This window comes from Pseudomonas sp. R1-7 (assembly GCF_051132105.1).
Classification (GTDB): Bacteria; Pseudomonadota; Gammaproteobacteria; order Pseudomonadales; family Pseudomonadaceae; genus Aquipseudomonas.
The window spans coordinates 2,924,914-2,982,584 of the sequence record NZ_CP071661.1; the positions used below are offsets into that span (position 1 = coordinate 2,924,914).

At 60.3% G+C, this 57,671-nt stretch carries 50 protein-coding genes (1 of these 50 running past the window's edge); 34 read left to right on the forward strand and 16 right to left on the reverse strand.

What is annotated here, in order from left to right:
* The 13 genes from J3P79_RS13145 to J3P79_RS13205 form a co-directional block, all read left to right on the forward strand.
* Positions 1-6,467: the 3' portion of a filamentous haemagglutinin family protein gene (locus J3P79_RS13145; RefSeq protein ID WP_434611213.1), read on the forward strand. 6,106 nt of this gene lie to the left of the window's left edge; 6,467 of the gene's 12,573 nt are visible here — the last part of the coding sequence; its start codon lies off the left edge, out of view; it ends in the stop codon at positions 6,465-6,467.
* A 333-nt stretch (positions 6,468-6,800) separates the two neighbouring features.
* Complete coding sequence (locus tag J3P79_RS13150; RefSeq protein WP_434611456.1) at positions 6,801-7,403, forward strand: transposase; 603 nt, start codon at positions 6,801-6,803, stop codon at positions 7,401-7,403.
* A gap of 26 nt (positions 7,404-7,429) precedes the next feature.
* Complete coding sequence (locus tag J3P79_RS13155) at positions 7,430-9,034, forward strand: ShlB/FhaC/HecB family hemolysin secretion/activation protein (protein WP_434611215.1); 1,605 nt, start codon at positions 7,430-7,432, stop codon at positions 9,032-9,034.
* Positions 9,035-9,051: 17 nt separating this feature from the next.
* Positions 9,052-10,851 carry a DUF2341 domain-containing protein gene (locus J3P79_RS13160; protein WP_434611217.1) on the forward strand — a complete coding sequence of 600 codons (1,800 nt, stop codon included), beginning with the start codon at positions 9,052-9,054 and terminating at the stop codon, positions 10,849-10,851.
* A gap of 11 nt (positions 10,852-10,862) precedes the next feature.
* On the forward strand, positions 10,863-11,288 hold the full coding sequence (locus J3P79_RS13165) for an ExbD/TolR family protein (protein ID WP_053150914.1): 426 nt from the start codon (positions 10,863-10,865) through the stop codon (positions 11,286-11,288).
* Positions 11,289-11,290: 2 nt separating this feature from the next.
* The gene (locus tag J3P79_RS13170; protein WP_434611219.1) at positions 11,291-11,995 is read left to right on the forward strand and encodes a TonB family protein; all 705 of its coding nucleotides are present in this window, start codon (positions 11,291-11,293) and stop codon (positions 11,993-11,995) included.
* A 40-nt stretch (positions 11,996-12,035) separates the two neighbouring features.
* Positions 12,036-13,727: a putative porin gene (locus J3P79_RS13175; RefSeq protein ID WP_434611221.1), complete on the forward strand. Its 1,692-nt coding sequence runs from the start codon at positions 12,036-12,038 to the stop codon at positions 13,725-13,727.
* A gap of 15 nt (positions 13,728-13,742) precedes the next feature.
* A complete protein-coding gene (locus J3P79_RS13180; RefSeq protein WP_434611222.1) occupies positions 13,743-14,399 on the forward strand; it encodes a DNA repair protein in 657 nt (218 codons plus the stop codon).
* A gap of 21 nt (positions 14,400-14,420) precedes the next feature.
* Positions 14,421-14,900, forward strand: a complete 480-nt coding sequence (locus J3P79_RS13185) for a YbjN domain-containing protein (RefSeq protein ID WP_434611224.1) — start codon at positions 14,421-14,423, stop codon at positions 14,898-14,900.
* A complete protein-coding gene (locus J3P79_RS13190) occupies positions 14,897-15,841 on the forward strand; it encodes a peptidylprolyl isomerase (protein ID WP_434611226.1) in 945 nt (314 codons plus the stop codon). The genes J3P79_RS13185 and J3P79_RS13190 overlap by 4 nt, the downstream gene beginning before the upstream one ends.
* Before the next feature lie 87 nt (positions 15,842-15,928).
* Positions 15,929-16,918, forward strand: a complete 990-nt coding sequence (locus J3P79_RS13195; protein ID WP_434611228.1) for a LysR family transcriptional regulator — start codon at positions 15,929-15,931, stop codon at positions 16,916-16,918.
* A gap of 219 nt (positions 16,919-17,137) precedes the next feature.
* Positions 17,138-18,829, forward strand: a complete 1,692-nt coding sequence (locus tag J3P79_RS13200; protein WP_434611458.1) for an Hsp70 family protein — start codon at positions 17,138-17,140, stop codon at positions 18,827-18,829.
* 6 nt (positions 18,830-18,835) lie between these two features.
* The gene (locus J3P79_RS13205) at positions 18,836-20,221 is read left to right on the forward strand and encodes a J domain-containing protein (RefSeq protein WP_434611230.1); all 1,386 of its coding nucleotides are present in this window, start codon (positions 18,836-18,838) and stop codon (positions 20,219-20,221) included.
* Positions 20,222-20,260: 39 nt separating this feature from the next.
* Here the strand turns inward: J3P79_RS13205 and J3P79_RS13210 are convergent, their stop codons facing one another.
* Positions 20,261-21,007: a hypothetical protein gene (locus J3P79_RS13210; protein ID WP_434611232.1), complete on the reverse strand. Its 747-nt coding sequence runs from the start codon at positions 21,005-21,007 to the stop codon at positions 20,261-20,263.
* A gap of 253 nt (positions 21,008-21,260) precedes the next feature.
* On the opposite strand from J3P79_RS13210, the gene arsN2 reads away from it, so the two are divergent.
* A complete protein-coding gene (gene arsN2 / locus J3P79_RS13215; RefSeq protein WP_434611235.1) occupies positions 21,261-21,710 on the forward strand; it encodes an arsenic resistance N-acetyltransferase ArsN2 in 450 nt (149 codons plus the stop codon).
* A 71-nt stretch (positions 21,711-21,781) separates the two neighbouring features.
* Here the strand turns inward: arsN2 and ppk2 are convergent, their stop codons facing one another.
* Complete coding sequence (ppk2, locus tag J3P79_RS13220; RefSeq protein WP_434611237.1) at positions 21,782-22,699, reverse strand: polyphosphate kinase 2; 918 nt, start codon at positions 22,697-22,699, stop codon at positions 21,782-21,784.
* A 184-nt stretch (positions 22,700-22,883) separates the two neighbouring features.
* Between ppk2 and pstS the strand changes: the two genes are divergently transcribed.
* The 7 genes from pstS to J3P79_RS13255 all read left to right on the forward strand — a co-directional run bounded on the left by pstS (position 22,884) and on the right by J3P79_RS13255 (position 29,161).
* Positions 22,884-23,915 carry a phosphate ABC transporter substrate-binding protein PstS gene (gene pstS, locus J3P79_RS13225; RefSeq protein ID WP_434611239.1) on the forward strand — a complete coding sequence of 344 codons (1,032 nt, stop codon included), beginning with the start codon at positions 22,884-22,886 and terminating at the stop codon, positions 23,913-23,915.
* A 71-nt stretch (positions 23,916-23,986) separates the two neighbouring features.
* Positions 23,987-24,952 carry a phosphate ABC transporter permease subunit PstC gene (gene pstC / locus J3P79_RS13230; protein ID WP_434611241.1) on the forward strand — a complete coding sequence of 322 codons (966 nt, stop codon included), beginning with the start codon at positions 23,987-23,989 and terminating at the stop codon, positions 24,950-24,952.
* Positions 24,952-25,863, forward strand: a complete 912-nt coding sequence (pstA, locus tag J3P79_RS13235; protein WP_039588462.1) for a phosphate ABC transporter permease PstA — start codon at positions 24,952-24,954, stop codon at positions 25,861-25,863. Before pstC ends, pstA begins: the two co-directional genes overlap by 1 nt.
* A gap of 75 nt (positions 25,864-25,938) precedes the next feature.
* Positions 25,939-26,700, forward strand: a complete 762-nt coding sequence (gene pstB / locus J3P79_RS13240; RefSeq protein ID WP_025214260.1) for a phosphate ABC transporter ATP-binding protein PstB — start codon at positions 25,939-25,941, stop codon at positions 26,698-26,700.
* 94 nt (positions 26,701-26,794) lie between these two features.
* On the forward strand, positions 26,795-27,493 hold the full coding sequence (locus J3P79_RS13245; protein WP_434611244.1) for a hypothetical protein: 699 nt from the start codon (positions 26,795-26,797) through the stop codon (positions 27,491-27,493).
* 77 nt (positions 27,494-27,570) lie between these two features.
* Entirely contained in the window at positions 27,571-28,119 is a 549-nt protein-coding gene (locus J3P79_RS13250; protein ID WP_434611461.1) for a hypothetical protein, read from the forward strand.
* 118 nt (positions 28,120-28,237) lie between these two features.
* Complete coding sequence (locus tag J3P79_RS13255) at positions 28,238-29,161, forward strand: NADP-dependent oxidoreductase (protein WP_434611245.1); 924 nt, start codon at positions 28,238-28,240, stop codon at positions 29,159-29,161.
* Between the two features lie 3 nt (positions 29,162-29,164).
* Here the strand turns inward: J3P79_RS13255 and J3P79_RS13260 are convergent, their stop codons facing one another.
* The 3 genes from J3P79_RS13260 to J3P79_RS13270 form a co-directional block, all read right to left on the reverse strand.
* Positions 29,165-30,034 carry a helix-turn-helix domain-containing protein gene (locus J3P79_RS13260; protein ID WP_434611248.1) on the reverse strand — a complete coding sequence of 290 codons (870 nt, stop codon included), beginning with the start codon at positions 30,032-30,034 and terminating at the stop codon, positions 29,165-29,167.
* A 54-nt stretch (positions 30,035-30,088) separates the two neighbouring features.
* Positions 30,089-31,006 carry a LysR family transcriptional regulator gene (locus J3P79_RS13265; protein WP_434611250.1) on the reverse strand — a complete coding sequence of 306 codons (918 nt, stop codon included), beginning with the start codon at positions 31,004-31,006 and terminating at the stop codon, positions 30,089-30,091.
* A 204-nt stretch (positions 31,007-31,210) separates the two neighbouring features.
* The gene (locus tag J3P79_RS13270) at positions 31,211-31,969 is read right to left on the reverse strand and encodes an SDR family oxidoreductase (RefSeq protein ID WP_434611253.1); all 759 of its coding nucleotides are present in this window, start codon (positions 31,967-31,969) and stop codon (positions 31,211-31,213) included.
* A gap of 100 nt (positions 31,970-32,069) precedes the next feature.
* Here J3P79_RS13270 and J3P79_RS13275 point away from each other — a divergent pair, with 100 nt between their 5' ends.
* The 7 genes from J3P79_RS13275 to J3P79_RS13305 all read left to right on the forward strand — a co-directional run bounded on the left by J3P79_RS13275 (position 32,070) and on the right by J3P79_RS13305 (position 37,314).
* Positions 32,070-32,660: a TetR/AcrR family transcriptional regulator gene (locus tag J3P79_RS13275; RefSeq protein WP_434611256.1), complete on the forward strand. Its 591-nt coding sequence runs from the start codon at positions 32,070-32,072 to the stop codon at positions 32,658-32,660.
* 124 nt (positions 32,661-32,784) lie between these two features.
* Positions 32,785-33,087 (forward strand): ArsR/SmtB family transcription factor, encoded by a 303-nt coding sequence (locus J3P79_RS13280; RefSeq protein WP_434611259.1) that lies wholly within the window; start codon positions 32,785-32,787, stop codon positions 33,085-33,087.
* A gap of 62 nt (positions 33,088-33,149) precedes the next feature.
* Complete coding sequence (locus tag J3P79_RS13285) at positions 33,150-34,124, forward strand: zinc-dependent alcohol dehydrogenase family protein (protein ID WP_434611261.1); 975 nt, start codon at positions 33,150-33,152, stop codon at positions 34,122-34,124.
* Positions 34,125-34,166: 42 nt separating this feature from the next.
* On the forward strand, positions 34,167-34,493 hold the full coding sequence (locus J3P79_RS13290; RefSeq protein ID WP_434611263.1) for an antibiotic biosynthesis monooxygenase family protein: 327 nt from the start codon (positions 34,167-34,169) through the stop codon (positions 34,491-34,493).
* An 86-nt stretch (positions 34,494-34,579) separates the two neighbouring features.
* Entirely contained in the window at positions 34,580-36,433 is a 1,854-nt protein-coding gene (locus tag J3P79_RS13295; RefSeq protein WP_434611265.1) for an ABC transporter ATP-binding protein, read from the forward strand.
* 148 nt (positions 36,434-36,581) lie between these two features.
* Positions 36,582-36,983, forward strand: a complete 402-nt coding sequence (locus tag J3P79_RS13300) for a hypothetical protein (protein ID WP_434611266.1) — start codon at positions 36,582-36,584, stop codon at positions 36,981-36,983.
* Between the two features lie 40 nt (positions 36,984-37,023).
* Positions 37,024-37,314, forward strand: coding sequence for a hypothetical protein (locus tag J3P79_RS13305; protein WP_434611268.1), 291 nt, complete (start codon positions 37,024-37,026; stop codon positions 37,312-37,314).
* 25 nt (positions 37,315-37,339) lie between these two features.
* On the opposite strand, the gene J3P79_RS13310 is transcribed toward J3P79_RS13305, so the two are convergent.
* The 8 genes from J3P79_RS13310 to argH all read right to left on the reverse strand — a co-directional run bounded on the left by J3P79_RS13310 (position 37,340) and on the right by argH (position 45,895).
* Positions 37,340-38,521, reverse strand: a complete 1,182-nt coding sequence (locus tag J3P79_RS13310) for an MFS transporter (RefSeq protein WP_434611269.1) — start codon at positions 38,519-38,521, stop codon at positions 37,340-37,342.
* A 17-nt stretch (positions 38,522-38,538) separates the two neighbouring features.
* A complete protein-coding gene (locus J3P79_RS13315; protein WP_434611270.1) occupies positions 38,539-39,915 on the reverse strand; it encodes an MmgE/PrpD family protein in 1,377 nt (458 codons plus the stop codon).
* The gene (locus J3P79_RS13320) at positions 39,912-40,814 is read right to left on the reverse strand and encodes a polysaccharide deacetylase family protein (protein WP_434611271.1); all 903 of its coding nucleotides are present in this window, start codon (positions 40,812-40,814) and stop codon (positions 39,912-39,914) included. Before J3P79_RS13320 ends, J3P79_RS13315 begins: the two co-directional genes overlap by 4 nt.
* Positions 40,807-41,655, reverse strand: a complete 849-nt coding sequence (locus J3P79_RS13325) for a polysaccharide deacetylase family protein (protein ID WP_434611273.1) — start codon at positions 41,653-41,655, stop codon at positions 40,807-40,809. Before J3P79_RS13325 ends, J3P79_RS13320 begins: the two co-directional genes overlap by 8 nt.
* Positions 41,656-41,809: 154 nt before the next feature.
* Complete coding sequence (locus J3P79_RS13330) at positions 41,810-42,634, reverse strand: ABC transporter substrate-binding protein (RefSeq protein ID WP_434611275.1); 825 nt, start codon at positions 42,632-42,634, stop codon at positions 41,810-41,812.
* 39 nt (positions 42,635-42,673) lie between these two features.
* On the reverse strand, positions 42,674-43,438 hold the full coding sequence (locus J3P79_RS13335) for an amino acid ABC transporter ATP-binding protein (RefSeq protein ID WP_039588479.1): 765 nt from the start codon (positions 43,436-43,438) through the stop codon (positions 42,674-42,676).
* A 10-nt stretch (positions 43,439-43,448) separates the two neighbouring features.
* On the reverse strand, positions 43,449-44,327 hold the full coding sequence (locus tag J3P79_RS13340; RefSeq protein ID WP_434611277.1) for an amino acid ABC transporter permease: 879 nt from the start codon (positions 44,325-44,327) through the stop codon (positions 43,449-43,451).
* A 140-nt stretch (positions 44,328-44,467) separates the two neighbouring features.
* The gene (gene argH, locus J3P79_RS13345; RefSeq protein WP_434611279.1) at positions 44,468-45,895 is read right to left on the reverse strand and encodes an argininosuccinate lyase; all 1,428 of its coding nucleotides are present in this window, start codon (positions 45,893-45,895) and stop codon (positions 44,468-44,470) included.
* 294 nt (positions 45,896-46,189) lie between these two features.
* On the opposite strand from argH, the gene J3P79_RS13350 reads away from it, so the two are divergent.
* Complete coding sequence (locus tag J3P79_RS13350; RefSeq protein WP_434611281.1) at positions 46,190-47,155, forward strand: LysR family transcriptional regulator; 966 nt, start codon at positions 46,190-46,192, stop codon at positions 47,153-47,155.
* A 59-nt stretch (positions 47,156-47,214) separates the two neighbouring features.
* On the opposite strand, the gene rtcR is transcribed toward J3P79_RS13350, so the two are convergent.
* Entirely contained in the window at positions 47,215-48,834 is a 1,620-nt protein-coding gene (gene rtcR, locus J3P79_RS13355; protein ID WP_434611284.1) for an RNA repair transcriptional activator RtcR, read from the reverse strand.
* A gap of 201 nt (positions 48,835-49,035) precedes the next feature.
* Between rtcR and J3P79_RS13360 the strand changes: the two genes are divergently transcribed.
* The 5 genes from J3P79_RS13360 (at position 49,036) to J3P79_RS13380 (ending at position 55,626) form a co-directional block, all read left to right on the forward strand.
* Positions 49,036-50,262, forward strand: coding sequence for an RtcB family protein (locus tag J3P79_RS13360; RefSeq protein ID WP_434611286.1), 1,227 nt, complete (start codon positions 49,036-49,038; stop codon positions 50,260-50,262).
* Between the two features lie 3 nt (positions 50,263-50,265).
* The gene (gene rtcA / locus J3P79_RS13365; protein ID WP_434611288.1) at positions 50,266-51,297 is read left to right on the forward strand and encodes an RNA 3'-terminal phosphate cyclase; all 1,032 of its coding nucleotides are present in this window, start codon (positions 50,266-50,268) and stop codon (positions 51,295-51,297) included.
* Positions 51,298-51,424: 127 nt separating this feature from the next.
* Positions 51,425-52,798, forward strand: a complete 1,374-nt coding sequence (locus J3P79_RS13370) for a sigma-54 interaction domain-containing protein (RefSeq protein WP_434611290.1) — start codon at positions 51,425-51,427, stop codon at positions 52,796-52,798.
* Between the two features lie 170 nt (positions 52,799-52,968).
* Positions 52,969-54,117, forward strand: coding sequence for an iron-containing alcohol dehydrogenase (locus J3P79_RS13375; protein WP_434611292.1), 1,149 nt, complete (start codon positions 52,969-52,971; stop codon positions 54,115-54,117).
* 63 nt (positions 54,118-54,180) lie between these two features.
* Entirely contained in the window at positions 54,181-55,626 is a 1,446-nt protein-coding gene (locus tag J3P79_RS13380; RefSeq protein WP_434611294.1) for a hypothetical protein, read from the forward strand.
* A 52-nt stretch (positions 55,627-55,678) separates the two neighbouring features.
* On the opposite strand, the gene J3P79_RS13385 is transcribed toward J3P79_RS13380, so the two are convergent.
* Positions 55,679-56,383, reverse strand: coding sequence for a hypothetical protein (locus tag J3P79_RS13385; RefSeq protein ID WP_434611296.1), 705 nt, complete (start codon positions 56,381-56,383; stop codon positions 55,679-55,681).
* Positions 56,384-56,687: 304 nt separating this feature from the next.
* On the reverse strand, positions 56,688-57,284 hold the full coding sequence (locus J3P79_RS13390) for a TetR/AcrR family transcriptional regulator (protein WP_434611298.1): 597 nt from the start codon (positions 57,282-57,284) through the stop codon (positions 56,688-56,690).
* Positions 57,285-57,671 lie beyond the last annotated feature (387 nt).

The window sequence follows — 57,671 nt, forward strand, 5'->3', positions numbered from 1 at the left end:
CCATCAACATCGGCGGCTGCAGCCTGACGCCATGCAGCGGCGTCACCCGAATTCATTCCGAGGGCAGCATCGTCGCCGCCACCGGAGGGAGCCTGGAATTGGACGACAAGGTGCGCTACGGCACCCGTCACCTGACCCTGGCCCTGAGCAATATCAACGTCGGCACCGCCCCGGCATTGAGCGACGCAGCGGCGCGTCAGGTCTTGCCGGCCGGCCTGACCCTGAGCCAGACCGTGCTCGATCGCCTGCTGCGCGGAGACACCGAATACGGTGCTCCGGCCCTGGAAACCCTCGAACTGTCGGCCAGTCAGGCGCTTAATTTCTACGGCACCGTCAGCCTCGACACCTATGACCCGGCGACGGGCAAGTCGCGGTTGGCCAACCTGATGCTCAGCACGCCGGCCATTTATGGCGCAGGCACCGACAACGACGTGGCGAGCATCCGCACCGCCAACCTGATCTGGAACGGCGCCGTTGGCGCGCCGGGTTCGGTGATTGCCGGCGGGGCCGGCACCGGCGCCGGTCGCCTGGACATCCAGGCCCAGCGTATCGAGTTCGGCTATGGCGAGTTCGCCCAACCGAGCTCGATCACTACCCTGGATCGGCTGGCGCTGGGCTTTGCCAACGTCAACCTCAGTGCCAGCGAACGCCTGACCGCCAATCACAAAGGCAGCCTGGCGGTGTATCAGAGCCAGGGCGCCTATGACGCTAAAACGGGCTACGCCTACAGCGGTGGCAACCTGAACATTCTCACTCCGTTGCTCACCGGTGAAGCCGGTTCGATCAACCGTATCACCGCAGGCGGCGCACTCAACGTGGCAGGCACAACCGCCAAGCCGGGCACCGTTTCGGGGCTCGGTGGCGAGCTGTCGCTCAAGGGCGCGAGCCTCAACCTGGCCAGCGCGGTGGTGTTGCCCAGCGGCAAACTGACCCTGAGCGCAACGGATGAGCTGACCCTGGCCGACGGGTCGCTGATCGACGTGGCAGGTCGCGCGGTCACCTTCAACGACGTCACCCGCTACAGCGCCGGTGGCGAAGTCATCCTGAAAAGCCAGAACGGCAACATCCGCCAGGCGGGTGGCTCCAGCATCGACCTTTCGGCGCGCCACAACCAGGCCGGGCGGCTCAGCGCCGTGGCCTTGGGCAGCGCGGCGGGGGTCGTTGACCTGCAAGGACAAATCCTCGCCAGCAGCACCGGCGAATACGACGCCGGTGGCACGCTCATGCCGTACCTGGCCGGTGGCGTGGAAATCCAGGCCCAGCGCCTGGGTGGCAATGGCAGCCTCAGCGAACAGTTCGCCGCGTTGAACCAACGCTTGAACGACGGCCAAGTGTTCGGCTCCCGCAGCTTTCAGGTCAAGCAGGGCGACCTGGTGATCGGCAACGAACTCAAGGCTTCGTCCATCGACGTGTCCCTGGACAACGGCAGCCTGTTGGTCAGCGGCACGGTGGACGCCAGTGGCGAGCGGGTCGGCAGCATTTACCTGGCTGCCAAGAATGCCCTGACCCTGGGCAGCGGTGCCGTGCTTGACGCCCATGGTCGACGCCTGCGGGTGGACAGCTACGGCAAGATCATCGACTCGCCGAACCGTGCCATCGTTGACTTGACCGCCAGGGAAGGTCTCCTGACCCTGGGTAACGGCGCGCGTATCGATTTGCGCCACGGTACCGAAGTCGCGCTGGGCAGTGCGTCCGGTATGAACGACGGTCGGCCTCGCGGGACGTTGCAACTCAGCGCGCCACGACTGAGTGGCATGTCGGGGGGCGACGTGGCGATCGATGCCAGTGGTGCCCTGGACGTACAAGGCGCCCGTTCGATTGCGTTGGTTGCTACGTGGCAATACAGCGACGCGCCGCTGGTGAACGTGCCGGCGGCCAGCGGCAAGCCTTATCAGGTCATCAATCAGGCATGGCTGAAGGATGTGCATGACGACAACACCGCCTTTATCACCAACGCTCACGACAACAACGATCTGTTGCAGCGCAAACTCGCCGGGCTGAACAACAGCCGCTATCGCGACGTGTTCCATCTGCGCCCCGGCGTGGAAGTGGTGAGTGCGACGGCCGATGGCGACCTGGTGGTCCAGGGGGATCTGGACCTGTCGCAATATCGCTATGCTAGCCTCAATCCGCATAACGTTTTGGATGAAAACGTCTACGGCTCCGGCGAATCCGCCAGCCTGACGCTGCGCGCCGGCGGTGACCTGAACATCTACGGCAGCATCACCGACGGTTTTGCCCAGCCGCCCGCCAGCAACGATGACAAGGGCTGGGTCCTGTTGCCAGGCATTGATTTTGCGGCGGGCGATATTGTCGTGCCTGGCACTGGCGTGACCCTGGAGGTGGACACCGCGTTCCCGGCCGGCTCGGTGCTCAACTTCGACGTGCCGCTCAAGGGCGCCACCCTGGCTGCGGGAACGCGGTTGCCGGTCGCCGCCACGCTGAAACAGCCAATGGTGCTGCCGGCCGGCACGGTGCTGGCCGCGGCGGTGCATGACGCACAGGGCAATCTGCTGTTCGCGGCCGGCACGTTGTTGGCTTCGACCCAAACCCTGCAGGCGGGCACGGTGCTGGGGGCGGGCAGCCTGCTGGGCAGCAGCGCAACGATAGGCAACCTGATCTGGCCCAAAGGCGTTGCGTTGCCAGACATTGAAGGCGCGAGTAACGGCTTGACCAATGTGCTGCGTCTCAGCAGCGCCCTGGCACTGAGTGTGGGTTCGAAAATTCCTTCAGGTACCGACATCAAGTTGCCGGCCGGTGTCGAGTCGGTGCAGTTGCGTCCGGAAGTGGCGGGGAGCAACTGGGCCATCGCGCCGATGCTGGCCGAGGGCTCGCAGTCCTGGTCGTTGCGACTGGTGGCCGGTGCCGATACGCAGGCGGCGGACAGTCGGGTCGTGCGGCCGGTGCTGGCGGGTGGTGATCTGCATTTGGCCGATAGTCACTACGGTATGTTTGGTGTGGCCAAGGCTGACGGAATGTTATGGACAGAAGCCGGATCATTGGATTTTTATGGCGACCTCAGTATGGCGGGCAAGCCGATCGACTTCGATGCCATTAGTTATCCTTCCCTTTGTACTGATTTACCAAGCCATTGCCAGGCAAGCAGCGGCTATGTCTGGACTGAAGCCGGTGCAATCGAATGGGGCGACCCAAGCCTCGCCGGCCAGCCAATTGATTTCGATGCCATCGGTTGGCCTGAGTTGTGCTCCGTAAATCCAAGCTGGTGCCTGGCCTCCGGGCAAACCGATTACAAAGCCGGCAGTCAGCGCTGGAGTGTCATTCGCACCGGCGCAGCGGACTTGGAGCTGCTGTCGGCGGGTGATTTGAACATGGACTCGCTGTACGGCGTCTATACCGCTGGCAGTTCGGCCAGTACGACTTATGCGAGCGACCCGTACAACCAGCCCAAGGCGCTGGGGGCGGCGGGCAAGGTGCTCAATGATGCACTAGGTGAAAACGAGCAGTTCGTGGATGGCGGCGTCAACAGTGTCTATCGCGCCTGGTACCCCGACTCCGGTGGCAACCTGTCCCTGAAGGTCGGTGGTGACTTGATCGGCAACGCCATGGATGTTTCTAGCAGCAATTACGGGCGGCCCAACCAAAACGACACCGGTTACGACACGGTCAACGTCGGTAACTGGCTGTGGCGTCAAGGCAACGGTTCAGTCGCCACGGGTACCGGGGCACAACCGTCCGCCTGGTGGATCAACTTTGGTAGCTACACCGCTGCGCAGGATTCCTCCAATGCTGACCTGATGGTTGGTTTTACCGGTATCGGTACGCTGGGCGGGGGCGACCTGAATGTTCAGGTCGCGGGCGATGCCGGGGTAATCGATCAAATGGTGGGGAGTCTTCTTGAGCCGCGCAGCAACCGCCGCAGCCAAGGACTGGTTCTTGCCGTGGGCAGCACCGGGCGTGTGGGCGCTGATGGCAGCCTGCAATTGACCGGTGGTGGTGATCTCAACCTGCGTGTAGGCGGCGCCTTGAATCCCGATAGCGCGTTCGTCAGCGGGCATCTGAACGGTGCGGTCATCAACCTGCGGGGCCACGCGCAGATCGACAGCGGCGCCATCGGTCGGATCGACCTGCGCTATGGCAACGTTGCTTCGGCACAGTCTCCGGGGGAAACGCGTGCGTACGATTCCTTCAGAGCCACACGTAGCCTGCCAACAGGCGGGCTGACCCTGATGCCGGGCGATGCGACGTTTAACCTGACCACTTCGGGCGACCTGGTCGTGATGGACGTGGCAGACCCGGGCCGGGCGCCGATGATGAGCGTTTCGCCCTTCAAAATTGATGCAACCAACGGATCGGGGGTAAGTTGGTTTACGTTGTGGACCGCCAACACGGCAGTTGATTTGTGGTCATCGGGAGGCAATCTGACGCCTGTGGTCCCAGAGGTCGAGACGGATCTGGCGGTGGTCTACCCATCGATCGTGAGGGCTGTGGCGGCCAATGGCAGCCTTTACTATGGCAATTCCTCGGTATGGGATGGAACAGGTTATGACGGCAACAATCGTCCAGCCCTGTTGCTCGCTCCCGGCATCAACAGTGAGTTGCAATTCATGGCCGGCGATTCCATCTACGGCGGCGACATGTCGGTCAGTCGTTCCGGTGCATCCTCCGCAGCCCTGGCAACGCCGTTCAGGCCAGCCTTTGTGGGTATCGTCGAGACTGTCGAATCCGGTCCCGTCATAAAAGCCAGCAATCTCTCCGCCGATGGCAACCTCGCTCGCCCTGATGCCAACATATTGCCGCTGTTTGCCTTCGACACCAGCAGCGCCTCCGGTGAATGGGCCCTCAATGACGACCCTGCGCGCTTCTATGCGCTGGAGGGTGATTTGCTGGCCGTCACCAGCGGACGGTCGATGACATCGGCATCCGTTGGCAGGTGGCCAGGGCGAATCGCCTACGAAGGCGCCGGAGCTGTACGAATGATGGCAGGACGAGACATCGTCAGTAGCGGGATTCCACTGGGCGGCTCTTTGAGCAACAACTCCCCGGCAGGGGCTTACACCAGCGCCGGCAACCTCTTCATCCACAACAACCCCACCGACATCTCAATCGTTTCAGCCGGGCGCGACATCCTCTACAGCAGCTTCAACGTCGCCGGCCCCGGCCTGCTGGAGATCACCGCCGGGCGCAATATCCTGATGGATGACAAGGTCAGCATCACCAGTATCGGCGCCGTGGTGCCGGGGGATTCGCGATCCGGGGCGAGCCTGGTGCTGCAAGCCGGCGCGGGCCTCGACGGCGCGGATTACCAGCGCTTCGTCAAGGCGTACCTGGACCCGGCGAACCAGGCCCTGGCCGGCGTCCCGTTGGCGGACCAGGATGGCAAGGTGGCCAAGACCTACGAAGCGGAGCTGGTGAAATGGCTCAAGGCGCGCTTCGGCTTCAGCGGCGACACCGAACAGGCTCGCAGTTTCTTCGCGGCGCTGCCGGCCGAGCAGCAGCGGGTGTTCGCACGGGACGTGTACTTTGCCGAGTTGAAGGCCGGTGGTCGTGAGTACAACGAAGTCGACGGCGTCCGCCAGGGCAGTTACCTGCGCGGTCGGGAGGCCATCGACTGGTTGTTCCCAAGCAAGGATGTGGCGGGTAACGCGATCACCTACAAGGGCGATATCACGATGTTTGGCGGGGCAGGGGTGCACACCGATTTTGGTGGCGGCATTCAGATGCTCACTCCCGGTGGCGGACAGACGTTCGGTATCGAAGGCAACGCGCCGCCGTCCACCGCCGGGGTCATCACCCAGGGCGAGGGCGATATCCAGTTGTATGCGAAGAACAGCATCCTGCTGGGGCAGAGCCGGATCATGACCACCTTTGGCGGTTCGATTCTCGGCTGGTCGGCCCAGGGTGATATCAACGCCGGTCGCGGTTCGAAGACCACCGTGGTCTACACGCCGCCCAAGCGCTTGTACGACACCTGGGGCAACGTGACCCTGTCGCCGTCGGTGCCGAGCACGGGGGCGGGTATCGCTACTCTCAACCCGATTCCGGAAGTGGCGCCGGGGGACATCGACCTGATCGCGCCGTTGGGCACCATCGATGCGGGCGAGGCGGGGATCCGGGTGTCGGGCAACGTCAACATCGCAGCGTTGACCGTGGTGAACGCGGCCAACATCCAGACCCAGGGCAAGTCCACGGGCGTGCCGCTGGCGGCTTCGGTGAACACCGGGGCCATCACCTCGGCGAGTTCGGCGGCGTCCTCGGCCACACAAGCGGCGGAAGATGTGGCGCGGCAGCAGCAGAACACGGCGCGGCAGAACCAGGCCTCGGTGTTCACGGTGCAGGTGGTGAGTTTCGGCTCCGAGCAACTGGCGCCCACACGCGACGGCGCCAGCCGTGCAGCGCCACGTGCCTACGACCCGGCCAGCCCGGTGCAGGTATTGGGCGCCGGGCCGTTGGATGAGCAGGCGCGGCAGCAGTTGACCGATGAAGAGCGGGGGCGGTTGAGCTTGTAGCGCCTGGAGTAGAACCGAGTCGTTGCCATCGCGAGCAAGCTCGCTCCCACACTGGTTTGAGGCAGACATGAGAAGTGTGTCCACCTCCGGCTACTGTGGGAGCGAGCTTGCTCGCGATGACGGCATCGAACTCAACACTTCCTCGACTGGATTCTCCGCTATCGCGAGCGGCCTTGCTCCCACGAGGCCACCTGCACCCTCTCAAATGAAGCTTTCATGACAAAAGTTCGGTAGCACATGGCCATTCCCGTCATGCCTGTGTGACGTGTTCGAGGGGGCCTTTCAGGTCGTTTGGAGCCGGGGCGCGAAGCCGGGAGTGAGGCGATGGGGACTATGGAACGTTATTCGAAAGTGGGCATGCAGGAGCTTGACCAGCGGCTGTCGAAGATCGTCGAGGCGGCGCGCAAGCAGCCGGTCTCGGTGTATCGCTACGGCGCGCCGTGGGTCTGGATCGTTTCCCAGGATGACTGGCAGGGCGCGCTCAAGGAAGTGTCCAGCTACATTCCCCAGGGCCATTCCCTGGTGCTGTTGCGGCCACAGATCGATGACTTGCTGGCCGAACACCGCGACGTGCTGCAAGGCCTCAACGCCGAGGCCGGCATGCTGATCGCGCCGCAGACCGCGATGCACATCCTGCTGTTGCAACTGCTCTATTCGGTGCCCAGCGAGCAGCAACTCTACGAACAACTCAATTACAACCTGCTGTTCCGCTGGTTCGTCGGCCTGGACCTGAACCAGAAGGTCTGGAGCTTCAACGTCTTGAGCAAGGACCTGGCCACGCTGCTGGGCGATGCGCGGGCGGTGAGGCTCATCCAGAAAATCATCGGTGAAGTGTTCTGTGGCGCCTTGCTGCAAATGCCGGAGTTCTCCTTGAACTTCGCGCTGCTGCACACCTGGCTGGCACGGCACGCCTCGACATCGACCGCAAGCAATTGAGCCGTATTTTGAATTCAGGGGGTGGTGTGGAGCATTTTTTCAAATCGCGGCCGGCGCTGTGGGGCTGGCTGTTGTTGGCGGTCGGGGGGCCGTCGGCATTCGCCGCAGAAGGAGGGCCGGAGGCCGAAGCGGCGCCGGCTCGCCTGGTGGACGTCAACGAGTACTTCGTGCGCGGCAACACCGTGCTCGATGCCCGGGCGATCGAGGAAGCGGTGTACCCGTTTCTTGGTCCGCAAAAGACCTTGAGCGACATCGAAGGCGCCCGCGAAGCGCTGCAAAAGGTTTATCAGGCCCGCGGCTACCAATCGGTGTTCGTCGAACTGCCCGAGCAGAAAGTCGAAGACGGCATCGTCTACCTGCAAGTCAGCGAGACCAAGATCGGCCGCGTGCGGGTCGTCGGTGCCAAGCATTATTCGCCGGTGGAAATCCGCGAGGACGTGCCGGCGCTGAAGGAAGGCGAGGTGCCGGACTTTGCCCAGGTCCAGACCGAACTGGCGAAATTAAACAAGACCCCAGGGCGCCAGGTGATGCCGCTGGTGCGTGAAGGCCAGCGGGCCGGCACCATGGACGTCGACTTGCAAGTCGAGGACCAGGACCCGTGGCAAGCCAGCCTGGGCCTGAACAACGATTACAGCGCCGACACCGAGAAGCTGCGCACCGTCGCCAGTCTGGGCTATAACAACCTCTGGCAACTGGGCCACAGCGTCTCGCTGACGTTCTTCACCGCGCCCCAGGACACCGACAACGCCAAGGTCTGGTCGGGTTCCTACACCGCGCCGCTGAGCGAGCGCTGGAGCGTGCAGTTCTCCGGTTACCAGTCCGACAGTAACGTGGCGACCGTCGGCGGTAGCAACGTGTTGGGCAAAGGTCATTCCTACGGCGTGTCGGCGATCTACAGCCTGCCGTCCAGCGGGGCATGGGCCAACAGCTTCTCGGTCGGGGTGGATTTCAAGGACTTCGACGAAGAACTCAACCTCGGCGGCGCCAGCGACAAGGCACCGCTCAAGTACGCACCGTTCACCTTCGCCTACAACGGTTTCCGCTACACCCAAGCCAGCCAGTTGGGCCTCGGGCTGAGCCTGGTGGCGGGCACCCGCAGCTTGCTCGGCTACGGCAGTACCGATGAAGAGTTCGACTACAAGCGCTATCGCGCCAGCCCCAGTTTCGCGGTGCTCAAGGGCGACGGCAATTACACCTTCACCTTCGGCAACGATTGGCAGACCGCCTCCAAGGCAGCCTTCCAACTGGCGTCCGGGCCGCTGGTTTCTAACGAGCAATTCTCCGCCGGTGGCGCGACATCGGTGCGCGGCTACCTAGCCGCCGAGCGCACCGGTGACGACGGCTACCTCTTGTCCCAAGAGCTGCGCACGCCGTCCCTCGCCAAGTTCCTCGGCAGCTATGTCCAGGAATGGCGTTTCTACGCTTTTGCCGAAGGCGCGCAGTTGTACCTGCGCGACGAACTGCCCGACCAGGATCCCGACTACAGCCTCGCCAGCGTTGGCCTCGGTACCCGCGCAAGCCTGAGCAAATGGCTGTCGGGCAGCCTCGACTGGGGCTTCCCGCTGCTCGACGGGCCGAACACCACGAAACAGGAATCGCGCGTGCACTTCAACCTGCAAGCGACGTTTTGAACCCAGGAGTCATGTCCATGCAACGCTTATTGATACCGCTGTTGATTTGCCTGGGGCTGCTGCTTCCGGCCACCGCCAACGCCTGGTGGCAGGACGATTGGCACTACCGCAAACAGATCTCCGTAGACACCACGCCCCAAGGCGCGGCGATCGCCCAGGCGTTGGGCCGCACCGCGCTGCTGGTGCGCCTGCACACCGGCAACTTCACCTTCGACGGCGTCAAGGAAGATGGCTCGGACCTGCGCTTCGTCAGCGCCGACGACAAGACCGTGTTCAATCATCAGATCGAGAGCTTCGATCCACTGATGGGCATGGCGCTGATCTGGGTCGATGTGCCTAACGTCGAGGGCGGCCAGCGCCAGGACCTGTGGATGTATTACGGCAACCAGAAAGCCCCGGCCACGGCCAGCGGCCAGTTGACCTTCGACCCGGATTACACCGCGCTGTACCACTTCGACACTGCCACCGGCGTGCCGTCCAGGGACACCACGGCCTATGGCAACAATGCCCAGGGCGCGGTCGGCGTGAGCATCGACGGCGTGATCGGGCGGGCGTTGCAATTCAATGGTCAACCGCTGCTGTTGCCCGCCAGCCCTTCATTGCAACACGTCGCCGGGGCTGCGTTTACCTTCAGCAGCTGGCTGCGCCAGGATGACGCCAGTGGCGAGCAAATCATCCTGAGCCGTCGCGACGAAGCTGCCAGCCTGTTGGTTGGCGTCAACCAGGGCGTGCCGTTCGTAGCAATCAATGACCAGCGCGCGGTCTCGACCCAACCGCTGAACCCCGGCCAATGGCAACACCTGGCCTTGACCGCCTCGGGCGACCGGGTCGTGCTGTACGTCAACGGTCGGGAAACCGCGAGCCTCGCCGTGGCGATGCCGGCGCTCAATTCGCCGATTGCCCTGGGCGCTGATGTCTCCGCAGGTACCTTCGCGCCATTCAGCGGGGCCATCGACGAGGCGCGCATCTCCAAGGTCGCGCGACCGGCACCGCTGCTGTTGGCCGACGCGAATGCCCAGGGCGCCGAATCGAAACTGGTGGCCTACGGCGTCGATGAAGAGCAGTCCGGCTTCGGTTTCGGCAGCCTCGGTTTCCTCCTCAACGCAGTGCCGCTGGACGCCTGGGTGATCATCGCCGTGCTGGTGCTGATGATGTTCCAGTCGTGGGTGATCATGATTCGCAAGAATCGCATGGTCAGTCGTCTCAGTGCCGCCAACGAAGCCTTCCGCGAGCAGTTCGCCCGGGTTGGCACGCGCCTGGAAATGTTCGCCGACGATAAGGAACTGGCCCAGCGCCTGCAGCATTCGTCCCTGTGGCGGCTGTACCTGGTGGCGGTCAAGGAAATCCGCACCCGCCGCGAGCAGGGCGCCGACACCTCGTCGGTCTCGGCAGCCACGATTGAGGCGATCCGCTGCTCCATGGACGGCGTGCGCACCCGCGAAAACCAGGCCCTGAGTTCGAAACTTTCTACCCTGTCCAACGCCATCGCCGGTGGCCCGTACATTGGCCTGCTCGGCACGGTGTTGGGGATCATGGTGGTGTTCCTCGGCACCGCGATGGCCGGTGACGTGAACATCAACGCCATTGCCCCGGGCATGGCCGCCGCCTTGCTTGCCACCGCCATGGGCCTGTTCGTCGCGATCCCGGCGCTGTTTGGCTACAACCGCCTGATTACCCGCAACAAGGAAGTCAGCGCCGACATGCGGGTGTTCGTCGACGAGTTCATCACGCGCCTGGCGGAGATGCACGGCGAAGGCCAGTCCGGTGAAGCGGCCCATCGCCGTGACCATCACGTCCAATCGTCCGTACCGGCCTGAGGAGCATCGTCATGGCTAGCGTAAATGCGTCACACGATGACGACGATGATGCAGCGGTCGACAGCATCAACATCACGCCGCTGGTGGATGTGCTCATGGTGGTGCTGGTGATGTTCATCCTCACGGCCACGGCCCAAGTGTCGGGCATCCAGATCAACCTGCCCAAGGCCAGCGCCTCGGTGTCGCTGTCGGAGGCCAAGACCAAGGCGATCTCGGTGAATGACGGCGGGCAGGTGTTCCTCGATGCCTACCCGGTGACCCTGGCCGAGCTGGAGGAGCGCCTGCGCATCGAGAAGGCCCAGAACCCGGACTTTCCGGTGATCGTGCGCGGCGACGCCACGGTGCAATACCAGAAGGTCATCGAAGTGCTGGACCTGCTGCGGCGCCTGGAACTGTCCCAGGTCGGTCTGGTGACCGGCAAACCGAGCCAGGGCTGATCATGACCGCCAGACTTCCCATCAATCCGCCCCCCGTGAAGCGCTCGCCGCTGCGCCTGCTCAAATGGGCCGCCGGCCTTTTGCTGGCGGGCCTGGCTGCCTGGCTGTTGTGGCAGTGGGCCAACGACATGAGCGGCGTGCGTCGCGAAGCGCCGAAGGTGCCGACCATCATCCCGCTGCCGCCACCACCACCGCCGCCCCCGGAAAAACCCAAGGAGCCGGAACCCAAGGTCGAGGAGAAAGTCGTCGAGCCCGAACCGACCCCGGAGCCCGAAGAGGTCAAGCCCGAGGAAGAAGCGCCGCCGTCCCCGGTGGATGACTTGGCCAATCCCATGCAAATGGACGGCGATGCCCAGGCCGGCAACGACGCTTTCAACATTGGCGCGGGCAAGGGCGGCGGCATGGCCGGGGCAGGGGGCGGGCGCCTCGGCAATGGCACCTACAGTCAGTTCCTGGCCTTCACGTTCCAGCGTTTGCTGCGGGAAAACCCCGACTTGCGCAGCCTGGCGTTTTCGCTGCAGGCCGACGTCTGGCTCAGCGCGGTGGGGGAGATCACCCGTGTCGAGCTGGTCAAGTCCAGCGGCAACCCGCAGGTGGATCAGCAAGTGATCGCCGCCCTGCGTGCCGCGCCGCATTTGAGTGAACGGCCTCCGGCTTCCCTGACTTTGCCCGTGCGCCTGTCCTTGCAAGGACGGCGTCCGGGTTAACCCGAATTTTTGAAAGTTTGCCAACAGGAGTTGTGTGCAGATGATTGCCAATGTGAATCGATTGTCGTGGGCGGTCGGCCTGGTTGTGTTGAGCCTGGCCGGGCACGCGTCGGCAGCCCCGGCGCCTTCGGAAAACGCCACGATCAATCTGATCCGCCTGCTGGTGCAGCAGGGCGTGCTGAAGCAGGACCAGGCCGATGGCCTGATTGCCCAGGCCGAACGCGAAGCGGTGCAGGCCCGCCAGGCCGCCACGGCTGTTGCCGCCGCCCCCACCGGTGCGCCGGGTGACGTGCGGGTGCAGTACGTGCCGAATATCGTGCGCGAGCAGATCCGCGATCAGGTCAAGGCCGAAGTCATGGCCACCGCCAAAAAGGAAAACTGGGCCCAACCCAACACCTTCCCGGACTGGGTCTCGCGCATCAGCTTCGATGGCGACATTCGCCTGCGGGATGAGTCGCGCTATTACTCGGGCACCAACAGCAACCAGATCGTCGACTTTGCCCGGCTCAACGATCGCGGCCCCTACGACGTCAACCCCAACAGCAGTTCCAGCTTGCCGCCGTTGCTCAACACCCGTGAAGACCGGGAAAACCTGTTTCGCCTGCGGGCGCGCCTGGGCATGAAGGCGGTGATCGCGCCGCAATGGACGGCCGGCATCCGCATCGGCACCGGCTCGGACAACAACCCGGTGTCCACCACCCAGACCCTCGGCGGCGGATTCGGCAAAAAGGACATCTGGCTCGACCAGGGTTACCTGACCTGGAAACCGTCGGACGAGTTGACCCTGACCGGCGGCCGTATCGCGAACCCGTTCTACACCACCGACTTGCTGTATTCCGGAGACCTGAATTTCGACGGCGTGGCGGCGATTTTCAATCGCAAGCTCAATCAGGATTTCGGCCTGTTCGGCACCGTCGGCGCGTTCCCGGTGGAGTACACCAACGACACCAGCACCAGCAACGGCACCGATAAGGAGGAGAGTGACAACAAGTGGCTGTACGGTGCGCAACTGGGCGCCAATTGGGCGATCAACGACAGCAACCGCGTCAAGGGCGCGCTGGCCTACTACCGCTTTGACGACATCGAGGGCAAGCGCTCCTCGCCGTGCGAACCCTGGTCGGGCGATCCGGGCTGCGACAGCGATGGTTCGCGCGTGGCGTTCATGCAGAAGGGCAACACGGTGTTCCAACTGCGGGATATCACGCCCAACCCGCTCAACCCGGCTACCACGCCGCAACCGCAATACGTCGGCCTGGCCTCGGAGTTCAACCTGCTGGACCTGAATCTGGCATGGGACACCGACCTGCCGGAAGACCTGAAGCTGCGCAGCCAGGCTCATTACGTGCACAACCTTGGCTACGACGAAGGCGAGATGCGCAAGCGCTCGGCCGGGCAGTTCGCCAACAACCTCGATGAGAACGGCGAGATCGAAAGCGGCGCCAATGCCTGGATGCTTCAGTTCACCCTCGGCAACTCGCTGGAACTCAAGCGCCAGGGCGACTGGAATATGTTTGCCGGCTACAAGTACATCCAGCCGGATGCCTTGCCGGACGGCTTCAACGATTCCTCGTTCCACCTGGGCGGCACCAACGCCAAGGGTTATTTCCTGGGCGGCAACTACGGCCTGGCGAGCAATGTCTTTGCCACCGGTCGTTGGCTGAGTTCCGAAGCGGTGTACGGCGCGCCGTACGACATCGATGTCTTGCAGCTCGAAATCAACACGCGCTTCTAAGCGCCCGGAGGCCTCATGAAAAGGCGAGTCATCAACCCTTGTCCGGCCGCGTTGCTGCTGGGCCTGCTGCTCAGTCCGTTATTGAGCGGCAGTGCCCATGGCGAGGGACTGGAAGAACGCTTGCGGGCGCAGCTGCGCAGCACTACGGCGCAATTGCAGGCCTTGCAAAGCGAACAGGCCCAGGCCAGCGCCGCCCGCCAGGCAGCGGAAAGCCGTGCCAAGGACGCCGAGGCGCAGGTCAAGCGCCTGACCGCCGAACTGGGCAAGGCCCAAGGTGTGGTCGAGCAATTGGCCGGGCGCCAGGAAAGCCTGCAAAACCAGGCACAGGCCCAGGTCGCGGCCAGCCACGAGCAGATCGGCAAGTTCAAGAAGGCCTACGACGAACTGCTGGTGTTGGCCCGAGGCAAGGAAACCGAACGGGCCCGTCTCGAAGCTCAATTGAATGAGCGTGACACACAAGTGCAGCAATGCTCGGTCAAGAATCAGCAGATGTACCAAGTCGCCAAGGAACTGCTGCATGCCTACGAAACCATCGACATGACCGACGTCATGAAAATCCGCCAGCCGTTCGCCGGCAAGGTCCGGGTTCGCTTCGAAGAACTGGCCCAGGGCTTTGGCGACGAACTCTACAAGAATCGTTTCGATGCGCCTCAGGCCTCGATCACTCATTGATAACGCAAGGAAGAACCGACCATGACTTCATTGATCGAACACGTCACGTCACAGTCCCTCACCGAGGTGTTGCAAGCCGCCGGTTATCGGGTCAACGAAACCGAGCAGAACGGTATCGTGCAGTTGCTCAGCGCCAGCCAGGGCATCGGCTTTGCGGTGCGTTTCGGCAATCCGACGCCGATACCGGGCCAATACCTGGACTTCACCTTCAGTTGCGCCTTGCGTGTGCAAGGTGAATTGCCGGCCGGCCTGGCCGAGTTGTGGAACGCCTCGCGACGCTTTGCCCGGTTGTCTGTGCAGGGTGAGTTCCTGGTGATGGAAATGGACGTGGTGGTAGCGGCTGGCGTCAGCGCCGATCATCTGCGCAGTCATCTGGAATTGTGGGACCGTCTGCTTCAGGAATTCATCGTCTACCTGCGGGAATTCAGCCAGAACGCGGCCCGTCTGAACACAGCCGACGCGCCCGCCGAAGCCACGCAGGAGGAGGCCGCCGTATTGTGAAAAAACCAACCTTTGTTATCAGCGCCGCCGCGCTGGGCCTGCTGGCCGTGGCCGTGTTCCTCGGCCTGCGTCCCGGCAACGATCCTGTCGCGGCGGTGCAGACAGCCACCCTGCCGAAGGCCGATTCGCCGAGCCTGGCGCGGTTGGGCAGCCAGCAGGTCAGCCCTGAAGAGTTGAAAGACTTGCTGGCAACCCTCGCCCCCGAAGTACGCCAGCAAATGCGTGGCAACCGGGCCGCGCTGGAAGGCTGGATTCGCGCACGGCTGGCGGAAAAAGCCGTGCTGGAACAGGCCGATGCCCAGGGCTGGCGCCAACGCCCGGAGGTGGAGCGCCAGACCCGGGCCGCCACTGAGCAGATTGTCTTCCGGGACTATTTGCAATCGGTCAGCCAGGTCCCGGCGGGGTATCCCAGTGAAGAGGAGCTCAAACAAGCCTATGAGGCCGGGAAAGCCAACTGGGTTACGCCTGCGTTGTACCGGGTAAGCCAGATTTTCCTTGCGGCGACCGAACCACAGACTGTCGAGGCGGTGCGCCGCCAGGCGGCTGAACTGAGCAAAAAGGCCCAAGCCGCACCGGCTGACTTCGCGGCCCTGGCCAGCCGGTTTTCCCAGGATCGCGCCAGTGCCGAGCGCGGTGGCGACAGCGGTTTGCAGCCGTTGCAGCAACTGGTGCCGACAGTGCGTGAAGCAGTGGCGCGACTCAAGGTCGGCGCGGTATCGGAGCCGGTGCAGAGCGCGGCGGGATTTCATGTGATCAAGCTCACCGAGCAGCAACCATCCCGGGAAGCGACCCTGGACGAAGTGCGCGACCGCTTGACCCAGGCGTTGCGCGCCCAACGCCAGGAGCAGATTGCCAAGGCCTACCTGGATGGGATGCTCGACACCGCAACCTTGAGCATCGATGGCGCGCAGTTGAGCAAGGTGCTGGAGGAGGTTCGGTAGTCACCCGCACGGTTTGTGTGGCGAGGGAGCTTGTTCCCTCGCCACGGGATTGGTTTTCAAAAAACACAAATGACAGGGAGTCACCCCATGAGCTTCATAGAGCCCGCAGGACGCCAGGCTGAAACTGAATATCGCCCCCCCTCGCGCGTCCCCGAATCCTGGCTGGTATTGGCCGCCAGCATCGAACCCCAGGTAGCGCAGTGTTTCCTGGTCAGCGCCCGTTGTGGCTGTTTCATGCAGGCGGCCCGCAGCCTGAACGTCAAGGCGACCTGGTTGCGCAAACAATTGGCCCAATTGGAAGCACGCCTGCAACGATCGCTGTTCAACTTCCAAGGCAACGCCCTGGCCCTCAGCCGCGAAGGCCGGCAGTTGCAGGCGCGACTGCTCGCCCTGGCCGAAGAAGACCCGCCACCACTGGCCGAACAACCGCTGGTCCGCCTCGCAGTGGCCGAGTCGATCCTGCACGACATTCTCGGTCGCGACCTGATCGCGCTGCTGCGCCGTAACGCCAGGGTGCGGCTGCACATCGTCACCCTGGACAGCGACCTTGCGTTGCACGCCGTCAGCGCCGATGTCGTGCTGTGGCTCAGTGATTCGCAAGATGCGCCGCCTGGGCCGAGCTTTGCGATCCAGGCGCCGGAGCGACTGGCACGGCTGGACTATCTGCCCCATATCGCCAAGCGCTACTCACGCCCGGCCGCGCGTCCCGGGCAACTGGCCGAACTGGACGATTACATGCTCGTGCAATGGCAGCCTGACCGCCATGTAGACAGCTTTGCGCCTTGGAACACCCTCGTCGAGGAACGCCGTGCCGGGGTGGCGCAAGTGCAGTCTTATGGGCTGATGCTCGAAATGATCCGCTGCTGTGCCTGTATCGGCCTCTTGCCGCATTACATGGCCCGTTTCGACCGTGGCCTGGTCGCCTTGCCGGGCTTGTTCGGCCAGCCGATGCAGCGCCACCTGTGGATGGCGGTAGGCACCGAGGCCCGGCACACGCCGCAGGTGCAGATGCTCGTCGAGTTGATACGCCATACGCTGGATGAACGCAGGGAGTGGTTCCAGGCGCTGAAACCGTGATTTTCAGGCGGGCCCACAAACCACTGCTTCAGTCGAAGACCTGATCGCCGCAATGGATGATCTGCGGTTCCTGTACCCAACCCAAACCGGTTGCTCGCTCGACTGGCCCCGAAGCGCGGGCAGATATCGAGCGGTAAGTGCCCAATGTGCAGCCATGGTAACGGCGGCCCCGACCGATGCCCTATACTGGCGGCCCATTTCATTTAAGGAAAAGTGACTGTGATCATCGGTATCGACCTGGGCACCACGAACAGCCTTGTGGCTGCTTGGGATGGCGAACAAGCCAGGCTGCTTCCCAACGCCTTGGGCAATTTTCTCACCCCCAGTGTCGTTGGCCTTGACGATCACGGCCAGTTGGTTGTTGGCGATATTGCACGCGAACGCCTGCATACCCACCCGCACCTCACCGCCTCGCTGTTCAAGCGCTACATGGGCAGCGCCCGCGAAACACGGTTGGGCGCGAGCGCCTATCGCGCAGAAGAACTCTCGGCAATGTTGCTGCGCAGTCTCAAGGCCGATGCCGAGCGAGCGTTGGGCGAGCCCGTGCACGAAGCGGTTATCAGCGTGCCGGCCTATTTCAGTGATGCCCAACGCAAAGCCACCCGTATAGCGGGTGAGCTGGCCGGTCTTAAAATCGAGAAACTGGTCAACGAGCCCACCGCCGCAGCCTTGGCCTATGGCCTGCAGGAGCGAGGCGAAACGACGTTCCTGGTGTTCGATCTCGGCGGTGGCACCTTTGATGTGTCCATCCTGGAACTGTTCGACGGGGTCATGGAAGTGCGCGCCAGCGCAGGGGACAACTTCCTGGGTGGTGAAGATTTCGATGACCGGCTGGTGGAGCACTTCATTACCCGGATCGGTGCCGCAGACCTTCCCGACACGACTCATCCCGCCATGGCGCAACGGTTGCGGTGTGAGGCACAGCGTGTTCGGCATGCCCTGGGGCAAGCGCAGGTTGCACGCTTCGTCCTTCGTGAACAAACGCGCGAGTGGGCGCTGGAGTTGACCCAGAACGACTTGGCGCAAATCGTCCAACCCTTGCTGGACCGCCTGCGCGCCCCCATCGAGCGCGCTTTGCGTGACGCTCGCATCAAGGTCGCGGACCTGGACGAAATATTGCTGGTGGGCGGTACCACTCGCATGCCGCTGGTACGCAAGTTGGTCGCGACGCTGTTTGGGCGAATCCCGGCCATGCAGCTCAACCCGGACGAGGTCGTTGCGCAGGGAGCCGCCATCCAGGCGGCGCTGCAGGCTCGCCATGCTTCCCTCGAAGAAGTGGTGCTGACCGATGTGTGCCCTTATACGCTGGGGATCGAGACGGCGGTGCAGCTGGGCGCCGATTACCAAAGCGGCCATTATTTGCCAATCATCGAGCGCAACACCGTCGTGCCGGTCAGTCGTTCCCGTGATGTCTCCACCCTCAGCGATAACCAGAAAGTGGTGAGGCTGGGTATCTATCAAGGGGAAAGCCGGCTGGTGGCCAACAACATCTTCCTGGGTGAGCTGGAGATTCCTGTACCGCCGCGCAAGGCCGGCGAGGTCACGCTGGAAGTACGCTTCACCTACGACAACAATGGCTTGCTCGAAGCGCAGGTGCATTTGCCGATCAATGGCGAAACCCGCCGACTGGTCATCGAGAACAACCCAGGGGTGCTGGATCCCGACGAAATCGTCCGGCGGCTTGCCGCGCTCGACGCGCTGAAAGTGCATCCGCGCGACCAACAGATCAACACGCTGCTGCTCGCCCGGTTGGACCGCCTGTATCAGGAGTGCCTCGGCGATGCCCGGGAATACATAGCCACACTGGCGAACGGTTTCCAGCAGGTGCTCGATACCCAGGACGAACGCCGGATCCGCGACGCCCGTGGCGATATCACCCAGCGCCTCGCCCATTTCGAGCAAGAGGGATAAGCCACCATGAGTCATTGGCAAGCGCTGGGCCTCACCCCGGACGCAGACGAGCGCGGCATCAAGCGCGCCTACGCGCGACTGCTCAAGATCCATCGCCCAGACGAAAATCCCGCCGAGTTCCAGCGTCTTCGTGAAGCTTATGAAGCTTCGCTGGCAGAAGCCCGCTGGCGCGCACAGGCAGACGATCACGTCGTATACGCGCCGTCAGCCATCGTCACGCCATCCGTCATGACCTTTCAGCGTGACGAAAGCCCAACGCCGGCCGGTTCCGTGGACCATCTTGATATTGCGACTTCCCTGCGGCCTCCGGAACCTTCCCTGGAGCAGATTCGGCAATGGCTGGTTGAAGGCCAGGACCGTCAGGTCATGAACGCGCTACGTGTCTGGCTGGCAAGCGAATGGTTGTTGCCGTTCGAGCGCCGCCAGCAATTTGAGCACAACGTCCTTGACTGGCTCGAATCTGCACAAGGATGGTCACCTGCCTTTTTCGAGGGTGTGTGCGAGCTGATGGGCTGGGATGAAGCCCAGGGAAAGCTGCCTTGTGAATACTGGCGCTGGAGCCCTCTGGTCCGGCGGTGCGAGGTACACGCGCTGGCGGAAACTGTACGCCGCGATCTGGCCAGGTTTGAGGAAGGTAAGGTCCATGGACTCGCTGCCGCCATGCTGTTTTTGCCCATGACCGACCGACGTCGCCGTGAAATGGCCGACAGTTTGAGCGACCTCGACTGGCAGCGCTTCTCGGAACTCGCCCAAACCATCGAGTACCAATACCCCGAAGTAGCCCAGGACCTGGGGCTGCAACCGCTCAGTAACTGGCGGGACTGGCTGCCGCCTGCTGGCTACCCGGGCGTCTACCTTTTTCTCTGGCTGGCGCTGTCTGGAGTACTTATCGCTTCATTGCTCGCGGGGCCGATCGAGAAAGTCAGCCTGGTCTCCACGATACTCATGCCGTTGTTCATGCTGTTCGTCAGCTGGATCGGCAGCAAGGCGTATGGCGTCTGGTCGATGGTAGCGGTGGCGGTCGGGGCCTTGGACGTGTTGCTCAGTCGAAGTTTGATCCCGCGTCGCTGGTATCGGGAGGGCGCCGGACTCCTCCTGCTTCGCCATGTGCTTCCCAGCGCAGTCCCGGCCGCATTTGCGTGTATCTGGTCCTATGACGTCCTCTGGCTGCGATGGGTCAGCCCGATCCTGGTGTTCCTGGGGACGATTTACTTTATGAACGACGCGCTCAGCGGCAGCAGGATCTCCTGGTGGGGGCGAGCACTTCGAGCGCTGAAATCGGGGGTAGGGCGGTTGCCTTGGCACCGGCTCAGGAGCCAGGGGCTCCTGGCTGTGATTGCAGTCGCTGTGATGGCTGTCATCGTCTATGTCCGCATGAAGGTCGTCGTCTAGCCTGCGATGGCGATGGCGATGGCGGGTCAGGCACCCGGATCAGTTCCCGCTGGTTTTTTCCAACGGCTGAGTGCCGAACCGCTCGTGACGGGCCCGGTTGTCCGAGGCCTGGGAAATCGCGTTGCACAAGGCCCGTACGACGGGAACGTAGCTCAATTGGCTGGGCTGGCAAGCCTGGAGCGCATCCGTCGGGTTGATCAGGTGTACCGCGATGTGCCCGGGCAGCCACGAGACGAGTGGCCAACGGGGCCGCAGGGCGATTGTCGGGCACAGGTCGGTCGCCGTCGCACCAAATTCAGAAGAGGCGACGAATGCGACCCCCATCAGGCACGCGCCTTCAAGCTGGGCGCGTGTGCGGCCCGGGTTTTCTACAGCGCCCAAGTCTGCGACGAACACCGTGTCATGGACGATCAAGCGACCCTCGTCACTCAACTCGACATCCAGTACCGCGGCCATGCAAATGTGCGCATCGTAATGTGCAGCAATGCCCCGTGTCCGACGATAGCCTGGGGCCTTGCCCCATTGGCTTTTCCTGGTCGCTTCGGTGATGACGCCGCGCATCCGCTGGGTATCGAAGCCTGGGGGGGGGCCAACGGATGACGCCGAATCAAGCAAGGAAAGCAGGAAGTCAGGTTGATCAAGCGCGCTCCGACGGGCCTGTGTGGCCATCAAACGCTGATCGGCGCACAGGCGAAGCAACAAGTCTTTGCGATCCAGCACGCCGTCGGGTGTCAACGGCCATGTGAAGTGGTCAAGTGCACTGTGGTGCCCGTCAGGTTGGTTCATTTGCGTTTCTCCTTGCGGTTGATGGCAAGAGGTCCGTTTAGGCGTGTTGCCCCCGTCATATGCTGCCAGAAGCGACCACGGCGTTACTTTAAGCCCGAGGAACTGACGCCAGGGTGACCAACCGCTGACAAGAACATGTCAGGCAGGAGCCGGCGCGATGGCCTGGGTGTCCGATCGGATATATAAATAGAACCGGGCCACACTGGCCTGCCTCTCCGGGAGGCATTACCCACATCGTTGAGGGAGCGCGCGAATGGAAGGGCAGACAACTATCCAGGCAACGTTGGCCGTCGGGGCGCAACTGGAGCGTCTTCGTGACGCTCTGGAGTCTGAGAAGCTACCAGCAGCCGATATCGAGCTGCCGGGTCGAACTTTTTTCGAGTTCGCGTTGAGCGGGAATATCGTCGGTTGGGGAGGATTTGAAACATATGGGGCTGACGGATTGCTTCGATCGTTAGTCGTAGAACGAGCCTACAGATCGAAAGGAGTCGGGACATCCCTGCTCAATCTACTTGAACTGAAAGCTGCGGAGCTGGGCATCATTCGGTTGCATTTGCTCACGACGAGCGCTTCGAGTTTTTTCGAACAGATGGGTTATGAAAATCTCCCGCGGGGCGCTGCGCCTGCCCTCATTTCGCTGACCGAGCAGTTCAAGGGGCTCTGTCCTGGCTCCGCGTACTACATGAGCAAGGCTTTACGCTGAAAGTGTTGGGCCGATTTACCGCTCAGGAAAATCCTTGGCCCAATGCTCGATGCGAAACCGCTCGGCTCACCTCAATAAACCTGGGGCACAATGATCTCCGGCGGCGTCGGACTGCGGAAATAGTCTTCTTGCCTGACGCGTTCCGGCAGTTCGATCGTCGGCAGCTCGACTTCTTCGTACGGCATCTGCCCGAGCAGGTGATGGATGCAGTTGAGCCTGGCCTTCTTCTTATCGTCAGCCTGGACCACCCACCAGGGCGCTTCGGCGATGTGGGTGCGCTCGAGCATGATCTCCTTGGCCTTTGTGTAGGCTTCCCAGCGGCGACGGGACTCCAGGTCCATGGGGCTGAGTTTCCACTGTTTCAGCGGATCGTGAATGCGGCTGAGAAAACGCAGGTGTTGTTCCTGGTCGGAGATCGAGAACCAATATTTGATCAACTGGATACCGGAGCGGGCGAGCATGCGCTCGAACTCGGGCACGGTGCGGAAGAACTCTTCGTACTGATCGTCGTTGCAAAAGCCCATGACCTGTTCGACGCCGGCGCGGTTGTACCAACTGCGGTCGAACAGCACGATCTCGCCTGCGGCAGGCAGGTGTGAGACGTAGCGCTGGAAATACCACTGGGTGCGTTCGCGGTCGTTGGGCGCGGGCAGGGCGGCGACCCGGCAGACCCGAGGGTTGAGGCGTTGGGTAATGCGCTTGATCACGCCGCCTTTACCCGCTGCATCGCGGCCTTCGAACAGGATCACCACTTTGTGGCCGGTCTTGACTACCCAGCTTTGCAGCTTCACCAGTTCCCCTTGCAGGCGGAACAGTTCGCTGAAGTAGGTTCTCCGCGCGTCACGTTCGCTCCCCGCGGGCGCATGCGCATCGAACAGAGCATCCAGATCGTGCCCGTCTTCGGCCAATTCCAGCTCCAGCTCTTCGTCGCTGTGATCGAGCAGTTCACGGTGGATGCGCTGTATCAAGGGGGCTTGGGTCGTGAACATGGGAGGCGCTCGCGTCTGGGAGGATGGGCGAAGTGTTAGTCGCGATTCATGACGAAGCCATTACACCGACGGAGGCCATCGACAAAAAAGCGCGCCAGTCGGTCATTTGCCATTCGATCTTCATAAAAACGTAACAACTCTGTTGCAGAGTTCCTCAGCCCGTCATCACAAGGAGTTTCTTTTAATGAAAAGTTTGATGAAGTCTGCTGCGCTCGCCGTTACGGTTTCCCTGTGTGCCAGCTCGGCATCCTTCGCTGCGGAGAGCGTCCGCCTGACGGGCTCTGGCGCGAGCTTTCCCGCGCCGATCTACCTGACCTGGTTCAAGGATTTCAGCAAGAAGTCCGAGGGTGTCACGGTGGACTACCAATCCAAGGGCAGTGGCGCCGGGGTCCAGGATTTCCTGAACAAAACCGTCGATTTCGCCGCCAGCGACTCGGCCATGAAAGACGAAGACATCGCCAAGGTCGCCGAAGGCGTGCAGTTGCTGCCGATGACTGCGGGTGAGATCGTCCTGGCCTATAACCTGCCGGGCAATCCGAAGGGCTTGAAGCTGCCTCGGGACGTTTACTCGAACATTTTCCTGGGCAAGATCACCCGCTGGAACGACCCGAAGATCGTGGCCGCCAACCCGGACCTGAAATTGTCCGATACGCCAATCACTGTCGTCGTGCGTGCGGACTCCAGCGGTACCACCGCGGTGTTCACCAAGCATCTGGCGACCATCAACCCCGAGTTCAAGCAGGCGCTGGGCGAGGGCAACACTGTCAACTGGCCGGCCAGCGACAAGTTCATCAAGTCGCCGAAAAACGATGGTGTGACGGCTACCGTACGCCAGACGCCGGGCGCGATTGGCTACATCGAATACGGGTTTGCCAAGCTCGCCAAGGTTGACTTTGCCCAGTTGCAGAACAAGGCCGGCCAATACGTCGTACCTAACGCTGAAAGCGGCGCCGAAGCCCTAGCAGCGGTGAAGATGCCGGAAAGCCTGGTGTCGTGGTTGCCTGATCCGGACGGTGCCAAGTCCTACCCGATCACGTCCTACACCTGGATGATCTTCCGCAAGGACAACGGCAATCCGGCCAAGGCCAAGGCCATGCGTGAAATGGTCGAATACAGCCTGACCGAGGGCCAGAAGATCGCCGACTCGATGGGTTACATCCCACTGCCGGCATCGGTCGTCGACCAGGTTCGCAAAGCGTCCGCCAACATCCAGTGATGCATGAGGCCTCTCCCGGTGTGCGCTATCCGCCATGCCGGGAGGGTTTTCCCCTTGTTCGGACCTAGCCAATGAACAAACCTTTTGTTGTACCGGTTAATCCGGACTCTGCCTGCCAACCACCTTCGGCGAAGGACTTCCTGGTTGATCGCACCTTCCGTGCGGTTGCACGCATAGGGGTGGTTCTGATCCTGGCGCTAGTATTCGCGCTGGTGTTCGAGGTGGGGCGCAAGGCGCTTCCGGGCATGGAAAAGCATGGCACTGATGTGCTTTTCGGCACCGTCTGGGACGTTAACCAAGGTAAATACGGCATCCTGCCGGCCATTTGGGGCACGCTCTACAGTGCCTTGATCGCGTTGCTTATCGCAGGCTTCTTCGGCGTCAGCATGGCGATTTTCCTGACCCAGGACTTCCTGCCTCCCAAGCTTGCCGCCATTTTTCGCACCATCGTCGAACTGCTCGCGGCCATCCCCAGCGTTGTCTATGGCCTGTGGGGGATCTACGTGGTGATCCCGGCGATCCGGCCGCTGACGACCTGGCTGAACAGCGAGTTGGGCTGGATCCCGTTCTTCGGCACATCCTTGAGCGGGCCGGGGCTGCTCCCTGCGGCGCTGGTGCTGGCCATCATGATCTTGCCGACCATTGCCGCCGTTTCCCAGGATGCGCTCACGGCCGTACCGATGAAAACCAAACAGGCCGCCTATGGCATGGGCACGACCCACTGGGAAGCGATTCTCAAGGTGATGGTGCCTTCCGCCGCGACGGGTATTTTCGGCTCCCTGGTCCTTGGCTTGGGCCGCGCCCTGGGTGAAACGATGGCGCTGGCCATGCTGGTGGGCAACGCCAACACGCTTTCGCTCTCGCTGTTCGCACCGGCCAACACGCTTGCCGCCTTGCTGGCGCTGAACTTCCCCGAGGCCGGGCCGAACGAGATCGAGGTGTTGATGTATGCCGCGCTGGTGCTGATGTTCATCACGCTGCTGGTGAACATCATCGGTTCGATGATCATGATGTACGCCCAACGGGGTAACAAGTAATGACTGATCTGACTGCTGCAACAGACTTGACGGCTCCAGCGGGCGCGATGCCCAGCCTGCAGCGCAGGTTCGAGGGCCGGGCCCTGCGCAGCCTTATCTTGACCACCCTGGTCTGGGCTGGGGCATTGCTGGCCAGCGTGCCGCTGATTTCCGTGCTCTATATGCTGATCACCCGCGGTGGCGCTCGCCTGAACCTGGAAGTCTTCACCGAACTGCCGCCGACCGGCTTCGAGATGGGTGGCGGCTTCGGCAACGCGATGGCAGGTACCTTCGTGATGGTGGGGATCGCGGCGGCCATCGCTGTGCCCGTCGGCATCATGGCGGCGATCTTCCTGGCCGAGCTTGGGCCGGACAGCAAACTGGCGAACGCCGCGCGCTTTGCGGCCAAGATGCTCACTGGCTTGCCGTCGATTCTGGCGGGTGTCTTTGCCTACGCCCTGGTGGTCATGACCACCGGTACCTATTCGGCACCGGCGGGAGGCGTGGCGCTGGCGGTGTTGATGCTGCCTATCGTCGTGCTGACGGCGGAAGAGTCGATGCGGATGGTGCCCAAGATCATGAAGGACGCCGCCTATGGCATGGGCTGCACCCGCTCCCAGGTGATCTGGAAAATCATCTTGCCGACCGGCATGCCGGCGATCCTCACCGGCGTGATGCTGGCCGTGGCACGCGCCGCGGGCGAGACCGCGCCATTGCTGTTTACTGCGCTGTTCAGCAACTACTGGATCTACCACCAGGGCAACCTGGAGGTAATGAACCCGACTGCATCGCTTGCAGTGCTGATCTACAACTTCTCCGGCATGCCGTTCGACAACCAACTCGAGCTCGCATGGGCGGCCTCGTTGGTGCTGGTGATGATCGTGCTGGTCGTGAACATCATCAGCCGTATTTTCGGCAAGCCCAAGTATTAAGAACGGGAGCATCTGATCTTGAACGTATCCACTGCGCAAATAGCCGCTCCGTTTGTCACCCAGGCGCCTGTAGTCATGGACTGCAAACTGGACAAGATTTTCTACGGCAACTTCATGGCGGTACGTGACAGCCACGTACCGATCGAGAAAAACAAGATCACCGGCTTCATCGGTCCTTCCGGCTGCGGCAAGAGTACCGTGCTGCGCAGCCTCAACCGGATGAACGATCTGGTGAAGGGCTTCCGCTTCGAGGGCCACGTGCATTTCCTTGGACAGGACGTCTATGGAAAGGGCGTGGATCCGGTGGTGGTGCGCCGTTATATCGGCATGGTGTTCCAACAGCCGAACCCGTTCTCGATGAGCATCTTCGACAACGTCGCGTTTGGCCTGCGCCTCAATCGCTACAAGGGCGACATAGGCGACCGGGTCAAGCACGCGCTGCAAGGCGCGGCGTTGTGGGACGAGGTCAAGGACAAACTCAAGGTCAGCGGCCTGTCGCTCTCCGGTGGCCAGCAACAACGGCTGTGCATTGCCCGCGCCATCGCCACCGAGCCGGAAGTCCTGCTGCTGGATGAGCCGTGCTCGGCACTCGATCCGATCGCGACCCGGCGGGTCGAGGAACTGATGGTCGAGTTGAAAAAGGACTACACCATCGCGCTGGTGACCCACAACATGCAGCAAGCCATCCGTGTCGCTGACACCACGGCGTTCTTCTCGGTGGATATTTCCCAGGGCACGCGCACCGGTTATCTGGTGGAAATGGGCCCGACGACGCAGATTTTCGATAACCCCCGTGAACAGATGACCGGCGATTACATCAGCGGCAAGTTCAGCTAAGCGACACCTCCGGTCAAGGCCGCATCCCTGCAGAAGCCAAATGGATTTGGCGGGCATCCGGTAGACATTTACCAAGCGTTTCCAAGGAGCACCAATGCCTGCTACGCATCGCCTTGATTTGCCCGCCATTGAACGAGCACTGCGCGAAGTGCAAGAGCGCTTCGCCGCGCTGAGCCGGCACTTCACCGAGCCGCGCGACCCGCTGACGGACGAAGTGCTGCAAAATGTGCTTGAAGGCTATGCGCTGATTGACGACTATGTTGCCCGCGGCGTCGACCTGTTCGATCTCCAGCAACTGAACCTGATGCTCGAGATCAACGCCACGGTGCTCTGTGGCCGGGACCCGGCACGTCGGTTGGAATACACGCAGCACCTGGCCGCGACCGAGGCGCATTTCTTCAACAACGTTGAGGGAGGCATCAAGGACTTGTACAACTGGTATTGCGCGTATCGCAGTGAGTCCGTCTGGAAGCGTGCGGCCGGCGTCTATGTGCGGATCCTCAGCAAGCCGCAGTTGTTCATCGAGGGCAACAACCGCAGTGGGTCGCTGATCGTCAGCTACCTGCTCATGCGCGCGGGGCTTCCTCCTTTTGTGTTGTCACTGGAAAACGCCGAGGGCTATTTCAACCCGTCCTCGGTCATACGCAACTCTGCCAAGCATGGCGTCAAGGCACTGTACGAATTGCCCAAGATCAAGAAGAAATACGCAGCTTTCCTGGAAGAACAGGCACCGGACCCGATGAAGTTTTTCCTCAAGGGCAAGTCGTTGCCCCTCACCCAAGGCGGTCACTGATGAACAGGGATCTGGCGTTAGCCAGGCGCAAATCCTTCGGCAACCGGGTAGGGCAGGCCATCCGCGGCGCCCACCCGATGCGGCTGCTCAAGCGCCAGCGTATACGCATTTCGTTTGATATCGATGACACGCTCGCTTGCCAACTCCACCACTGCGACGTCGAGCCAAGCCGGCTGCCGGCCTGTGTTCACCGCTGGCTGGGGGAGCCGTTGCGCATGGGTACGCGTTCGCTGATCCGCAACCTGCGTCGCCAGGGTTGCAGCATCTGGGTCTACACATCGTCCGGCCGCACGCCGTCCTACATCAGGCGGTGGTTGCTGTTGTACGGCATCCGCGTCGACGGTGTCGTCAATAGCGTGTTGCACAACCGTGCGTTGACGGTGCATGGGATGTCCGACTCACCCTCGAAGTATCCGCCAGCGTTTGATATCGACTTGCACGTCGATGATTCCGAGGGCGTGCAGATTGAAGGGAATGACCACGGGTTCCGCGTTGTGGTGGTGCACCCGGAGGATGAGGCCTGGGCGCAAAAGGTCCTGGATGCGGTAGCCAGGGTCCAGGCGCAGCTTGATTGGCAGCAGAGACCGGTCCAGCGGGCTTCGTTGGGCCGGGTTACGCCTGTCTAACTAGTTCGGCTACTGGCATCTATTCTGTTTTATCGAACCTAACCTTCGAAATTACCCGTCTATTTAGATAAGCGATACGCAGGCAGAATTCTCCTCATCAACTTTCCCGAGGTGAAATATGAAAGCGATTCGCGTAGCGCAATACGGTCAGCCAGAAGGCTTGGTGTTCGAGGACATCCCATCGCCGGTTCCCGGCAAAAATGAAGTGTTGATCGAAGTCGCAGGCAGCGGCGTCAACCCCGTCGACTGGAAGGTGCTTTCGGGTGCGATGAAAGCTTTTATCCCGCTCCAGTTGCCCTACACACCAGGCGTAGAAGTGGCAGGGCGCGTGGCGGCGGTGGGAGAGGGTGTCACCGCGTTCTCGGTCGGCGAAGAGGTGTTCGGTTTCATCAATATCGTGGGTGGTTATGCAACCGAGGCCGTGGCCAGCGTGGATCGTCTGGCGCGTCGGCCGAGCCGGTTGCCGGCGTTGGAGGCCGCTGGGGTTTCGGCGGTGGCACTGACCGCCTGGCAGGCGTTGCACGAACACGGGCAAATCAAGGCGGGCCAGCGCGTGCTGATTCACGGCGCGGCGGGTGGGGTGGGCAGCCTCGCGGTGCAACTGGCGAGGATTGCCGGTGCGACGGTCATCGCTACGGCTTCGGCGGGCAATCATGATTATCTGCGTGGGCTGGGCGCCTCTGAAGTGGTCGACTACAACCAGGTGCGGTTCGAGAACGTTGTCGAACCGGTCGATGTGGTGCTCGATCTGATTGGTGGCGACACCCAGACGCGCTCGTGGTCAGTACTTAAACCGGGCGGCGTGCTGGTTTCTCCGGTGAGCCCACCCGACGTCACGAAAGCCCAAGCGGTAGCAACTACCGGCAAACATTTCGCGACGCGCTCCGATGGTGCGCAGTTGGAGCAGATCGCGGCGCTGTTCGAGTCCGGCGATTTGGTCATTGAGGTGGACGTGTTGCCGTTGTCCCAGGCTGAAGAGGCGCTGCGCAGAAGCTTGTCGGGACACACCCGGGGCAAGCTGGTGCTCGATGCCAGTCGGTAATGGTCACCCTTGACGGTAAGCGCTTGGCGTGACGCCCACTTCCCGCCGGAACACCTGGGAAAAATGGCTTGGACTGGAATAGCCGACTTCAAGGCCAACGTCGATGATGCTGCGCTCCGTTTCGAGCAGCAGGTGCCGGGCGCGGCTCATCCGCTGGCGGATAAAGTACTGCGAGGGGGACAGGCCCGTGGCGCGCTTGAACATGCGGCTGAAGTGGTACTCGCTCAGCTCGGCAAGCTGTGCCAGATGGGCGAGGCTGAAGTCGCTGTCCAGATGTTGATTCATCGCTTCGATGACTCGGCGCAGCTTGTACGCCTGGAGCGCGTTGCTGCGTCGGGCTCCGTTGGGCACATCGAAGTAGTTGCGGACCAGATGCACCGCCAGCGCCTGCGCCAGGCTATGGATAAACAATGGGCTGGGCTGGCGTTCGTCGATGAGTTCGCCGCGCAGTTGATCCATCATCAAGCGCACTCGATCATCCCGGGCGCCTGAAATGTCGAGGAAGGTGACCGGGCCCGCCTGGTCGCCCAGCACGTCGCGGGCAGCCTGATCGATCAACGACAGGCCGAGATAGAGGTGCATCACCTCGAACGTGTCGCAGCCTTGGGTTTGCCAACGCATTTCGTAGGGCTGGTGGGTATTGGTGAGGAAGAAATCGCCGGCCCGAACGTCGGCGGCTTCCCATTCGCCTCCCTGGGAACGTTCCTCCACCCGAGCGGCGCCCGCGAGTACCAGGACCAGGAGTGGTTCCGCTACGGCAGGCACCAGGATCGGCTCGACAAGGGTGGGGTGACTGAATAGCTGCACCACCACGTCTCGCATCGGCGACAGTGATGGCAGAGCCTGCGGCTTGCCCGGCATGTAGGCGAGCATCGATTCAGCCGTGACGCGCTGATTGTCGTTCAGGGTGGGACCTCCGGTTCAGTCTTATGCATCCCGGGCATCGTCGGCAGCCTGCGTCCTGAAGCGCTCGATAAGCCACTTCGCGGCAGGTCCCGGTGGGGTGTCGGTGCGGTAGATGACATCAAAGGCGTAGTCGCCGCCAATGCAGTCTGGCAATTCAAGCCGCACCAGGCGGCCGCTGGCCAGGTCTTCGCTCACTCGATCGATGGGCATGTTGCCCCAGCCAATGCCTTCGCGCAGCAACATGTGCTTCGCGCCGAGATCAGCCAGGCGCCAAGTGCGCGTACCGACGACCGCGAACTCCTGGTCCTGGGTGAGTCTGGAGCGATCGGTTAGCACCAACTGCACGTGGCCGCGCCCGGCACCCGGGGCATTGGGCCCGGTCGCAGCCAAAGGGTGGCCGGGCGCGGCAACCGGTATCAGCGCGACGCTGCCCACGCCGATGCGCTCGATGCCATCAAGGCTGTGGGTAAGGGGCCCGCTGACGCCCAACGACGCGCCTCGATCGAGTACCTTTTGCGCCACAGCGCCCAGGGCTTCGACATGGAGATGCAGCGACACGGTAGGGAATTCCTCCCGAAAGGCCTTGAGCGCGTCGACCACGCGCTCGCCGGGCATCATCACATCGAGCACCAGATGTACCTCGGCTTCCAGCCCGTGCAACAACCCGCGGACCTTGGCCCGCAAACCGTCTATTCCGTTGTAAATGGTGCGCGCCTCGGCCAGAACCGTGCGCCCGGCGTCGGTCAGTTGCGGTTTGCGGGTGGTCTTGCGGTCGAACAGGCTGACGCCCAATTGCATTTCCAGGTTGGCGATGGAATAACTCACCACTGAAGTGGCGCGATGCAGCTTACGCGCGGCGCCGGCGAAACTGCCAACGTCGACCACCGCAAGAAACACGCGTAACTGATCGAGGGTAGGGGTGCCCGGGTCTGGAGTCATCGCTGGTCTCGTGAACGTTTTGGTGCATATTATCGGCGTTTTGCCGATAAGCCAGGCCCACCTGAGCCTGTCGTCAGGCTGTCATCTTGCGATTAAGGGCGACAATCTGCTCATGGGTAAACTGACTGCCGGGAGCCATGAACTGCGCCGATAATTCCGATCTTCATTTCAATCACCTCGCCAATGGACAATCTGCAGGTTTCATCATTCTTGCGGTGGTTTGTAGCCCGCCAGCATCTGCAGAATCTCATCGTGTGAGCCGTTCGCTTCGGCAAACCGTAATGGCTTGGCGCGCTCGACAACAAGTTCCTTTGGAGTCGGATTGATTTCGAGCAGTTCGAAAATCTCCTCCAGGAACTCGTCCAAGGGCATGGCGTTTTCGTCATTCTCCTGGCCAAGCAATGTGGTACGTACACCCGGCGGAGCTAGCTCGATCACTTCGACCGACGAGGCCTCCAGCTGCACTCGAAGACTTTGGGTAAACGAATGGACGGCCGCCTTGGTTGCGCTGTAGGTCGGCGTGGCAGGTAGCGGGACGAATGCCAAGGCAGAACTGACATTTACGATCGTGGCGCTGGGCTGCTTGGTCAGTTGGGGAATAAATGCGTACGCCATACGAATGGTGCCAAGAAGGTTCGTTGTCACGATATTTTCGGCTGTGATCAGATCATCCGGATCAGTCAGATCCTCCCAATGCATGATGCCTGCGCTGTTGATCAGAACGTTCAAGTTCGGATGGCTGATGGCAAGCGCTTCGCTGGCGCCCAGGATGGATTGTGGATCGCGCACGTCCAGCAACACGGAATCAATGCCGGGATGTTCCGCCACGATCTTGTCGAGCAGCGCCTTTCGCCGTCCCGCGATGATTACGTTGTTGCCAGCCTCATGAAATTTGAGCGCCAGGCCAAGGCCTATGCCTGAGGTGCCGCCAGTAACCAGAATCGTGTTGTCGGTGCTGTTCATAGTAAACTCCGGTGTGAGTGCTTAAGCGGACAGGTGTCCACTTAGGCAAACGTACCGGACAGTTGTCCGCTTAGCAATGCATCAAGGAAAATTCTTGCTCATGACCGACGAACCGGTGATGCGTTCTGACGCCAAGAAAAATCGCGAACGGATACTGGAAGTAGCCGTGGTCGAGCTGACAAACGATCCGGCGGTCCCGCTGAGCACCATCGCCAAGAAGGCCGGCGTAGGGCAGGGCACGTTCTATCGCCACTTCGCCACCCGGGAAAAGTTGGTTTTCGAGGTTTATCAATTCGAAATGCAGCAGGTGGCTTCGCTGGCGGAACAGCTACTCGCCACAAAGCCACCCAAGCAAGCCCTCCGGGAATGGATGGACTGCCTGGCTGAATACGCAATGACGAAGGCAGGACTTGCGACGGCGATACGCCAGGCGTCCGCTGCCTACGAGTTTCCTGGAAAATCGGGGTATGCCCCGGTCCAGGAGGCCGCAGAGTTGCTTTTGAGGGCGAATGAAAAGGCCGGGACCATTCGTAGCGGGGTCACCCATGACGACTTTTTCCTGGCCATCGGTGGCATATGGCAAATGGATTGCCAAAGCGAATGGCGCCCGCGTCTTGCCAGATTGATGGACCTGGTTATGGATGGCTTATGCGCGGGCAGCCCTGAAAGTTTGAAGACAAGCGACGTTTAGCATTCAGCGCTGGGCCGTCTTTGAGAGGGGCGGCCTCCCATTACATCTCTGCCGAGCAACGCAACGTGCGTTCGATTGCTTCTTGGAAGATTGACATATCGGTAAATCTCGATATGATCGCGCCATGGACTTGATCGAAATATTCAAAGCGCTCTCAAACCCTACGCGCCTCCAAATTCTGAAGGGGTTGAAGGATCCCGCAAAGAACTTCCCTCCGCAGGATGAAGGAGACGTTCTCACGGTAGGCGTCTGCGTCAGCAGTATTCAAGAAGGCATCGGACTGTCGCAGTCAACGGTGTCCGGTTACCTTGCAACGCTGCAACGGGTGGGCTTGGTCGAAGTCAGGCGCATCGGTCAGTGGACCTACTACAAACGCAATGAAGCGAACATCAGGGCACTGGCTGAGATCATAGGGAAAGAACTGTAATTTTTTACCGTAGGATATCGATATATCTCGATATCCCATATTATCGATGCGAGGTTCTATTCATGAAAGCGATGGTACTTAAAGCATTTGGTGGCCCGGAATCGTTCGAACTGCGTGACGTGCCCAAGCCGGTGCCTCAGGCAGGACAGGTTCTGGTGCGGGTACATGCGACCTCCATCAACCCCTTGGACTACCAAGTCCGACGTGGCGATTATCCCGACCTGGTGCAACTGCCGACCATTACCGGACACGACGTATCGGGTGTCGTCGAACAAGTCGGCCCCGGGGTAACGAGCTTCGCTCCGGGCGATGAAGTCTGGTACACGCCGCAAATATTCGACGGTCCGGGAAGCTACGCCGAATACCACGTCGCGGCCGAAAACATCATTGCGAAGAAACCTTCCTCACTGACTCATCTTGAGGCGGCAAGCCTGACCCTGGTGGGTGGGACGGTATGGGAAGCCCTGGTCGTGCGCGCAGCGCTCAGGGTGGGCGAGAGCATTCTCATACACGGTGGGGCGGGGGGCGTCGGCCATGTGGCGATTCAGGTAGCAAAAGCCATGGGGGCACGGGTGTACACGACCGTGCGCGAGGCAAACACCGAGTTTGCAAGCAGCCTGGGTGCCGATGTGATCATCGATTATGAAAAAGAAGATTACGTCGACGCCGTTATTCGGGAAACCGGTGGCCGCGGGGTCGATGTCGTATTCGACACCATCGGCGGCAACACACTGTCACGCAGCCCGGACCTGCTCGCACAACTTGGCCGTGTTGTCACGATCGTCGACATTGCCCAGCCACAAAACGTTGTCCAGGCCTGGGGCAAGAACGCGAGCTATCACTTCGTTTTCACCCGACAGAACCGCGGCAAGCTCGACGAGTTGAGCGCATTGGTAGAGCGCGGCCAGTTGCGACCACATGTTGGCGCGGTCTATTCGCTTGCCGATATCCCGCTCGCCCATGCCCGGCTGGAAAGCCCCAACAACGGTATCCGAGGAAAAATCGCGATAGCGATCGAGCCATCGCTCATTTCGTAGATTCAACCTGGATAACCGTCCAAGCCATTTTCGAGGCACATCATGATTTATGAAATCGCTCTGCTCCCGGTTCACAAAGAACGCATTGGCATGTTCCCGCGCGCATTCGCCGAGGTCGCTCCGTTGCTCACCCGCGCAAAGGGGTACCGCGGCCACTTGCTGGCGCAAGGGATTGAAACGCCCCAGCAATTCAACCTGATCGTGCGATGGCAATCACTCGAGGACCATACGCCGGGTTTCGAAGAAAGCGAGGACCATCGGATGTTCATGATGGGCTTGGAGGAATATTTTTCGGAAGAGCCGACGGTCTACCATATCCAGGGAACACCCTTTGCTTCGGACGAATGTAATGATTCGAATAAATTCTGAGCAATCAGCCTTACGTCTACGTCCAAACTCCTCAACGCATTCTTTAGATGCCAGAATCTCCTGACTGAATCGTTTTGGAAATCACCATGCTTCGCGTATTTGAACAACGACTCGATCCTTTTCCGCCCGACGAACTCCCCCCACCGCCCGACGGCCTGGCGCGGTTCCTATGGGCATGCACGCGGGGCGCCCGTGGTTATGTCCTGGCGTTCGCGCTGCTCAGCGCCGGTGTGTCGATCTACGAAGCGTGGTTGTTTTCATTTCTCGGCCAGGTCGTGGACTTGCTGTCGACCTGGCAGGCAGGCGGCGATGCGGCAGCCCAGGAGCGTCGAGTGCTGTGGGGCATCGGCATCATGCTGGTCACCAGTATTGGGCTGGTCGCGTTGCGCACGATGGTGCAGCACCAGATATTGGCGATCAACTTGCCGTTGCGGCTGCGCTGGGATTTCCACCGATTGATGCTGCGACAAAGCCTTTCGTTCTTCTCGGATGAATTCTCCGGCCGGGTCACCACCAAGGTGATGCAAACGGCGCTGTCGGTGCGCGAGGTGCTGTTCACCCTCATAGAGATCGTTCCCGGGATTGGCGTGTATTTCATCGCGATCATCGCCCTGGCGGGTGGCTTTGACGTGAAGCTGATGCTGCCTTTCCTTGCCTGGGTGATCTTGTTCGGTATCGCGATGCGGTACTTCGTACCGCGCCTGGAGAAAGTAGGGCAGGAACAGGCCAATGCGCGATCATCCATGACCGGGCGTGTCTCTGATGCCTACACCAACATCACCACGGTAAAGCTGTTCTCCCACTCCAAGCGCGAAGCGCATTTTGCCCGTGCTGCCATGGAGGATTTCAAGCAAACCGGCTTTCGCCAGATGCGCCTGGTCAGCCAGTTCGAAATCGTCAACCAGGCCCTGGTGGTCGGGTTGATCATGGGGTCGGGCGGGTATGCCCTATGGCTGTGGCATCAAGGTGAAGTCGGCACCGGGGCCGTCGCGGCGATCACTGCCATGGCGTTGCGCATCAATGGCATGTCGCACTGGATCATGTGGCAGATGACCTCGCTGTTCGAGAGCATCGGTACCGTGCAGGATGGCATGGAGACCCTGACCCGTGGCCCCAAGGTGCAGGATGCGCCGAACGCCGGCGTGCTGGTAACCACGGGTGGTGCGGTAACGTTCGACAACGTGAGCTTCAATTACAACGGTGAGCGCCAGGTGCTCGATGGCCTGAGCCTGAGCATTCGCCCAGGAGAAAAGATTGGCCTGGTAGGCCGCTCCGGTGCCGGGAAATCCACGCTGATCAACCTGCTGCTGCGTTTCTACGATGTGGACAGCGGCGAGATTCGAATCGATGGGCAGAACATCGCGCACGTCACCCAGGACAGCTTGCGCAGCGCCATCGGCATGGTCACCCAGGACACGTCGCTGCTGCACCGCTCCATCCGTGACAACATTGCCTACGGCCGCCCTGACGCGACGGAAGAACAGATCCGCAGCGCAGCCGCCAGTGCCCAGGCCGATGGATTCATCAATCAACTGAGCGATAAGCAAGGTCACTCCGGCTACGACACCCTCGTGGGCGAACGTGGCATCAAGCTTTCGGGCGGCCAGCGTCAACGCATCGCCATTGCCCGGGTGATGCTCAAGAATGCCCCGATTTTGCTGCTTGACGAAGCCACCAGCGCCCTGGACTCGGAAGTCGAAGTCGCCATCCAGGAAAGCCTCGATGAAATGATGAAGGGCAAGACCGTGATCGCGATTGCGCATCGGCTGTCGACGATCGCGGCTATGGACCGGCTTATCGTGATGGATGAAGGGCGGATCATCGAGCAAGGCACCCACAGCGAATTGCTCGGGAGGAACGGGACCTATGCGCGGCTCTGGCATCATCAGAGTGGCGGGTTTTTGGGTGAGGACCAGGGGGTGGTTGAGGCGGTGGAGTAGGCACGAGGACACAATCCGTTAAACCGTTGCCACGTCGGCAGTTACGGTTGTGATTAAAGGGGACGCAATCCTTCGCCAGAGGTAACAACAAGTGCGGAAACCATGTGATTTATATCTGTGTGCCGAAGCGGATGTTTCGCAATTCAGGATGCTGCGCCTGTTCGATAAAGAAGTCATTTTAGAAGAAGGCACCGTGCGCAGTGGTTATCTCTTCGTGAACATTGAGAGGGTAAAGCTCGTGGCGGTAGTCTCCGATTTGCGACGGCGTAACGTGCCTTGTTTTAGCGTTCCTATAGAGTACAGGGATAGCCGTCTGACTTATGGTGCGGCATTTGAAATCGCAAAAAAGCATGCCGCAGAGCAAGGCGTGCTGGTAGGGGAGATAGGTCAGGAGCGGCGTCCGCCCCTGTTTTGGTCTTTTAGCCAGGTGGGCATTGGTCCTGCGGAGACAAAAACAGGCGGGGTGCTAATGGTCGATCGCTTGGATGGCCATCTGTGGAGTCAAAGTGAACACGAAGAGTATATGTATGACTTCAACAATATATTCTAATCCGGGCTTTTGAAGATTGACGGGCTCAAGGGGGTTCGGAATGGTCGTTTCACTTGTAAACAGCAGCGTTCTGCTCAAATCTATCTTTTACAGTCCCGTAACGCACAAGATCAGCTACGTTTTTTTAGTGGATGATGTTGAGATGAAGTTGACGGGGCAGTTGCATGAGGCTCTTGGTGTAAGAGGCGTCAAGTTCAGCGATGACCTTGAGCAGTTTTTATTGGCGCTCATGTCGATTGATCGGAGCGTGTCGAAAAAACTATGTTCCCTATCCTGGGCTTATGCGGGGGGTGAAGGAGTCAAGCTTCCAATCCCGCTATTGGGGCTTTAACTCTCGCTGGTCAAAAATAACCGGCTCACTGTTTTTGCGTAGCGGCCCCCCGACGGCCGCTCATGTAACACAGCAGCCCACCGACGGCGGTCAAAGCACTCAACGCATAGAACATCGTCGGTGCCGGGGTGTGCAGCAGCAGGTAGCCGCAGATCACCGGGCTCAGGGCGCCTCCGAGGGCTGCCAGGTTTTGTGCGCCGTAGTAGCTGCCGCGCAGTTCTTCCGGGGCCAGGGTATCGACGAAAAGGAATTCGGCCGGGTAGATGATCATTTCACCGAGCGTGAAAATGAACATCGCCACGCACCAAGTCAGCATGTCGTCCGCCAGGCTAAAGCCGATCAGGCCCAGGATGAACAGGCTGGTGCCTGCGGCGATCCAGTAGCGCAGCTTGTCCCGATCAAGGAACCGGCCGATCTGGTATTGCAGCAGAATGACTGTGATGGCGTTGCAGGCGAGCAGGGCGGCCATGATTTGCAACGCCCGTTCAGAATCGTGGGTCACTAGCAGGTATTGCGACAGATAGAGAGTAAAGCGGCCGTGTACCACCGTGCTGAGTAGACAGCCGCAGGTGAACATGATCAGGGTGCGGTCATTTTTCAGGGTCTTCAGCGTCTTGAGGAAACTGGGCGGTGGCGACGCGGCCGGTTTCGACGCGGGGTCCGCAGGAATGCCGGTCATCAGGAAGATGCTCGCAAACGCGATGCCTCCGGCGATCAAGAAGGGTGCGATCGGATAGACGCCAGCAATCACTACGCCGAGCATGGGGCCGGTGGCATAGCCGATGTTGGTCAAGGTGTAGCGCAGAGAAAACGCCTTGGCCCGCTGGCCAATGGGCAGGTTTTCGCTGAGGATCGCCTTGGACCCGATCAGGAACAGCGCGGACGCGGTCTCGGTGATGACGACGGTCAGGGTGGTCAGGTAAAGGTTCTTGGCGAAGGTCAGCAGCACGAAGCCGATGGCGCTGGAGAGCATCGCCAGGATCAGCAACCGACGTTTTTCCAAGCGATCGATGACGTAGCCGCCATACAGGGCCAACAGAGTCGCGGTGAACACCGCGATGCCGAGCAGCAAGCCAACGTCCTGTTGGTCGAGGCCCAACTTGTTGCTCAGGAACAGCGTGAGCAAGGGACTGGTGATGGCGCGGCTGACCACGATGGTCAGTGACACGATCATCAAGCGTCGAATGACGAGCGAGTAAGTGGCCACGGTGATAACAAATGTCCTTATTCAGATGTCGGTTTGCGCCGCGATGACCCAAGCCACCGTTCCAGTGTGCGGACGGATTCCATTTCTTCAATGCACCACAGTTGATCCATCAGTCCAGCCGCCTGTTCGGGTGGCATCACCTGCGTCGCCAAGTCGAGAAACTTCTCTTCCAGGGCCACAACAGCCAGTGGATTGCCCGGCGCCCCCAAGGGCACGTCTACGCACAGGCTCGCCTGCCGACCCTCCACGGTCCGCAGCGTCACCACCGGCTCGCCATCCTCGGACAGTCGTGGGTCTACTTCAAGATGGATGCGCGACATCCATTGGCCCATGCGTGGATCGCTGCGCTGCAGATCGTCGTAAGCCTGCAATCGACAATGCCCCTGCAGCAGTCGCGCCGCCAAGGCATACGGCAAGCTCATTTGAGCGCCGGCAAGGGTGGTGAGGTCCCGGCCGCCACACATGCGGTGAAGAAACCCGCTTAGCGAAACGTGTACGTCTTCGACCTGGTCGAGCCGTATGTTCAATTGGTCCAGCAGCAGGCCAAGGGCGTCGATGGCCGAATGCGTGCCCCGGCAGGATGCGTAGGGTTTGATCGAGCAGCGGGCGAGCTTCCAGACCACGCCGAGATCCGCATCCAGCGCTTCGGGCGTTGAAGTTGCCGGAGCCAGGGTTTTCAGGAAGCCACCCCAGACATCGTCGAACAACTGCATCGGCCCACTGATGCCTTCCTGGGCAAATCGCGCCGCCAGCAGGCCACCCTCGGCGGCGCGTCCGCTGTGCAGTTTCTTGCTTTGCGAGCCGTCGTGGATGAAGGCCCACAAACCGCCGCTGAAACTGCCGGCGATGCCCAGGGCCGCCAAGGTCTGGTGCACATCCAGGCCGAGGATGCGCGCGCTGGCTGCGGCTGCACCGAATACGCCACAGGTCGCGGTGGAATGCCAACCGGCGCCGTTGTGGGCAGAATAACCGCCGCTGGCTTCGAGCACCCGACGGCCCACGTCGTAGCCGATCACAACGGCGCTGATAAGCTCGCGACCACTCACGGACCGTGGGAGCAGCGCTATTGCCGCCATCACCGCGGGCAGGACGACGGCACCGGAGTGATCGCAGCCCCCGGTGTCGTCCAGCTCCAGGGCATGGGCGGCGATACCGTTAAGCATCGCTGCCTGAGATGCGCAAACCTTCATGCCAGTGCCCCAGACCGGGACATCTCCTGCTTCACCCCCGAACACCTTGCGTGCCTGTTCGCCGATGCCGCTACCGGCGCCGGCCAGCGCGGCGCCGAACGTATCGAGGATATGGCGCTTGGCTTGCGCCACCAGCGCAGGCGGTAAATCTTCGAATCGCAGGTCCACACAAAATTGCGCCACGCGTTGCAAGCGTTCGCTCATGAAACATTGCCCCATGAAACACAGTCCCGATAATGCCGCTCATAAACCGATGCCGGATGGTCCTCGGCCGCCGGAGCTGCGGTAGCCGCCCACCAATTGGCGACCTCCGCGCCGGTGGCGATCCACACGTCATCGTGTTCTCGGATGCCCTTGATCAATTCACGCAGCACCCCAATCCGTCCCGGCGTGGCGATGATTTCGGGGTGCAGGCGAAGCACGTAGCAAAGGCCAAACCGGTGAAAGCCGGCGAAGTCCATCTGCAGATTGCCCAGGGTGTGGCTGTAGGAGGCGATCCGCGATTGTGCGGGCGGCACCGCCGGGCTCAGGTTGAAGGCGAAGTAAGGCTCATCCTCCAGTTCATAATGCAGCGGCACTTCAATCACGCTGGAAGCAGTCGGGTGAGCGAATGGCAAGTCATCGCCGCGCCACGACGAGGACCAGCGAATGCCCTGGTGTTTCAAGGCCTCGATGAACCCCGGCGCGCCATTGCCCGCCGGGATACGAAAACCGACCGGGCGCTGGCCGGTCAGCCTGGCCAGGGTTTCGCAGCCCTTGGCGATGTCGTTGTTTTGTGCCACCAGGTCCAGCGTGTCGTAGTCTTGATGACGGTAGCCGGCGCAGGCAATTTCGTGGCCATCGGCCAGGATCGCCTGGATGTGCCCGGGGTTTTCCTCGGCAACGATACCGGGGACAAACCAACTGCTGGGCACGCCGAGTTCTTTGAACAGGCCGAGCAAACGCTCCACGCCGCGCTGGGTACCGTAGCGCCATACCGACAGGGTCTTGTCACGTCCGGCGACTTCCGGGGCCTGCGTGAGAATTCCATGGATATCGTTGTAGTCGACGGTCAGGACCACGGCGCAGCGATAACCGTTCGGCCAGATTGGCAAGTCAACCATGATGATGCTCCTTGAGCCACCACTGGGCGACGTCGCGGCAGGTGGCGAACCAGACGTCGTCGCGCATTCGCATGTGTTCGAAGAGCTTTTCCAGCAGCAGGATGCGGCCCGGTTTACCGGTAATCTTGGGGTGAAAGAGGGTGGTCAGGCATAACCCTTCGTCCATGGCCCCGTCGTATTCGCGGCACCAGTTATCCAGGGTCAGCGCGTAACTGGCGGTGCGATCCAGCCCGGAAGGAAAGTTCGGCGCGCGGGTGTAGGCGAGGGAAGCGTAATCGTCCATTTCCCAGCGGCCAGGAATTTCCACCAGCGGCTTATCGAACCCCGGTACGTTTACCAAGTACGGCCGGTCATCGCCGCGCATGCTGCTGGAGTAGCTCACGCCCGCTTCCACCAGCATGGCCGGGGTTTCGGCGCGCCAGTCGCCGGACGGCGTACGAAAGCCCTCGGCGCGGATATTCAGGTGTTTCCAGAACACCTCGCGAGAGATGTTCATCACGTCCTTCTGCTGTTCCAGCGTCAGGGCGTAAAACGATTCGTGCTTGTAGCCGTGATAAGCCACCTCATGGCCGCGCTCGACGATCGCCTGGCACTGTTTCGGCCAGTTCTCCACGACCCAGGCCGGGACGAAGAAGGTCGTCGGGATGCGGAACTCATCCAGCAGATCGAGCACGCGTGGCAGCGCCCGATAAGGGCCGTAGCCACCGAAGCCGAAGTATTCGGGCTTGCGCCAGATCGAACCATTTAGCATGGCATCGCCGGTCGGGCCATCGAGGTCGAAGGCCAGGGCGAGGCAGGCCTTGTGTTTGTCAGGCCAGGTGGGTTGGGGCGAGGAGGACATCTGTAGTGCTCCAATAATCTTTCAAACACACAACCCATCCCTGTGGGAGCGAGCTTGCTCGCGATGAAGCCGGCACATTCAACATCTGCGCCGGCTGATACACCGCTTTCGCGAGCAAGCTTGCTCCCACATTGGATTCAGGTTGCCTGCGCTATCACTTCCCGGCGTTGATCGTCACGGTCTTGATCGCACCCAATTCCAGGTCCCACTTCTTGAGAATCGCCTGGTAGCTGCCATCATCGATCATGCTTTGCAGCGCAACCTTCACCGCCTCGCTGAGCTCAGGTTTCTTCTTGCTCACGCCCATCCCGCTGTACTGCTCGGAGATCGGCAGGCCCACGGTCTTGTACATGTCCTTTTCCTGAGTCTTGAGGTACGGCAGGGTCTCACTGCCTTGCATGGCGGCATCGATGCGGCTCTGGCGCAGTTGCGCACGGGCATCGGCCGAACCTTCGGTGCCGATTACATTGATAGCGGGCTTGCCGGCGGCTTCACAGTTGGCCTTGCTCCAGTCGGCGATTTCCGCCGGGAAGTTGGTGCGGCGGCTGGTGCCGACTTTCTTGCCGCACAGGTCGACGATTTCGTTGATGTCCTTGTTTTTCTGCAAGGTGTAGAACTGCGGACCGCTGGTGAAATAGTCGACGAAGGTCACGCTGGCCTGACGCTCGGCGGTGTCGGTCATGCCCGACAGCACCATGTCCACGCGGTCGGTGGTCAGGGCGTTGATCATTTGTTCGAAGCCGGTTTCCTGCCATTTGACCTTTACGCCAAGACGCTCACCCAGAGCGTTGCCCAAGTCATAGTCAAAGCCGGTGAGGGTGTTGGTGGCCGGATCCTTGAAATCCATCGGCGGGTAGTTCGGCATGATTGCTACGACGATTTCACCTTTGGCCTTGATGCTGGTCGGCAGTTGGGCCGCGAAAGTGAAGCCGGAGGCCATGACGCCTGCGAGTACTGCTGGAATAACGAAGTTCTTCATGGTCGTTCTCTTTTGAGTGTTGTGAGCACCAACCGGCGCTTAGGTTCGAACGGCAGAAATGAAGCTCTGGGTGCGAGGGTTTTGCGGACTTATTAGTATTTCTTCGGGGCTTCCAGCCTCCACGATCTGCCCGTCGTCCATGAACACCATGCGGTTGGAAACCTCGCGAGCGAAGCCCAGTTCATGGGTGACGACGATCATGGTCATGCCGGTCTGCGCAAGATCGCGCATTACCGACAGCACCTCACCGACCAGTTCCGGGTCGAGTGCCGAAGTGGGTTCATCGAACAGCATCAGCTTGGGGCGCATGGCCAGTGCGCGCGCGATGGCGACGCGTTGCTGCTGGCCGCCCGAAAGCTCGATCGGATAGCTGTTGCGCTTGTCGGCCAGGCCGACGCGGGCGAGCAACTCCAAGGCTTCTTCATTCGCCTCTTTCGGGGAGCGCTTGAGCACCTGGCACGGGCCTTCGATGATGTTCTGCAGCACGGTCATGTGCGGGAAAAGGTTGAAACGCTGAAACACCATGCCCGTGGACAAGCGCTGGCGCGCGACCTGCGTTTCGTTGAGTTCGTGCAGCTTGTTGCCGACGATCCGGTAACCCACCAGTTCGCCGTCGACCCACAAGCCGCCCTTGTCGATTTTTTCCAGTTGGTTGACGCAGCGCAGCAAGGTGCTCTTGCCCGAACCGGAAGGGCCGATGATGCACAACACTTCGCCTTGTTCGACTTCGATGTCGATGTCTTTGAGCGCGTGAAATTGGTCGTAATACTTGTTCAGGCCCACGGCCTTGACGATGCTTCTCATGTGGGGCTCCTCAAGAACGCTTGCCGGCGCCGCGGGCGAAACGACGCTCCAGGCGGCTTTGGCCAAAGGACAGGACGGTGACGGTGGCCAGGTACCAGATACCGGCAACGATCAGCAGCTCCATCACGCGGGCGTTGGCGTAATAAATGTTCTGGGCGTTGTAGAGCAGTTCCGAGTACTGGATCACGCTCGCCAGCGATGTCATCTTCACCATGCTGATGAACTCGTTGCCCACCGGCGGGATGATGATGCGCATGGCCTGGGGCAGGATGATCCGGCGCAGCGCTTGCAGGCGCGGCATGCCGATGGACTTGGCGGCTTCGTATTGCCCGGTGTCCACCGAGAGCAGGCCAGCGCGCACCACTTCGGCGGTGTAGGCGCCCTGGTTGATGCTCAAGCCAAACAGCGCAGCCACGAACGGCGTCATCAGGCTCACGGTGTCCATCTCGAACAGGCCGGGGATGCCGATGGTGGGGAAGATCAGTGCCAGGTTGAACCACAACAGAAGTTGCAGGATCAGCGGTGTACCGCGAAACAGCCAGGTATAGGTCAACGCCACGTAACGCAGGATCGGGTTGGCCGACATGCGCATGATCGCGGTGATCACGCCGAACACGATGCCCAGCGCCATCGCCAGCACCGCCATGACGATGGTGTTGAGCAAGCCCCACATGATCGCCTGGGAGGTCAGGAACTGGCCGATGTAGGACCATTCGATCTGGCCTTCGGCGAAGGCGCGCACCAGGCCGATGAGTGCGATGACAATCACCGTGGCGAAGAAGATCCGCCCGTAGTAGCGCCGGGGCACATGGTCGTATTGGGTAATGTCGAACTGGTTTTCCGCCAGCTTGCGCTCCGCCTGGAGTCGTTCTACCTGTGTCTGGCTCATGTTGGTTCTCCGTTCTTGGCTTCGGCGCTATCGCTGTGGGAGCGAGCTTGCTCGCGATAGCGGTGGATCGGTCCAAGTTGATGTTGGTGGTGAAACGGTAATCGCGAGCAAGCTCGCTCCCACAGATTCTGCGTCATGACCTAAAGGCGAAATCCTTGATAGTCTTCGGTCCAGCGCTGCAGGGCAGCGAGGGCGGTTTTCAGGCGGCCGATCTGTTCACGCACCTGTTGCGGCGCGGTGCCTCCCCAGCCGCTGCGCGCAGCGATTGCGGCTTCGAGGGTCAGGCTTTCACGTACTTGCGGGGTGAGGCGCGGGTCGATTTCAGCCAGCAGCGCCGACGAGGCTTCCCACAATTCAATGTCGTGTTTCTCGCACGCCTGGACCAATGCCCCGGTGATTTCATGGGCTTCCTTGAACGGCACGCCGCGCACTGCCAGCCAGTCGGCCACTTCGGTGGCGAGGGTAAAGCCCAGCGGTGCCTGGCGTCGCAGTTCCTCGACGTTGACCTTCATCGTTGCAACCATGCCGGCCATGGCCGGCAGCACCAGCAGAAGGGTGTCGACGCTGTCGAGCACACCATGCTTGTCTTCGCTCAAGTCGCGGTTGTAAGACAGCGGCAGCGATTTGAGGGTGGACAACAGGCCGGTCAGGTTACCGATCAACCGACCCGCCTTGCCCCGCGCCAGTTCGGCGATGTCCGGGTTCTTTTTCTGCGGCATGATCGAACTGCCGGTGGCGTAGGCATCGTCCAACTCAACCCAGCGAAACTGGCGAGACGACCACAGGCAAAACTCTTCGGCGAGGCGCGAGATGTTGATGCCGAGCATGCTGGCGATGAACAGGAATTCGGCGACGTGATCACGACTGGCCACGGCATCGATCGAGTTTTCGCAAACCCCGCTGTAACCCATTTCCTTTGCCGACTGCTGAGGTAAACGAGCGATCGCCGAGCCTGCCATGGCCGCGGCACCCAATGGCGACAGCGACGTGCGCGCGTCCCAGTCCACCAGGCGCTGCACGTCGCGCAGCATCGATTGGGCGTGGGCCAGCAAGTGATGAGCAAACACGATCGGCTGCGCCTGCTGCAGGTGGGTAAAGCCGGGGCAGATGCTCTCGACGTGCCGCTCGGCCTGGTCCACCAGCGCCTGTTGCAGGCCCAGCACCTCTACGGCCAGGGTGCGCACATGGTCACGCAGGAACAGCCGCAGGTCGTTGGCGGTCTGGTCGTTTCGCGAGCGACCGGCGCGCAGCTTGCCACCCAGGGCACCCAAGCGCTCGGTCAACAGCCGCTCGATGAAGGTGTGGACGTCTTCGTCATCCAGGGTCGGGGCGATGCTACCAGCGCGGTAGTCCGCGCCGATTCGTTCCAGCGCGTCGACCATCGTCAGGGTTTCCTGCTCGTCCAGCAGTCCGGCGCGTTGCAGTTCCCGGGCATGGGCCTTGGAACCGGCGAGGTCGTATGGGGTGAGCCGGAAGTAGCGCTCAGGGCAACGGGACAGGGCCGCCAAGGCTTCGGAAGGGCCGCTTTTGAAGCGGGCACCCCAGAGACGGTCGGTGGTTTGGGACATTGTTGTTTTCCTCGTCGGGAACGCGAACTGAAACGGGTACTCCGGGCCATCACGTCGCCACAGAAACAGCGAACGAAGTCAGGCCAGAGCAGTTATCAAGAGGGCAGTTGCATCGGTGCGAGAGCTGATCGAAGTGTCAGCTTTTAATGTTTCGAGATCAGCGGTTTGGCGCTGACCCTCGGGATTTATTGGCGGTTGCCAAGCCTGGTTTTCTGTGTTCATTATTATTAGGCCAGCGTGTTTTTGTTGTTGGGCACAGGTTGTTGAATAGGGCGTCAGAGGTAAATAAGCATTATGGAAACCCCACTTTCCAATTCCGGAAACCTGCCGCCGAAAGCGCCCCAACGTGCGCCGTTGGCCCTCAGCGGGCTGGACTTCAAATTGCTTAAAGTCTTCAAGGCTGTGGTCGAGGCGGGCGGCTTCAGTGCCGCGCAGAATGAGTTGAATGTGGGGCTCGCGGCCATCAGCAAACAGATTTCCGACCTGGAAATCCGTATCGGCATGCGCCTTTGCACGCGGGGGCGAGAGGGCTTTCACCTGACCGAAGAGGGGCGTCTGGTGTATCAGGCCTCAATCGATTTATTTGCTTCGGTAGATAACTTTCGTGATCGCCTTAGTTCAGCACAAAATGAACTTGTCGGTGACCTTGGAGTGGGGGTTATTGATAACACTATTTCGGACACAAACTCCCCGTTAGTTGCAGCGCTTAGACGGATCAATGAGCAGTCGCCCAAGGTCAGGTTTCAACTCCAAGCCACGCAACTTGATGAGGTTGAAAGGGGCGTTGTCGAGGGGCGGCTGGTGGCCGGAATCGTGCCGATTTATCAAAAGCGCGAAGAATTCGATTATTACGCACTTTATGAAGAACGCTCGGAGGTTTATTGCGCCGTCGGTCACCCGCTGTTTTCCATGGCGGATGCGGACATGGGGGAAGATGTACTCAAGGAGCATGAGTGCATCAACCATCGCTATGCGGTTCATCGCGATAAATTGAAATTCGCCCGCTACGACAGTTTTTCTGCCTCGGCAACCCAGGTGGAAGCGGTTGCGCTGTTGATCAAGACGGGCCGTTTCCTGGGATTCCTGCCACAGCATTACGCCGCGCCGATGGTGGCGCGGGGGGAGTTTCGCGCGGTGCGCCCGGACCTGATCAACATCGTCACGCCGTTCAGTCTCATACTGCGACATAACATCGTGCGCAGTCCCTTGGTCAAGGCATTTGCCCAGGCATTGGGCGTGGATCTGAAAGTTACGGCTTGATGGTCTTCGCGCGTTACTTCGTTATTCAACCCAGGGTATGGACGCAAGCTTCCAGGCGCTTAGTGACGCGGCGCTGAAAGCTCGTGCACCTGGCTCCAGGCGATGTTGAATCGAGCGAGGAATTTTCGGATTCGATCGGAGTCGTTGGGCGATGCCTTGGCTGTCCGGCTGTACGCGAAGAGCTTTCGCCCGGCATCCGCCTGGCTTGCAGACGTTCGGCATATCATCAAGACCGATTCCAGTTGAAGGCGATCGAACAAGTCAATCTCAAGCCCTGAGTTAGCCAAGTGCTCGGACAATGGATCGGAGGTTGCCGGCAATCGCCAGTCCTTGCGCAGTCGCTCCAACTCATCTTCCACAAGCGCGATGTCGATGCGACCGCTATCCGCCAGGGTCGCCATGCGCGTGATTGACGCTGAGAGCTGCCTGAAGTTTCCAGACCAGTTGGCATCCCTACTCGTGGCGAATGACAAATACCGACGCCGAGCTTCGGCATTGAAGCGAACCATATGGCCGTTGTCCCTGGCATATCGCTGCAGCTCGAAATCGATGTTCGGTTCGATGTCCTCGCTGCGGTTGGCCAAGCCAGGCAGGACAAATGTCCAGATGTTGATCCTGGCGAGCAGATCTTCGCGGAACCGGCCTTCGATGACGCGCGCCTGCAGATCCTGATTGGTACCGGCGATCAAGGTGAAGTCAGATTCGACTTCTTTGTCGGAGCCCATCGGTAAGAATCTTTTTTCTTCAATTGCTTTGAGAAGCATCGCTTGTTCATCGAGCGCAAGCTCACCGATCTCGTCGAGGAACAACACGCCCTTGTGAGCGGAGCGCAACAAACCTTGCCGCGCCTGTTGCGCGCCGGTGAACGCGCCTTTGGTATGACCGAACAGCGTCGACATTGCGCTGTCGCCGCGCAAGGTGGCGCAGTTGACCTCGACGAATGCACCATCAATCTGGTGGCGACCACGTTTGAGCTCGTAGATCTGGCGCGCAAGGAATGATTTTCCCGCCCCCGTTGGGCCACTGATCAGGATCGGCGCCCGGGATCGAGCGGCGACCCGTTCGATCTGTTCGATGGTCCGGTTGAATGCAGCGTTGCGCGTCGCAATGCCGGATTTGAGCAGATCCGTGCCTTCCAGGCGTTCAGCCTGGAATCGCTTCGCGATCTGGTCGTAGCGTTGCAGGTCGAGGTCGGTGACAACATGCTTGCCTGCCGGGGTCGAGTCATCACCCCGCACGCCATTAGGCTGCGTCTGTATCAGTTTGGCGGGAATGTGCCGGGACTCGGCCAGCAGGAACCAGACGATCTGCTGGACGTGAGTGCCTGTCGTGATGTGGACAAGGTAATCCTCACCCGCGGTGTCAAACGGATAGTCAGCCGCGAAGTCATGCAACGAGGCATACACCTCTTCGAAATCCCAGGCGTTTTGCATCGCCATGGAATGCAGGCGAACCTCCGTCTCAGGCGACACCTGGGCGATATCTGTCGCAACTTTCAAGGCGAGATCGGTATCCCAGGACGCTTCCCCGTGAATCAGTTCAAGCCGATCGATCAGCAGGTCGGGCTGTTGGCACAACGAGAGGGTCGGGCGCCATTTGTTCCAGCGCTGTGAACCTTTTCCCACACGGTCTAGCTTCGACCCTAGAATTCCGATGGCGACTGTTTTTTTATCGCTCATGCAATCTATCCTGAAAGATATGTATCGATAGAAAAGTATAGTTTCTTGTCAATCGATTTGGATAGCAATGCCACGTAGAGCGTCTGCTATAAGCCAATAATTCGTTATAAATCAATAAGAAAACAAATTCATGATCCGCAACAAAACAAATTGGCATGCTGCTCGCTATGGAGCTCCCACACAAAAACACAGGAGCGAAACATGACCACTCAAACCTATCAGTTGCTTGAGGTCGAAAACGGCAAGCCCATCAAGATGTGGACCCGAGGCGTCCCGGTCGAGCCGGAGGCTAAGCAACAGCTGATGAACACGGCGCAGATGCCGTTCGTGTTCAAGCACATGGCAGTCATGCCCGATGTCCACTTGGGAAAGGGCTCGACCATCGGCAGCGTGATCCCAACCAAGGGCGCGGTCATCCCCGCAGCCGTCGGGGTCGACCTTGGGTGCGGGATGTCGGCAGTGCGCACTTCACTTCGCGCTACCGACCTTCCCGACAACCTGTTCGGCTTGCGTACGGCCATCGAGAAAGCTGTTCCGCATGGGCGCACCTCCGGGCGCAATGGCCGTGACAAAGGTGCCTGGGAAACGACTCCGAAGGTTGTCGATCAGGCCTGGTCGGCGCTTGAAGGCCGGTTCGATCTCATCACCGACAAGCACCCGCGCCTGAAAAAAACCAACAACCGCAAACACCTCGGGACGTTGGGCACCGGCAACCATTTCGTCGAGGTGTGCCTGGACGAAGCCGATCATGTCTGGGTGATGCTCCATACCGGTTCCCGTGGCGTAGGGAACATGATCGGTACCTACTTCATTGAGAAGGCCCGCGAGGAAATGCGCGAGCACATGGTGAACCTGCCTGACCGGGACCTGGCCTACCTGCGCGAAGGCACGTCCAGTTTCGATGACTACGTCGAGGCGGTTGAATGGGCCCAGGACTTCGCCAAGCAGAACCGCGCGGTCATGATGCTTGCGGTGCTCGACGCCGTACGATCGATTATCACCAAGCCTTTCGAATCCCGGCTGATCGCCGTTGACTGCCACCATAACTATGTGGAACGGGGCACCTACTTTGGAGAAGACATCCTCCTTACTCGTAAAGGCGCCGTCTCGGCGCAGAAGGGGCAGATGGGGATCATCCCTGGGTCGATGGGCGCCAAGAGCTTCATCGTGCGCGGGCTGGGGAACGAGGAGGCGTTCTGCAGTTGCTCACATGGTGCAGGTCGGGTGATGAGCCGTACCAAGGCCAAGGCAGTGTTTACTGTCGAAGATCAAGTCCGGGCGACCGCCCATGTCGAGTGCCGTAAGGATGAGGCCGTCATCGACGAGATCCCGATGGCCTACAAGGACATCGACGCGGTAATGGCTGCCCAGCGCGACTTGGTGGAAGTAATCCATACCTTGCGCCAAGTCGTCTGCGTGAAGGGCTGATTGATGAGCCAGGATCTGATTCTGATCGACGGCGCCCATGGAGGAGGGCAGGTGCTGCGCACCGCCCTCAGCCTTTCCATCATTACCGGTCGACCGTTTCGAATGACGGGAATCCGCGGTAAGCGCTCCCGTCCCGGATTGTTGCGCCAGCACCTGACCGCCGTGCGAGCCGCGGCTGAGATTTGTGGCGCAAGGATCCACGGGGTGGAACTCAACTCGACGGCCATCGAATTTCGGCCCGCAAGCGTAAGGGCAGGGGATTATTCGTTTGCAATCGGAACTGCCGGCAGCACGATGTTGGTGTTGCAGACCCTGTTGCCTGCGCTCCTGCAAGCGGATGGACCCAGTACCGTCCGGATTAGCGGGGGGACGCATAACCCGGCCGCGCCGCCCTTCGATTTCATCCAGAAAGCGTGGCTGCCCTTGATCCAGCGCATGGGAGCGCGGGTGGAATTGACGCTGCTCAAGCATGGATTCGTACCGGGCGGAGGCGGGTTGGTAGAAGCCACCGTACGACCTTCGGCCCTCAAGCCGCTGACGTTGGACGGCGAAATGGAACCCGTCACCATTGTCTCGGCTGGCGCGCTGGTTTCGGCCCTTCCTGCCTCGATTGGCAACCGGGAGCTTGATCGACTCGCTACACATCTCGGGTTGGAGCGGCGCCATCTGTCCGTTACCGACCTGGGGGATCATGCGGGGCCAGGCAATGTCGTATCGATCACCGCCATGAAGGCCGGGATTACCGAGGTATTCAGCAGCATCGGGCAAGAACGCCTGCGTGCGGAGCAGGTCGCTGACGAGGCGATCAACGAATTCACAGCGTGGGCTCAATCGGGTTCAGCGGTAGGCAATCACTTGGCCGATCAACTGATGCTGCCTATGGCAATTGCCGGTGCGGGCAGACTCACCACGGTGCGCCTGAGCAATCACATCCGAACGAATGCCGCTGTAATCCAGCAGTTTATCGATGTTGATGTGCGGCTGGCTGAGTGTGGCAAACAGGCCAGCATCGCTGTTGGGCATGTCCTTCGCTAGACGATTTCCACGCCTGATCGTCAGCGTTTGAATCCCCGTCCAGCTCGGCGCCAATCGTTTGTGTCGCCTCAAACCGTGGCCCTACGTTTACACTTGATGGTCACACCCCTGGAAGGAACGACCCCCGGTGAACCTCAACGACGCCAGTTTCGAAGAACTGCTCAACGCTCTCCACGACGGCGTCTACATCACCGATGGCGACGGCAAGACGCTCAAGGTCAATCAAGCCTACGAACGCCTGACCGGGCTCAGCGGTGCGGATCTCATCGGCCGATCCATGGAGGAGCTGGTAAAAGAAGGCGTCATTTCGCAATCGGCCACGCTGCGTGTATTGCACGGTGGCCGGCCTGTGTCGGTGATGCAGAGCCTGAGCCATGGCAAGAAATTGCTGGTCAGTGCTACGCCGATCCTCGACGCCGCAAAGCGGATTTCATACGTGGTCAGTACCGTTCGCGACATGACTGAACTGCTGCGCATGAAACACGAGCGCGATGAGTTGCAACAGCTCAAGCAACTACGCAACAGCACCGCCAAGCTCCATGCCGGCCAGCGAGACAATCTGCTGCGTTCGCCGCTCATGGCTGACCAGGAGGTTTCCGGCCGCGTCCTGTCGCTGGCCCGGCAGGTCGCCAGCAGCTCGGTGAAGGTGCTGCTTCAAGGTGAAACCGGCGTCGGAAAGACCCTCGTTGCGCAATTCATCCATAACGCCAGCCCGCGTGCCAGCGAACCCTTTCTTGCGCTCAACTGCGGCGCGCTGCCCGAAAATCTGATCGAAGCGGAGCTGTTCGGCTACGTGCCTGGAGCGTTCACTGGCGCAGGTCCCAAGGGCAAGCGTGGCCTGTTGGAACTGGCGCATCACGGCACGTTGTTTCTCGATGAGATCGGTGATCTGCCGCTGCCGGTGCAGGTCAAGCTGCTCAAGGTCATCGAAGAAAACCGCTTCATTCCGGTGGGTGGCCTGGAGCTGAAGGAGGTCGATGTGCGCATCATCAGCGCCACCCACCATGACCTAAAGCAGCAGGTAGTGGAGGGCCGTTTTCGGGCCGACCTGTATTACCGACTCAACGTGGTGCCGATCCACATTCCGGCGCTGCGTGAACGTCGAGAGGAGATCGCGCCGCTGCTGCATTACTACCTCGACAGGTTCAACACTCGTTACGAACGCCAGGTCCAATTGAGTCTCGAAGCCGTCGACCTGCTGTGCGATTACGGCTGGCCTGGCAACATTCGTGAGCTGATCAACCTGGTCGAGCGACTGGTGGTGACCAATCAGACGGGTACTGTCGAGGCGCTCGATATGCCTGAAGAGATCCTCAACCTCAACCCGCCTGACACCAATGGCACGGGCTTGCCGTTGCGCAAAGTATTGGAAAACGCCGAGCGGACTGCAATTCGCGCCGCGCTGCGCGAGCACAAGACCACGCGCCTTGCGGCCAAGGCGTTGGGCGTGAGCCAGGCGACCGTGGTGCAGAAAATGAAGCGCTGGGAACAGTCTGATTAGAATTCTGATCAACGCCGGGCAAATCGATCAGAAAGCTAATCGGTACTGACCGGAAAAATAACTCATAAATTGCGCAAGCCCCGCGTGATGGGGCTTTGCGGGCATTGGCACGGCTTTCGCTATCCCGTTTGGCACGTCTTCCATACAACAACATCAACTGGACGAGCCCGATGAATATCGCTTCTTTCAAAATCGCCAACAAACTGATCACTGGCCCAGGCGCAATCGAGCAGCTTTGCGCTGAACTGACGCGCCTTGAAGTCAACAATCCGCTGATCGTCACAGACACCGTACTGGTGAACTCCGGCACCGTTGACCTGGCGCTGGCGAAACTCGGTGATCGCCGCTACGGCATATTCGATCAGGTCAAACCCGAGCCTGAAGTGGTCATCGTCGAGGAGTGCACCCGTGCCTATCGCGAGGGTGGCCACGACGGATTGATTGCGGTGGGTGGCGGCAGCGCCATCGATATCGCCAAGGGCGTCGCGGCATATGCGGGTCACGCAGGTGCACTGAAGGAACTGTTCGGTGTCGATCTAGTGAAACGCAAAGGCCCGCCCTTGATTGCTATCCCGACGACCGCCGGCACCGGCTCGGAAGTGACCAACGTCGCGATTTTTTCCGACAAGCAAGCGCAGCTGAAGAAAGGCATCGTCAGCGACTACCTGCTACCCGACGTGGCGCTGGTAAGCCCGACCATGACGTTGACCTGTCCACGCAGTGTGACGGCGGCCAGTGGCGTCGACGCGCTGGTACATGCGGTCGAGTCCTATCTCTCAGTCAACGCTACGCCAATCACCGACGCCATCGCGCTGGGTGCGATCAAGCTGATCACCAAGGCGCTGCCGAAGGCTTATGCCAACCCAACCAACTTGAAAGCACGAGAAGACATGGCCACCGCCAGCCTGATGGCCGGCATGGCGTTTGGCAATGCAGGGGTAGGGGCGGTGCATGCGCTGGCGTACCCATTGGGTGGGCGGTTCAACATTGCCCACGGCGTCAGCAACGCCTTGTTGCTGCCGTACGTGATGGAGTGGAACAAGACCGCCTGCGTCGAGCGTTTCCGTGATATCGCCGACGCCATGGGCGTGCGCGTTGCGAGACTGAACGACAAGGAGGCGGCGGATCAGGCGGTAAAGGCCATGGCGGATCTATGTGCCGCAGTGGATATCCCCTCGGGCCTGCGCAGTTTCAACGTGCCGGAGGAGGCTATTCCAGCAATGGCGGAGGAGGCCAGCAAGATCGACCGATTGATGCGCAACAACCCGCGCAAGCTGACGGCCGCCGATATCGAGAAGATTTACCGCGCGGCCTACTAAGCCACGTCTTTTTTTCGAGAGCGTGCGCTCGCCACGAAAAAACCAATAAAACAGGTGAACCCAATGTCCGACACTGCTGCGCAGCGGAGCGAAAGCCCGTACATCCCGCTCGGTCCCTTCAAGGTCCGGTTGCCGTTTCTGCATTACAAAATCGAACTTCCAGACTATCTCCAGGGCTTGTTGATGTGTGCCGTGGACCTGGCCGCCATTCCGCTGATGACCGAACTGCTCGGCATGCCTTTCGAGGTTGCGCTTGCCGTCGTGATGCTCAACGGCTTGCTTTACCTCGCGCACCATCTGCTCGGCGACCCGACCGTACCGGGTTGGATCACGCCGGCGGTACCCTTGTTGATGGCTTATTGTGCGCAGTTCCCGATGGGGCCGGAGCGTGTCCACGCCTTGATTGCCTTCCAATTGATGCTAGGGATATTTTCAATCGCCCTGGGGGCGACGGGAATGGCGAAGAAGGTGGTGGAATTTGTGCCTTCGGCGATCAAGTCCGGGATCATCGTCGGCGCTGGCCTGAGTGCGGTCATAGCGGTGTTCCAGGTGGGCGGGAAGTTCAATGTGCTGCCCTGGACCATTTCCATTGCGGTCGGCATCGCCTTTTATTTGATCTTTTCCCAGCACTTCAATGAGCTCAAGCAACGCAACCGCTTCTGGTGGAACTTCGCCAAGCTCGGCATCCTGCCGATCATCCTGCTGGCGGTGGTGATCGCACCGTTGTTCGGTGAAGCGCCATGGCCAACCCTCCAGTGGGGTATCAGCCAACCGGATTTCGCCGGCTTGTGGAACGACTACACCGTGTTCGGATTGGGCATGCCGCCACTGTCCATGTTCATCTCCGCACTGCCAACCATGCTGGCGGCCTACATCATCGTGTTCGGCGATGTGCTCAGCGCAAAATCGCTTCTCGATGAGGCAGAAACCGTCCGCACTGATGAGGTCGTCGACTACAACGCCGATCGCGCGCACCTGATCTTCGGCGCGCGTAATGCGTTCATGAGCATCTTCGGCCCGGACGTCGCCATGTGCGGGCCCAAGTGGGCGGCGATGCTGGTGGTGGTGATCGAGCGTTTCAAAGGTGGGCCGAAGGCGATGAAGTCGATCATCGGCGGCGTCGGGTCGTTCCGTTGGGGGACCAACAGCGGTCTGTTGCTGTTGCCGGTTGTCACGTTGGTACAGCCGATCCTCGGCGTCGCCTTGTCTCTAACGCTGCTGATCCAGGGTTACGTGAGCGTGCGCCTGGGCATTCTTGAAGCCAGAAGCCAGCGCGACCTGGGTATTGCCGGCGTAATTGGTGCGGTACTGGCGATCAAAGGCGCGAGCTGGGCATTTGGGGTTGGCGTTGTGTTGTGCTTGCTTATTTATGGCAAGAATTTCTTCAGGGGGGAGGTGGATGGGACGTTTGCCAAGGATTTGAAGGGAATGGGTAACACCAAGCCAATCGGGAATGGCGAGTCCGCGACGGAGATCAAGCGAATGGAGGGGAGGGCCGTGGCAGAGTGAACGGGATTGGGGCGGTCATCCTCGATATTAGAGGAGGGTGCGCCTCACCCCTCTATTTGTTTGGTGTGAGTTCTTGGACGACCTCACGCATCATGTCCTCGGAAACTTCAATTTCTTGCCGGAATTTACTGGGGCGCAGGACATGGTCCTCATTGTACTTGGCGTCTATCCCGGTACCGAACGCTTCGTCTCTCTGAATCATTTTATTTAAAGCTTCAACGACGCTGCTATCGCTGGTGGCAATCTTGTGCGCGCCTACGTAGCCATCCACGAGCGTTTCGGCGTAACCGTGTATTTCGCAATTATGATAAAGATACAGCTTCATAATGCAGGCAAATGAGTGGGCGAAAGATCTTTTGGTGCCGCTTGGCAGTGCGGAGTTACAACCATAGATTTTTATCTTGCCGGCAAAAGACCGGTTCAATAAAACGTCTTTTTTCAACGTTCTGGCCAGAGCCAAGGCAGAAATGGAATCGCTGTCGGCAGAGGCCTCCTTGGATAAGGTGGTACTTCCGGGAGCGCAATGTCCAAAAATATAGATGACCTCGTCAGGGCCTATACAGCTCTGCAAACGTGCTGCGAGACGTTTTTTCGAAGGTCCATCGAAGGTGAAGAACTCGTAATCGGCCAGATCCGTCCTTTCTGTGTTGGCTTCAATTTTTGAGCGTCTGGCCTTCCGCCAATTTTCCCTGGTGTTGACCCATTGCTTGGATTGTGCAGAAAAGGGAAATATCACGATGCGTGAATGTTTGCACATAGCGCTTCCTCCGAGCGAAAAATCTCCATCCTGAAGAAATTCTAGCCAAGCCTGGCGGTTTAGCTATCGACGCTGAAGCGTTCGGCTTTTACGAATTGACCTGAATGGGGCGGAGGCCTCATGGCGAGAGATAAGGGATAAACATCTTGTTTAACATAATATACATTATGCGCATATTCACTTTTACTATCGCAGCCCATGACTGGCTACTTTCAGCACACACACCACAGTCTCGCCTCAAGGTCCGAGCTGGGATGCTGACCGTCAGCAATCCCATCACCTACGTGGACACCCGTTCAAAACCTTACAGCGGCTCCGCCGTTTCGATCAGCGAATTAAGCACCAATTTGATCTCCGTCGCGGGATCCTTGTGTCCCTGCAGAATCAAACCTTCCGACAGCGCGGTAAATGTCTTGGCGAGTGCTGCGTATGCCAACGGAGGTTTCTTGCCGGCATGATTGAAAATAATCGTGATCAGCTTACCCAGCGCCTCGCTGTTTTCTTCATGCAGCTCGTAATAGTGCTTTGCGAACTCATCATCACGAAGAGCGATCAGCTGCATTTCTGCATCGAGAATGGCGCAGTTGGTGTTGTTTTTAAGGGTATCTATATAGGCATTCAAACCTTGGGTGAGTTGTTCAGCCGTATAGCCGCCGGCCAAGGTATTTCCCAAGCGATCAATCTCAACGCGCTTGAAACGCTGGGTGAGCTGCAGCAACAATTCCGACTTGCTTGAAAAGTTCGAAAAGAACGCGCCTTTCGAATAACCAGCCTCTTCGGATATTGTATTTACGCTGGCGGCATGGAAGCCTTTCTTGATCATCAGTTCTGTAGCGGTGTCGAATAATTTGTCTCTTGTTATTTGCTGACTTTCCTCTCGACCTAATCTTTTCTTAATCACGCCCTCGGCTCCTTTGGCCCGAAAATCTATAGTTGTAACTAGATGAAACCATTCTAGGATTCAGCTATGAACAGATGTTTTGCACCTTACCACCGGCCTGAGCCCTTTTGCATTTAAAGTTTAAAAAGTGCCATGTAGACGCCTTGCGGTTTACTCAGCCGGACCGCGTAAAAGCGATGAACCCAGCGACAACCCGGTCCCATTCTTGCCATGCGCGCCCTGCCCGTACAGCCGCAAAAATGCCTCGGTGCCTGAGAAATGGCGCCATGAGTATGACGGAATTTCGCTGAGACCTCACGTCTCAGCCCCGTGCTAGACGCTTCGCAATTGTTTTATTCATGAAATACCGCTTGATTTTCAGATACCGAATGGTTTTTACTTGCGCCG

Bases quoted from the DNA above. Each gene is read 5' to 3' on its own strand.
- J3P79_RS13150 (WP_434611456.1), top strand. From the start codon at position 6,801: ATGGAACGTTATTCGAAAGTGGGCATGCAGGAGCTTGACCAGCGGCTG.
- J3P79_RS13160 (WP_434611217.1), top strand. From the start codon at position 9,052: ATGCAACGCTTATTGATACCGCTGTTGATTTGCCTGGGGCTGCTGCTT.
- J3P79_RS13165 (WP_053150914.1), top strand. From the start codon at position 10,863: ATGGCTAGCGTAAATGCGTCACACGATGACGACGATGATGCAGCGGTC.
- J3P79_RS13170 (WP_434611219.1), top strand. From the start codon at position 11,291: ATGACCGCCAGACTTCCCATCAATCCGCCCCCCGTGAAGCGCTCGCCG.
- J3P79_RS13175 (WP_434611221.1), top strand. From the start codon at position 12,036: ATGATTGCCAATGTGAATCGATTGTCGTGGGCGGTCGGCCTGGTTGTG.
- J3P79_RS13180 (WP_434611222.1), top strand. From the start codon at position 13,743: ATGAAAAGGCGAGTCATCAACCCTTGTCCGGCCGCGTTGCTGCTGGGC.
- J3P79_RS13185 (WP_434611224.1), top strand. From the start codon at position 14,421: ATGACTTCATTGATCGAACACGTCACGTCACAGTCCCTCACCGAGGTG.
- J3P79_RS13195 (WP_434611228.1), top strand. From the start codon at position 15,929: ATGAGCTTCATAGAGCCCGCAGGACGCCAGGCTGAAACTGAATATCGC.
- J3P79_RS13205 (WP_434611230.1), top strand. From the start codon at position 18,836: ATGAGTCATTGGCAAGCGCTGGGCCTCACCCCGGACGCAGACGAGCGC.
- J3P79_RS13210 (WP_434611232.1), bottom strand. From the start codon at position 21,007: ATGAACCAACCTGACGGGCACCACAGTGCACTTGACCACTTCACATGG.
- arsN2 (WP_434611235.1), top strand. From the start codon at position 21,261: ATGGAAGGGCAGACAACTATCCAGGCAACGTTGGCCGTCGGGGCGCAA.
- ppk2 (WP_434611237.1), bottom strand. From the start codon at position 22,699: ATGTTCACGACCCAAGCCCCCTTGATACAGCGCATCCACCGTGAACTG.
- pstS (WP_434611239.1), top strand. From the start codon at position 22,884: ATGAAAAGTTTGATGAAGTCTGCTGCGCTCGCCGTTACGGTTTCCCTG.
- pstC (WP_434611241.1), top strand. From the start codon at position 23,987: ATGAACAAACCTTTTGTTGTACCGGTTAATCCGGACTCTGCCTGCCAA.
- pstA (WP_039588462.1), top strand. From the start codon at position 24,952: ATGACTGATCTGACTGCTGCAACAGACTTGACGGCTCCAGCGGGCGCG.
- pstB (WP_025214260.1), top strand. From the start codon at position 25,939: ATGGACTGCAAACTGGACAAGATTTTCTACGGCAACTTCATGGCGGTA.
- J3P79_RS13245 (WP_434611244.1), top strand. From the start codon at position 26,795: ATGCCTGCTACGCATCGCCTTGATTTGCCCGCCATTGAACGAGCACTG.
- J3P79_RS13250 (WP_434611461.1), top strand. From the start codon at position 27,571: ATGCGGCTGCTCAAGCGCCAGCGTATACGCATTTCGTTTGATATCGAT.
- J3P79_RS13255 (WP_434611245.1), top strand. From the start codon at position 28,238: ATGAAAGCGATTCGCGTAGCGCAATACGGTCAGCCAGAAGGCTTGGTG.
- J3P79_RS13260 (WP_434611248.1), bottom strand. From the start codon at position 30,034: ATGCTCGCCTACATGCCGGGCAAGCCGCAGGCTCTGCCATCACTGTCG.
- J3P79_RS13265 (WP_434611250.1), bottom strand. From the start codon at position 31,006: ATGACTCCAGACCCGGGCACCCCTACCCTCGATCAGTTACGCGTGTTT.
- J3P79_RS13270 (WP_434611253.1), bottom strand. From the start codon at position 31,969: ATGAACAGCACCGACAACACGATTCTGGTTACTGGCGGCACCTCAGGC.
- J3P79_RS13275 (WP_434611256.1), top strand. From the start codon at position 32,070: ATGACCGACGAACCGGTGATGCGTTCTGACGCCAAGAAAAATCGCGAA.
- J3P79_RS13280 (WP_434611259.1), top strand. From the start codon at position 32,785: ATGGACTTGATCGAAATATTCAAAGCGCTCTCAAACCCTACGCGCCTC.
- J3P79_RS13285 (WP_434611261.1), top strand. From the start codon at position 33,150: ATGAAAGCGATGGTACTTAAAGCATTTGGTGGCCCGGAATCGTTCGAA.
- J3P79_RS13290 (WP_434611263.1), top strand. From the start codon at position 34,167: ATGATTTATGAAATCGCTCTGCTCCCGGTTCACAAAGAACGCATTGGC.
- J3P79_RS13295 (WP_434611265.1), top strand. From the start codon at position 34,580: ATGCTTCGCGTATTTGAACAACGACTCGATCCTTTTCCGCCCGACGAA.
- J3P79_RS13300 (WP_434611266.1), top strand. From the start codon at position 36,582: ATGCTGCGCCTGTTCGATAAAGAAGTCATTTTAGAAGAAGGCACCGTG.
- J3P79_RS13305 (WP_434611268.1), top strand. From the start codon at position 37,024: ATGGTCGTTTCACTTGTAAACAGCAGCGTTCTGCTCAAATCTATCTTT.
- J3P79_RS13315 (WP_434611270.1), bottom strand. From the start codon at position 39,915: ATGAGCGAACGCTTGCAACGCGTGGCGCAATTTTGTGTGGACCTGCGA.
- J3P79_RS13320 (WP_434611271.1), bottom strand. From the start codon at position 40,814: ATGGTTGACTTGCCAATCTGGCCGAACGGTTATCGCTGCGCCGTGGTC.
- J3P79_RS13325 (WP_434611273.1), bottom strand. From the start codon at position 41,655: ATGTCCTCCTCGCCCCAACCCACCTGGCCTGACAAACACAAGGCCTGC.
- J3P79_RS13330 (WP_434611275.1), bottom strand. From the start codon at position 42,634: ATGAAGAACTTCGTTATTCCAGCAGTACTCGCAGGCGTCATGGCCTCC.
- J3P79_RS13335 (WP_039588479.1), bottom strand. From the start codon at position 43,438: ATGAGAAGCATCGTCAAGGCCGTGGGCCTGAACAAGTATTACGACCAA.
- J3P79_RS13340 (WP_434611277.1), bottom strand. From the start codon at position 44,327: ATGAGCCAGACACAGGTAGAACGACTCCAGGCGGAGCGCAAGCTGGCG.
- argH (WP_434611279.1), bottom strand. From the start codon at position 45,895: ATGTCCCAAACCACCGACCGTCTCTGGGGTGCCCGCTTCAAAAGCGGC.
- J3P79_RS13350 (WP_434611281.1), top strand. From the start codon at position 46,190: ATGGAAACCCCACTTTCCAATTCCGGAAACCTGCCGCCGAAAGCGCCC.
- rtcR (WP_434611284.1), bottom strand. From the start codon at position 48,834: ATGAGCGATAAAAAAACAGTCGCCATCGGAATTCTAGGGTCGAAGCTA.
- J3P79_RS13360 (WP_434611286.1), top strand. From the start codon at position 49,036: ATGACCACTCAAACCTATCAGTTGCTTGAGGTCGAAAACGGCAAGCCC.
- rtcA (WP_434611288.1), top strand. From the start codon at position 50,266: ATGAGCCAGGATCTGATTCTGATCGACGGCGCCCATGGAGGAGGGCAG.
- J3P79_RS13375 (WP_434611292.1), top strand. From the start codon at position 52,969: ATGAATATCGCTTCTTTCAAAATCGCCAACAAACTGATCACTGGCCCA.
- J3P79_RS13380 (WP_434611294.1), top strand. From the start codon at position 54,181: ATGTCCGACACTGCTGCGCAGCGGAGCGAAAGCCCGTACATCCCGCTC.
- J3P79_RS13385 (WP_434611296.1), bottom strand. From the start codon at position 56,383: ATGTGCAAACATTCACGCATCGTGATATTTCCCTTTTCTGCACAATCC.